Here is a 56,961-nt window from a genome sequence, read left to right as displayed (position 1 = left end):
TATTGAGTTTAATACAAAAAAACCAAATAATTCTGGTATAGAGATTCTTACCATTGAAAGTTTAGCCACTCGTAGAGATTTGGTTAAAGACCATCACCCAGAAAAAGCACATCAAGTCCCTTTTTATATGATTGTGTACTATACCGAAGGCGAAAGTAAGCAACTAGCAGAGTTTGTTTAATTTTAAATCAGTATCTTAAGAAAGAATTAGGTTACAGCGCAAAACAGTTAAAAATTAAACCGTTTTGGAATCCGTTAAAAAAAGGATTAGAATAATGACATTAAGCACAAAATATCAGCAAATACGTCAAGAAACACTCTCATTTTGCAAGCATTTAACTATTGAAGATTTTTCAATTCAAGTGGTACAATTTGCAAGTCCAGCAAAATGGCATTTAGCACATACTACTTGGTTTTTTGAAACATTTATTCTAAAAACATACAGTAAAAATTATAAGGTGTTTAATGATGATTTCAACTTTTTGTTCAATAGTTATTACAATAATGTTGGCTCTCGTATTTTGCAAGCCAACAGAGGCAATATGTCTAGACCAAGTATTGATAAAGTGTTTGAATACAGAAGTTATGTAGATAAACACATGATGACACTTTTAAACGCTACAACCAATAAAAGACTGTTAGACTTGGTTACGCTTGGTTTAAATCATGAGCAACAACATCAAGAACTTTTGTTAACCGATGTTAAATACATGCTGGGTCATAATCCGTTATTTCCTGTGTTTAATTCCGACTATAATTTAGTGAAAGATTACAATACAGATAACGCGTTAGTAACCATAAAATCTGGGAATTATACCATTGGTTATCAAGGTGATGATTTTTGTTATGATAATGAATTAGGCGTGCATCAAGTACACTTAAATGATTTTGAAATACATACCCATTTGGTGACAAATGGTGAGTATTTAGAATTTATGAATTCTGGTGCGTATTCAGATTTTAATCTTTGGTTAGATGAAGGTTGGACATGGTTAAACCAAAACAACATTAAAGCACCTTTATATTGGCATAAAAAAGATGATGAATGGTACCAATATACCTTAGCTGGATTGCAAAAGGTAGATCCGTTAGCACTAGTAAGTCATGTTAGTTTTTTTGAAGCGCAAGCGTTTGCAGAATGGAAAGGTATGCGATTGCCTACAGAATTTGAATGGGAAATTGCATCACGAAAATTTGATTGGGGAAAACGCTGGGAATGGACAAATAGCGCTTATTTACCATACCCAAACTTTGTAAAAGAAAATGGGGCAGTAGGTGAGTATAACGGAAAATTTATGAGCAGTAAAATGGTGTTAAGAGGTGCTTCTGTTGCAACGTCTAAAAACCATAGCAGACCAACGTATCGCAATTTTTTTAATCCAGCACAACGCTGGCAATACACAGGAATTAGACTTGTAAAATAGATGACAAATACATTTAAAGAAGACGTTAGGAAAGGTTTAGAGCAACCTCTTAAAACATTGCCTTCAAAATACTTTTATGATAAAAAAGGCGATGCGCTTTTTGTAGAAATAATGAACTTGCCAGAGTACTATTTAACACGATGCGAGTTAGAAATTTTTCAAAACAAAACAAACGCTTTAATTGAGGCTTTGCAGTTAAAAACCAATAGCCATTTTGAACTTATTGAACTTGGTGCTGGCGATGGGTTAAAAACCAAACATTTGCTTAAAGCTTTGATAGATCAGCATTTTAATTTTGAATATATACCTATAGATATTTCGGCAAATGCATTACAGTTATTACAAAAGGATTTAAATAAAACTTTACCAAATGTAGCTGTAACACCAAAACAAGGTGATTATTTTGAGGTTTTAGCATCATTAAAACACAATAATAAACCAAAGGTTATTTTGTTTTTAGGTTCTAATATTGGCAATATGGATGATGTAATAGCGCAACAATTCATTTATAATTTAAGTGCTAACCTTCAAAAAAATGATATGCTTTTATTGGGTGTAGATTTAATAAAATCTGAAGATATCGTATTACCAGCTTATAACGATTCTAAAGGCATTACAGCACAATTCAATTTAAATATTTTAGAGCGAATTAACAACGAGTTAGAAGCCAATTTTAATTTAGATAATTTTGAACATCTTCCAAAATATGATGCCGTTAAAGGTATTGCTGAAAGCTATATTTTAAGCACAAAAGCGCAAACAGTAAGCATTAAAGCTATGAATGCTACGTTTGATTTTGATGAAGGTGAAAAAATTCATACTGAAATTTCAAGAAAGTATAATGATAAATTAATTCATAGTGTTATTGCAAATACCGATTTTACAATAGAAGATAAAATTTTAGACAGCAAAGCTTATTTTGCAGATTATATCTTAAAACGCCATTAGTTATGAGTGATAATACACTAGTAGTTTTAGGATTAGGAAGTCGGTCTACAGCCTTTTATTTACAAGCACTTAATAAAGAATATAATGCCAAGTTTGGTGGTTATAGTACCTGTCCGTTGGTTCTGTATAACGTTAACTTTCATGCAATAAACACATTACTTCCTAAACCTTCAAAAGCTCTAAAAGACGTATTACAACCATCATTTTCAGCCATCCAATCATTTAAAACTTCACATGTATTAATTCCTAATATTACACTTCATGAAACGCTAGATGAGATGTTAATTCCACAACAAATTATTCATCCTATTCATTTAACAATAAATGCTATTAAGGCTAAACAATTAAATAAAGTTGTAGTGTTTGGTTCTATATATACCATGTCTTCAAATTATATAAAAGACGCTTTAAATGCTCATAATATAGATGTTTTAGTACCTAATGCATCAGAAATGAAGCTTATTGATACTGTAAGACAAGCTATTTACAATCATACCGAAACCGATGATTTAATGGATTCATACTTCAATTTATGTAATACATACGCATTAAAACACACCATTGTTTTGGCGTGTACAGAACTATCAATTATTAAACCTAAAAACGATACAATACTTGATATGGCGCAATTGCAAATTGAAAGTGCAATAAATTTGCTATAGAAGTAGGTTTAATATTTGACATTTTTAGGAACATATTTATCTATATTAAAGATGGTGAAACACGAAATTCTGCCGGAAAAAAGCAAGTGTACTTACACTAGTAGAGCAGCTTAAGCAATAGCTTACACCTAATTGCTTATCGAAGAAAAACATAATAAAATTACTTATAAATTAACAGACGAAGCCATTACACAAGGAAAACTTGCTAATTATATTAATAGAGTATATGGCATAAGTTTACGTTAAATATTTATAAGGTAATTATTCCTATCTACTGTCTAGGAGTGAACAAATAAGCTAATGATCTTGTTAAAATTATATAGCCAGTTAAAGATTGGATGTATTATTTATACAAAAAACACTGATACGTCAGGAAATAAACCATTTTGGTTTCAAGTTAATCAATAGAGATTTGAGTATCTGTAGGCTTTGTAACAGAAATAAATTTAGTAAGTAAAAACAAAGCGACTATATGACTTATTACAATAAGAGTTGTAAATATCTTGTCATAATGTAAAAATTCATTAATCAAACTAAAAAACATTTGAAAGAAATAAGAAATACCTGCAATTAGTAAAATTAGTCCATTTTGGTATAATTGACTTAAATAAATAAGAGCTATAACTATAAAAAAAGCTGCAAAAAAAGACATTGTACAAAACGCAAAAAATACTTGGTTGTTGGGTAATGTTTCAATTAATAATCGAAGTACATAAAAAAACACATAAGCCACAAGCGCAACACTAATTAAAACAGAAGGCGTTAAAATTTTTTTTATTTTCTGCTCATGTAAATAGCGTTTTAAAACAGCTAGATTACATAATAAAAACAATCCATTTAAAAGGGTTATATATATAAAATTGGTTTTAAAATCAGAAAAAATCAATACATCAGCAATTATAACACAAACTAAACTTAGTGCATAAAGCATGTGTGTTTTAGTGTTTTTAACAGAAATATATTTAATTAATAAACATATAACTGTTAAGGGTAAAGTGTAAATTAAAGAGTCTTTTTCTTTAAATAGACTTAAAAAAATAGAGGCCATAAAACAAACTATTATAAATACATTTATAATAGATATTTTGTTTAATATCTTTTGATTTAAAAAGCTCAAGGTTTTATATGTTAATGAAAATAATTTTTCCTAAACAATTTATTAAAGTCTACATTCATGTAAGTTACTAATGTTATTTAAAAAGATTAAGGTTTTCTTAAATAATTTTGCATAGAAACATTCTAAATTGCTATAGATTAAAGTGTTAAAACTTTTTTGCAATCTAATTAAAGTTAAAATGTAAGATCTCTTAAGCATGTTATAGTGTTTAGAATATGCAACTAAAATGATTATTTTTAACTAACTTCTAGAATAATTAATAAATAACGTTTAAGCGTATAATATTAAAAATACACCAAGTAAAATCCCAAAAAGAGGTACTAGTTTTTTTCGCTTATTTTGTTCTTTAAAAATGATGCCTCCTACCAAAACAGCAATCAAAATTTGACTTCGTTTTATTGCCGATAGAAGCATAATTAATGCTTCTGGATCTTGTAGAGCTTTAAAATAGAAATAATCTGCAGCTTGAAGTAACACACCAACAGCTATAATGCTCCATCTAAATTTAAAAGCAGCTCGTTTATGCTTGTAAGGAAACCAAGTTATGCTTAAAATTAGTATTAAAATAATTATGGTGTAAAAACTAAACCAAAATTGTAATGTTTGTGGATTTAAATTTAAACTCTGAATTAAAAATTTATCATATAAACCGCTACTAGCACCTAAAAATGTGGCACCAATAATAGCGAAAATGTATTTATTTTTCTTAAAAACAATACCTTCCTTTTTTCCTATTTTAGAATAAAGAAGTACCGAAAAAATGATAAGAAAAAAACCAACCCATTGATAAGCATTAGGTGCTTCTTTATATATAAAAATAGCACCAATAAATGTGAAAAAAGGACCAGCAGACCTAATTGGTGTGACAATAGTAATGGGTAAATGTTTTAAAGCTTGATAGGCTAGAAGCCATGATCCAGCCATTATTAAAGACTTTATTATTATAAACCCGTGTTGAGACCAAGATATATTTTGAAAATTATAGCCATGTTGCTGTGCATACTCTGGATAAAAAATAGATAATACATAGAAAGAAGCTATAAATATAAACCCGCTAACCACAGTTCCTAGTAATACAGGGAAAGATTCGTTACCACGTACCGCATGTTTTTTACATAAGTTGTGTAAACCTAAAAAAAGTGCTGCTAAAAGCCCTAAATACATCCACATAATGGGCGCGAATATAAGTTTTTACACTGTTTAAATCTTTTTTTGAAAATGTTTTTTAACTTTTTATACTAGAAAACATTCGCGAGTTTTCTTTTTTAAGAAATATTCAGGAACAAATCATTATGATTTGGATGTAAATTGTGTAATTACAGAATGAATAATTTTTATAAAAAGGTTAAAAAGGCTTGTATCTGACTTAGTTCTGATTGCAAATTATGTTTGTTTTAAATTACAATATGACCCTGACCTTTAAATCTTTCATAAAGACTAGGATAATTTGATTTAAATGTATCCTTTATAAATTCTAAAGGGACATCTTCAAAATGACCATAATCTTCAATGTAGGTCATAAATTTATGATCGTCTTTATTGTATTCTTGCAACACAGCATCTTCGGTACCATTAAAATCTAAAACATCTACATTGTAAATAGTACATAGTTCTTTATTAAACGCAGGCGAACATTTAACCCATTTGCCATTATAAAATACATCTACCAAACCATGAGGTGCCAGCTCGTTAGTGCCAATCACTTTTTCTAAACGTTCTGTAGCAATGTGGTTAGATACTTTAGCTAAATGTAACCTTGCAGGAATATTAAAGGCGCGTAAACAAGCAATGTATAAAATGGCTTTATCTATGCAATGTCCATCTGGTTTTTTTGCAATATTACTAGCTTTAAAATGTACTTTTGTTAAACCAATATTAAAAGGTAAATAACGCCAACCATCTCTAACCTTTAGATACAATTGTTCTATAATATCTTGCTGAGAAGTTAAATGTTCGACGTTTTTTATAATATCTTTTATGACAGAACTGTCGTAGTCGTAATAATATGTTTTTTCGGTGTAATCCATATTACAAATTTATAACATTTCGCCTCTTGCAGGATAACCTGAAGACACAATATAATCTACAGCCTTTACAAATGACGGTAAATAAGGTCTTCCCCAAGGATTACTATTTATAGCAGAATAATAGACTTTATTGTTATTGTCTATTAAAAATAGTCCTGGTTCACTAAATGTGTCTGGTTCACCGTCTTTTACAGCTTTACTTAAATATAATCCCCAGTTTTTAGCTGTTTCTAAATCTAAGTTATAACCTAATTGTAATTCTGATAGTTCCCATTTTTGACGTGATAAGCGTGCTCTAGACTCAGAATCCATACTTACAGCAATAACGTTAACGCCTCTTTCTTTAAATTCTGGTAATAACTCTTCTAATTGTTGTAAATATTTTTTGCACAATGGGCAATGTAAACCTCTATAAAAAACCACTAAAGTGAAATTTTCTGGTTGCTGATTGTTAATCTGCCATTCGTTACCATCTAATACCGGAAAAGTTAAATTTGGTGCTGCGTGCTTTGGTGTTGGTCTGTTCATTTTATAGTTTTTTTATTTAAAGAGAGAGCTCTTTAATGGATTATAGTTTTTGAATTAGTTCTTCATTTATATGTTTTTCAAATCTTGCAAAGTCATTTTCAATATCTGGATTTTTCATCACATCGTAAGCAAAAAATGTTTTTAAAGGCTCTAAACCAAACCATTTAAAGTTGAGATGCATTGGTAATAACAAGTCGTCTTCACTTTTACCAGCAAAAAAAGGCTCGTCAGGATTGTTAAAAGCCTCTTTAGGCGCATTTGCAGTTACAGACATCATATATTTGCCTTTTAACAAACCACCTAAACCATAATTCTTTTTTGGTGCTTCAGAAGTACGACCATCACCTTGCGATAGTTTTCCCATCATTCCTGCGGTAAATACATCATCCATATATTTTTTAAACGACCACGTAATGCCCATCCAGTTTAAGGGCGTTTGTAAAAATACCACATCTGCCCAAAGAAATTTTTCTACTTCCTCATCTACATTGTATTCATTTTGAGTTACGGTAGTTTTGATATTTAAGTTAGCCTCTTTTAATTGAGCTGATAGTTTTTCAACAAAAGATTGATTTAATTTTCCTTCTGCAAAGGGATAATATTGATGACCATTAATAATTAAAATATTTTTCATTTTTATAAAATTTTAAATTAGTATTGCAAAGAAACTAATAATAGTTTATTTTTGAAACTAATATAAAATAAACCACATTATAAAGTGGTTACAAAACGGTAACTAATGGGAAGAAAGGTCATTGATAATCCAAATGTATGTTCTTTAGTTCATGCCATGAATGTTATAGGAAATAAGTGGAAACCGATTTTAATTTACTTATTAGCTAACGGAAGTTTACGCTTTGGTAAGTTGTTAATGTTTACACCTACCATATCAAAAAAAGTATTGACAGAACAATTACGAGAGCTTGAAGAAGATGGGATTATTATTAGAAAAAAATATGCCGAAATACCACCACGTGTAGAATATTCTTTATCTGAAAAAGGCAAAGCTTTACTACCAATTCTTAAAAGTTTGAGCCAATGGACTCAAGACAGCTATAATGAAATAGAGTTTGAGGCATGCAGAATTGTAACTTTATAATTTCTATTTTTGCAGCATGCAAGACAAATACCAACTCTTAAAACAACATTTTGAAGAAATTGTAACACTTACTGATGAAGAGTGGAATTTTATTGCACCTCATTTTGAACATAAAAAACTTAAAAAACATCAGTTTTTAATTCAAACAGGACAACCTGTAGATTGTGAATTTTGGATTATCAACGGACTAATAAAATCTTATGCTGTAGATGAAAAAGGTAGCGAGCACATTCTTCAGTTTGCTATGGAAGACTATTGGGTTAGCGACTATTATGCATTTCAGCATCAAATACCTGCCACAATTTTTGTAGATTGTATTGAAGATTCTGAGTTTTTCTGTTTGTCTTTAGAAAGTCGTGAAACCATTTGTCAAAAAATTCCTGCTATGGCAAATTTCTTCCGAATAAAATCTAATTACGGATTTATCGGTTTGCAGCAACGTATCCTGTCTTTATTAACACAAACTGCCGAAGAACGTTACGACGCTTTATTATTTAAACTTCCAAAATTAGTACAGCGCGTACCTAAAAAACTGATTGCAGCCTATTTAGGTGTATCTAGAGAAACCTTAAGCCGTTTTAAAGGTTAAAAAAGTGATATACATCACATTTTTTTGTTGCGATACATCACTTTAAAATCGTGACATACATCCTCGCACAAGTAGTGCTTTTCATTGAATTTTGTACCAGAATTTTAAAACAAAAAACAAAACAATGAAAACAAAATTTTATTTCTCAGCAATCGCTTTGCTTTTTAGCATTGCCTTAATAGCACAAACACAACAAGACAAACCAAGCGTATTAATGGTGCTATCTAGTCATCAAGAATTAGGTGATACAGGTAAAGACACTGGTTATTATTTAAGTGAAGTTACCCATGCTTACGAGGTTTTTGAAGCTAATAATTATGAAATAACCTTAGTAAGTCCAGAAGGCGGCAATCCACCAGTAGATGGTTTCGATCTTAAAGATGAAGTGAATAATAAATATTGGAATGATTCAACATTTCAGAATAAACTTCAAAACACATTAAAAGTTTCAAAAGTAAAAGCTAAAGATTACGATGCCATTTATTATGCTGGCGGACATGGCACAATGTGGGATTTTCCAAACAATAAAAAGCTAGCAAAAATTGCTGCAAAAATTTATGAAAACGACGGTGTTGTAGCAGCTGTTTGTCATGGTCCTTCGGCTTTAGTAAATATTAAATTATCTAATGGTAATTATTTAGTTGAAGGTAAAACGGTAAGCGTATTTACTAATGAAGAAGAAGCTAATGTAAAATTAGAAAACGTGGTGCCATTTTTATTAGAAGATAAACTTATTGAACGTGGTGCGACTGTAGATAAAGCAGCTATGTGGCAGGAAAAAGTAAGCGTAGATGAACGTTTAGTAACAGGTCAAAATCCTGCTTCTGCAAAATTAACAGCAGAAAAAATTGTAGAACTTTTAGAGGATAAACACTAAAAATGAAAACGCAAACAGCAACTCTAAAAGCTAAATCTAAACGTAAAAGTTTACCAGCAGCATTATGGGCATTAACCATTAGTGCATTTGGTATAGGAACTACAGAGTTTGTTATTGTTGGCTTACTGCCAACAGTAGCAAACGATTTAAACACCTCAATATCCTCTGCAGGTTTATTAGTCAGTTTATACGCAGTTGGTGTTGCAATTGGTGCGCCAGTATTAACCGCTTTAACAAGTCAAATAGCAAGAAAACGTCTGCTAATTGCTATAATGCTATTGTTTATAATTGGTAACGGATTGGCAGCTATTGCACCAAGTTTTATCTTACTAATTTTAGCAAGAATCTTAACAGGTTTTGCGCATGGTGTGTTCTTTTCAATAGGCTCAACTATTGCGGCTAGTTTAGTACCGGAAGATAAACGTGCTTCTGCTATTTCTATAATGTTTGCTGGTTTAACTGTAGCAATCGTTACAGGTGTACCATTAGGAACCTATATAGGTCAAAATATTGGATGGCGTGCCACCTTTATAAGTGTTGCTATTTTAGGAATTATTGGTGCAGTAGCAAGTTACTTATTGGTAACAGCGTCGATTAAAACATCAAAACCACTTCGTATTGTAGATCAGTTAAAAGTACTTAAAAATCGTTCTATTTTACTTGTGCTTGCTATCACAGCTTTAGGTTATGGTGGTACTTTTGTAACCTTTACTTATTTAGCACCATTATTAGAAGAAGTTACTGGTTTTTCAGGAAATATGACGAGTATTTTATTACTAGTTTACGGTATCGCAATAGCGTTAGGAAATGTTATTGGTGGTAAAGTATCTAACAAAAAGCCAGGAAAAGCCTTAATGGTGATGTTTGCCTTACAAGCTATAGTATTATTTATACTTTATTTTACAGCATCTAGCCAAATATGGTCGGTTGTTACACTATTTTTTATGGGCATATTAGCTTTTTCTAATGTGCCTGCTTTACAATTGTATGTGGTAAAAATGTCTGAAAAATATTTACCAGGTACCGAAGATGTTTCATCTGCTTTAAATATAGCAGCCTTTAATGTAGGTATTGCAATTGGCGCTTATGTTGGTGGACTTATTGTTGAATCTTCGCTTGGTGTTGGCGCAACACCTTGGGTTGGAAGCATATTAGTAATAGTCGGCTTTTTAATCACTTTGATTTTATACAAAAAAGAAAAACTTTAGAACAATGAAAACTTTACAATTTAGAAATAACGACGAAATTCCAATCTTAGGTCTTGGTACCTTTAGATCAGAACCTAATGAAGTGTACACGTCTGTATACGAAGCTATAAAAATTGGATATAGACATATTGATTGTGCTTCAGTATATGGTAACGAAAAAGAAGTGGGAAACGCGATTGCAGATGCCATTAAAGAAGGTATTGTTACACGTGAAGACTTATGGATTACTTCAAAATTATGGAGCGATTCTCATGGAAGAGAAAACGTTATTCCTGCGTTACAAAACACCTTAAACGATTTACAGTTAGAGTATTTAGATTTATATCTCATCCATTGGCCAGTTGCCTTTAAAAAAGGTGTCGAGTTTCCTAAAACAGCAGAAGAATTTATTCCGCTTGAAGACAAACCTCTTACGGACACATGGAAAGGTATGGAAGATGCTTTAGAGCAAGGCTTAACCAAGCATATTGGGATGAGTAATTTCAACCAAAATGATTTGATAAATATTATTGATCATGCTAAACATTTACCAGAAATGCTTCAGGTAGAAGTGCATCCGTTTTTACAACAAAACGAACTGTTAGAATTTGCTAAAACACATCGCATTCACATGACAGCTTATGCACCAATTGGTTCTGGTGCAAATGATGATGACGAATTAATTTTGTTGAAAAACAAGACTATTAACGACATCGCAACCGCTAATAACATGACTGCAGCACAAGTACTTTTAGCTTGGGACATACAACGTGGTGTTTCAGTCATACCAAAATCGGTTAACCCAAAACGTCTACAAGAAAACTTTGATACCATTCATTTTGAATTGAAAGAAGACGATATGAAACGTATTGAAGCTTTAGATAAAAATCATCGTTTTATAGATGGTACATTTTGGGAAGTTGAAAACGGTCCGTATACCGCAGACAGTATTTGGAATGCTTAATAAAACAACATCAGGTAGCTGTGTAGTTACCTGATGTTATTGAATTCAAAAAATTGCTATGAAAAATTTTGATAAACTCTACACACCAGGCAAAATGACGCTTGGTATTGAGTTTCCTTTAGATAACGATTGGTCTTTAGAAGGCGATAAAAAACGAAAGGAAGACGGTAGACCATTTGGCGTGCCAGATATAAGCAAGCATTTACAGTACGTTAAACAAATTGATAAGGCTGGTTTTGCTGCAGTTTGGATTAGAGAAGTACCCGTTTACGATCCTAATTTTGGTGATGGCACACAGTTATTTGACACCTTAAGTTATTTAGGCTATTTATCTGCCGCAACTAAAAATGTGTTGTTAGGTACAGCTGCAATAGTTTCACCTTTACATCAACCTATAAAACTAGCTAAAGCAACCGCTACGATAGAACATCTAAGTGATAGCCGACTTATTTTAGGCTTGGGTTTGGGTGATAGACCTGTTGAGTTTCCTATGTATGGCATAGATTATCAAGAGCGACCAAAATTGTTTAGAGATCATCTTAATATTATGCAAGAGGCTTGGAAAACCAACAGCGATTTATCTACCATATATCCATTTTTAAATAAAGATGTTGAGGTGTACCCAAAACCAAAACATCAGATTCCGCTAGTTGTTGCAGGACATTCCGGACAAAGTCTTGAGTGGATTGCCAAAAATGCCAACGGTTGGTTTAATTACCCAAGAACACCAGAAGAAACCTATTTAAACCGTAAACGATGGTGCGAAGCGTTATACGATACAGATCAGGCTTGCAAACCTTATATTTCGGCATTTCATTTAAATCTGTTACAAGATGATGATGCCACATTTAAACCACATCGATTTGGTGGTGCAATTGGTATTAATCATTTAACCGAATTATTAAAAGCCTACGAAGAGGCAGGTGTAAACCACATGGCATTACATTTACGAAAATCTGATACACCTTTGGATGAGACGATTTCAAAAATTGAAAAAGTTGTGCTTCCAGAATTTATACATTAATTTCATAGCGGTTTAAGAAAGTTCTTAAACCGTTTTTTAATTTTACGTATGAAATATAAAAGTCAAGCATTTTCAATAGCTAAGCAAAAAGCTACTATTACTGTAAAATCTTCATCTATAGATTTCGGTATAACCTCAGAAACTGATCTCTCTTTACCAAATCCGGCAGAATTATTTTTATCGTCATTATCTGCTTGCATTTTAAAAAACATAGAACGTTTTTCTCGGTTTATGCATTTTGAATATGAAAGAGCAGAAATTGAAATTACAGCGACGCGCTTAGAAAAACCACCGCGAATGGATAATGTTTTTTATGAGCTAAAAATTTACAGTAAAGATGATGATCTAAACTTAAATTTACTTAAAAAAAATATTGAAAAATTTGGCACTATTTACAATACAGTAAAAGCTGTTTGTACTATAACAGGTAATATTAAGCAAACAAAATAATGCAGTTACAGTCCATTCATCATATTGCCATAATCTGTTCAAATTACGAAATGTCAAAAGCATTTTATACAGACATTCTTGGTTTTAGCATAAAAAATGAAGTTTATCGTAAAGACCGAGATTCTTACAAGTTAGATTTAGCATTAAACAATCAATATATAATAGAGTTATTTTCGTTTCCTAATCCGCCAAAACGCGTATCGCAACCAGAAGCGACAGGATTACGTCATATTGCTTTTGGTGTAAATAATTTAGAGGAAAGTTTACAATACTTGAATTCCAAAAATATTACCCATGAAGGTATTAGAATAGATCCGTTTACCAACAAGAAATTTACATTCTTTAATGATCCTGATAACTTACCTATTGAGCTGTATGAAATTTAACTTTTATTAGTTTGTATCATAGCAAACGTTCTGCAATTTCTAGCCAACTAGATACTCTGGTATAACCAGTATCGTTAATATTATGTGGTGAGTTGAAAAGTAATGTATCACCTTCAAATTTTTCTAAATTGTAAGTACGATCATCTATTAGCAAATCACCTTTTAATATAAATTTATGACCACACATAATTCGATGTTGCCAAGTAATAAATGGCATATATTGGTCTAGCCAATCGCTTTTTTCTTTTAATGAATTTGGAAACTGAGTCGCAGCAGTAGCGATATACACTTCGTGTTTGTTATATAACGCTTCCATAACTTGGATAGCATCTTTTATAGGCTCTAAATTTCTGAAAAATCCTTCTTGGTAAGCGTGTTGTAAAATACTTTTTTGATGCATTTCTGGCACGTTGTGCCATACTTCGCCAGATTTAATGTGAGCAAGAGAAAGCTCTTGTTTGTGTTCTTTATTGTATAATTCTATGTGCTTACCGTAAGTATCGGCAAGTACATCGTCCATGTCTACAAAAATTGTCATAGTTTCAATATTTTTTACAAAGCAACAAAGGTTAGGAAAGACTAACAAATACTCATGTAATATTTAATTAAGTCTTAACAGTTTAGTACGGTTTAGTAAATATTTGTAATAATTAATAAAAAAACAGAGATTTAAAATGAGTTTAAATCTCTGTTTCGCTATATAATCAAACTTTTTAATGTTTTAATTTAGTATGCCATAGTTACTATTTTCTTGGCATCTGCTGGTAATAATTCTTGTTTTTCACCAAGTTTCCAGCCACGATCTTCAAAACGTTTTTCAATTTCTTCAGCAGTACCTTCATACTTATCTGTGTAATCAGATAATTTAGTATCTATACCTAATTGATGGAAAAACGCTTCGGTTTTTTCAATAGCAGCATAAGCTTTATCGTCAATACTACCTTCAGTTACATTCCAAACACGTTCTGCGTATTGAGCTAATTTTTCTTTTTTAGATTCAAAATTATATTTGTAATGGCTAGGTGTAATTACTGCTAATGTTCTGGCGTGATCTATACCAAATAAAGCGGTTAATTCGTGTCCCATCATATGGATAGCCCAATCTGTAGGAACGCCTTGTTGTATAAGTCCGTTTAAAGCCATAGTACAACTCCACATAAAGTTAGAAGCCGCTTTAAAATCTGTTGGGTCTTCTAGTACTTTTGGAGCAACTTCTACTAAGGTTTGCATAATACTTTCGGCAAATCTATCTTGTAATAAGGCACTAATAGGGTAGGTCATGTATTGTTCTAATACATGTGTAAAGGCATCTGTTATTCCGTTTGCCAATTGACGTTGTGGAATAGAAGTAATTACCGAAGGATCTAATATTGAAAACTGCGGAAATAAACCAGGTCCGCCCATAGCTAATTTCTCTTTAGTTTCTTCTCTGGTAATTACAGCACCAGAATTCATTTCAGATCCTGTAGCAGGTAAGGTTAAAACAGTACCAAATGGCATCCCTTTTTCTGTACGTACTTTGTTTATTAAAATATCCCAAGGTGTGTCACCGTCGTAAACTGCTGCAGCCGATAAAAATTTTGTTCCATCAATTACAGAACCGCCACCAACAGCTAATAAATAGGTGATGTTTTCTTCTTTAATGACTTTTAAAGCATTCATTAAAATATCATATTCTGGATTTGCAGGAATACCTCCAAACTCGGTAACATCTACATTAGCTAAAGCGGTTTTTACTTTATCGTAAATACCATTCTTTTTAATACTACCACCACCATAAAGCATTAATACTTTGGCATCTTCTGGTATTTGATTTTTTAGTTTTTCTATTGAATCCTTTCCAAAAATGATTTTGGTAGGATTTTTAAATTCAAAATTGTTCATTTTCTTTCTCTTTTTTTAATTAGTCAATTACGGTTACTAAATCCTCCATAGGTTTTCTAACCTTTACAAGATTTACCAACCAATCATTTTCTTCTTCTCTATAACCAAGCGGTAACAATACTGCACTACGTAAGCCTTTTTCGCGTAAGCCTAAAATTTTATCTACAGCTTCAGGATCAAAACCTTCAATTGGTGTTGCGTCTACACCTTCAAAAGCAGCAGCTGTAATAGCTTGAGAAAATGCAATATAAGCTTGTTTTGCCGCGTGATTAAAGTTTTCTTCTTCGTCTTTTTGCGGATAGGCGTTAAGTAACATTTGACGGTAATTTTCCCAACCTTCATTTTTAAAACCACGAATATCGTTGGTTAAATCGAACATGTAATTTATGCGATCAGCAGTGTACGTGTCCCAAGCAGCAAAAACGAGTAGGTGAGAGCACTCTGTAATAACTCTTTGGTTCCAAGCTATTGGTTTAATTTGTTCTTTAATGTCTTGGTTTTTTACCACAAAAATTTCGAAAGGTTGCAAACCACTAGACGTTGGTGCTAATCGTGCAGCTTCTAAAATACGTTCTACTTTTTCTTCTGGTACGGCTTTACCGTTCATAGCCTTAGCGGCATATCTCCAATTTAATTTATCTAATAATTCCATAGGTTGTTTTTATTTTTTTATACTGTTCCAAGCTGCTTCAAAAGCATTTTTAATTAAGGTATCATCTAAAGTAATTGCGCCACGTTTTTGAGCTAACATTAAAAAAGCTAACGGGTTTATAGCGTAGGCATATAAAATATAGTCTGAATATGGTTTTATAATACCTTCGGCTTTACCTTTTGCCCATAAATCTAGTAGCGGTTGTAAATGTTTAATGCCTTCTTGTCTGCTAGCTTCATCTATCATTGGTGTATTATCACATTGAGCTAAAAACAAAGCGTGTTCGCATTGCTTAAGCTTAAAATCTGCAATACGATTCCAGATGTATTGAAACGCTTCTTTTACAGGTGCGTTGGCATTATAACCGTTAAACGCATATTTAGTGTATTCACTTTTTACTTCTATATAAGTTTGATTTACTAAATCTTGTTTGTTTTCAAAATATAAATAGATCGTTGCTGGCGATACATTAGCCATTTTAGCAATCTTACTCATAGGTGTAGCGTGGAAACCATTGTTGTTTACCAAATCAATAGTTGCCTTAACTAAAGCGTTACGTTTGTCTATGCTTTTTTGAAGTTTTGCCATTACTTTTAATTCTACAATGCAAAGATATTTAAAAAATAAATGAACGTTTATTTTTTAACAAAGGTTTAATTAATTAAGGATATAAATAAGCGAAAATACAGAAATGCATATCCATAGTAATACACCAAGGATAAGAGGTTTGCTTCCTGTTTGTTTAATGTCTTTTATTGAAATTGAAGTACCTACAAGAAACAAAGTAGTTATTAATAAACGTTTGGCAATAATAACGATGTTGTTAGAAATGTTTTCTGGGATAAGATGATAACTGTTCAAAATAATAGCGACAATAAAAGCGAGAATAAATAAAGGAAATTTAATTTTCTTATTAGAGTTTTTAAAAGCAAACAATGAGACGATAGCAAGAGGAATAATCCATAGTGTTCTGGATAGTTTTACGGTAGTTGCTATTCTTAAAGCCTCATCACCATAGTTAATTGCCGCTCCAACAACCGAACTGGTATCATGTATAGCAACTGCACACCAAAGTCCAAATTGCTCTTGTGTTAAATTAAAATAATGTCCTAAAGCAGGAAATACAAATAAGGCAATAGAGTTAAGCAAAAAAACAATAACTAATGCCATGCTTATTGTCTTAGGTTTTGCTTTAATTGTAGGTGCAATTGCTGCTATAGCACTACCACCGCAAATTGCTGTTCCGGATGTGATTAGATGTCCTAGTTTTAAATCTATTTTTAAGAGTTTAGTACAAATAATACCAACACTTAATGTAAGAATAATTGTAAATATGGTTAGTCCAAAACCATCTTTAGTTGTCTGTAATGTCTCTGTAATAAACATACCAAACCCTAAGCCTACAACAGCTATTTTTAATAATAAATGTATTGCTTTGGAATTATAAGCCTTATAAGGATTATTAAAAATTAAGACAAAAATAAACCCTAATATAAGCGCTAAATAACTGCTTAAATATCCTAAAAGTGAAAGTGTTATTATAAATAAATAAGTGAGTTTTGCTAAGCTATTTTTCATACCGTTAAATTTTATTAACGATACAAAATTAGAGTTAAGCTATAATTTAACACCAAATTATTTTAGCATTAAGCATAACTAAAAGTTATGACTGTTTTTTATAAAACGTTCCAAGTTTTCAAGTTGTTTTGAGATGTATCCTGTACGTTTTACAAAGTAAAACCATCGATTTATAGTAAAATCTTTAATGTCTATTACTTTTAGTCTATTACTTATTAAGTCTTCTGTAACAGCATTTATAGAAAGTAGTGCGTAATCTTCAGAATGATATAAATAATTTTTAATAGCTTGAGTACTATTAAAGGTAACAACTACATTATTTAATTTAAGATTGTTTATTTTCAGCGTTGAATCTATAATACTCTTTGTACCAGATCCAGATTCACGTTGTGCTATAGGTAAATTTACCAAAGTGTCTTTTGTAATAATACCTTTAGAAAATGAAGTGTTATTAGCGTTTGTAACTAAAACAATTTCATCTTTTATAAATTTAGAATAGTGCAGTTTTGGGTTAGAGCTTTGTCCTTCGGTAATACCAAAATTAATAGTCTCTTTTAGGATTAAGTCTTCAATAGCAATTGTATTGTCGCTAATAATATTGAAAATTGTATTAGGAAATTGATTTCTGAATTTCGCTATTGTTTTTGGTAAAACATAATTGGATAGAGTAGTGCTTACACCTAAATTTATAGTCTCCGGAAATGTTTCATTCTTATAAAGAAACTGCTCGTCCATTTGATTATAAATTTCTATAATCTTATTGACATAAATTAAAAAAGACTTTCCTTCTTTGGTTAAATTTATTGAGTTTCTTTTTCTTGTAAAGAAAGATGTTTTATATGTCTCTTCTAGGTTTCTTATAGTTTTTGAAATTGCAGGTTGAGAGATGTGTAGCTGTTCTGCTGCTTTAGTAAAGCTTAGATGTTGTGCAACGACTTTAAATATGTGTAGTTTTGTTTGCATAACTTACTTTATGATTTTGGTTTTTTGTAATATAGAAGTAACCTTTTTGTATGCTAATAGATATAACGTTGCTGTAAAAAAACCTATTAATGTACCATAATATATACCAAATTTTGGATAAACTATAGATACCGTTAACGAATAAATTATTAATGAAAACATGCCAATAGGTACATTTTTTATAATGGTATGTACGTGTTTTTTTGAATATGTAAAATGAATAATAAGCATTAACGGAAAAAGCGTAGTAGGAAAAGCAGAAAATAATCCTGACCAGTTAGATGCAAAATATTTTGGTGCATTAGTTATGGTTAAAATTATTAAAGCCGCACAAATAGCTCGTAAAAAAAGAATACGATAATTTAATTTTACTTTTTGGCTAATGGTAATATTTTCGATTTGCTTAAATAATCTAATGTAAAGTAAAGCGAATATTACAGGAATAATTATAGCAACATAGGTGTTCAGTTCTAAGAATGATAATATCCAAACAACTAACAGATATGCTGAAATACCACTAATAGAAGACCAAAGGATATTATAAGTTTTAAAGTATAATGACGCTTTATAATATACATATACAAAGGTAAGAGCAGCTGTAAGGCCTACCATATTAAATATGGCACTTTCGGCAGCAAATTCGGGTGATTCTTCTAATCCAAAAAAGAATAATGTAATGGCAGATCCTGTTGGATAACCTGATAAAATTCCTGCAATTTTAGGACTAACATTTTCTGCTAAATACGATAAACCTACAACAAAACATATTGCAACTAAAAGCTTTATAACTATTAAATATTCCACAGGATTTCAAAATTTTGAAAATGAATAAAAAGCTACAAATGTAGTATAACAGTTTTAAGTAGTCGCTTTACTTTTTTATATAAACAGTTTTTTTGTTGACAAACTCTAAAATTCCTTCTTTAGATAACTCTCTTCCATATCCAGAAGCTTTTGTACCACCAAATGGTAATCTAGGATCAGATTTTACCATATCATTAATAAATAATGCTCCATCTGGTATATCTCCTATGTAATTATAAATATTATCTGTGTTTTCAGTAAAAATCATAGTACCTAAACCAAATCTTGAGTTTGCAGCTAACTTAATTGCATGTTCGTTATCTTTTGCTTTGATTACAGCAGCAACAGGACCAAAGGTTTCTTCTTTAAATACAGGCATATCTTCAGTCACATCGGTAATAATGGTAGGTTCATAATAAGCTTTATTTCTTTTATTACCTAAAGTTATTTTTGCACCCAAGTCTATAGATTTATTAACCTGTTGTTCTAATTCTTCAGCTAAGTCTTCTCTAGCCATAACACCAATAAAAGTGTCTGAATCTTCAGGGTTACCAGAGTTTAGCTTAGAAACTTCATCCTTAAAGCGACTTAAAAACTGATCATAAATTTTTTCAGATACAATAAATCGTTTGGCAGCAATACAGCTTTGACCAGTATTTTGCATTCTAGCCTTAACCATAGTATCTATGTGTTTATCTAAATTAGCATCGTCAAAAACCACACAAGCATTATTTCCTCCTAATTCTAAAACAGTTTTTTTAAGATTTTTTCCAGCTACAGCAGCTATGTTTCTACCTGCAGGTTCGCTTCCTGTTAGTGTAACCGCTTTAACAATATCGTTTTCAATAATATATTCAATTTGATCGTGGTTAACTAACAGCGTTTGAAAACAACCTTTTGGATAACCAGCTTCTTCAAATAAATCTTGAATTGCTAATGCTGTACTAGTTACATTAGAAGCATGTTTAAGCAAGCCAACGTTACCAGCTGTAAGTGAAGGTACAGCAAAACGCATTACTTGCCAAAATGGGTAATTCCAAGGCATTACCGCTAGTACTACACCTAAAGGATCATAACTAATAAAACTTTCTTTTGCGTCTGTTTCAATAATACTGTCTGCAAGAAAATCTTCTGCATTAGTAATATAAAAATCGCATAGCCAAACACATTTTTCTATTTCTGCAATGCTTTGAGAAATTGGTTTTCCCATTTCTTCAGTCATTAGTTTTGCATAAATTTCTTTCTTGTCTTCTAATAAGTTTGCTAAGTTTTGTAAAAGTTTTGTACGCTCTTTTATTTCTTTAGTTTTCCAGTTCTCAAAAGTGTTTTGTGCATTATCAAGAATTATTTTTAACTCATTATCTGTATGATAATTGTAAGTTTTAAGTTCTTTTTGATTGTAAGGATTTGATGTTATAATTGAGTTTTTCATAGTAAATTTTATTTGTGTTAAAATTATGGATTATTCGTAAAAATAGTTTTAATTAAATGTGTTTTAACAAACTTTTATCAATTTATTTAAATTTTTATTAAGAATATTTCAATAAATACTTGTTAATTTTGAGATGAGGCGTTAATGATACGTTTCACTTCAAATTAATATTAACAATCAAAAAAAATTATTATGAGCAACAACACAAATTCAGCATTAGGATTATTATTAGGAGGAGCAATTGGAGCAACTTTAGGAATCTTATTTGCGCCAGATAAAGGAAGTAATACTAGAAAAAAATTAAGAGACGAAGCTATAGCTACTAAAGAGAATCTTGCTACTAGTGCAATGGATTTAAAAGATCAAGTAGCTAATACATTAACAACAAAAAAAGCAACTTTAGATGCACAATTAGAAAGTGTGGTTTCTGACGCTAGTTACAAAGCAGATGATGTTATTTCTACTTTAGAAAAGAAGCTTAAAGATTTAAAAGAAAGAAATAAAAAATTACAGAAATAAAATGTCTGTATTTGAACAAATCAACCAAACCTCAAGTCAAGCAGTAGATAAAGGTGAAGAGTTTTTAAAAAAATCTCACGAGTACTACAGACTTAAAATTTTCCAACAACTTACATCTTCTGTAAGCTTGTTGGTAAAAGCTGTAGTAGTTGGTGCTTTTATCTTAGTTGGACTTTTGTTTTTAGCAATATCTGCAGCAATCGGTATAGGTAAAGCTTTAGGTAGCGTATCATTAGGTTATCTAATAGTTGGTGCAATATTTATACTTATTTCTGTATTGTTTTATATGTTTAGAAGTAAGATAAATAACAAAGTCATTGCATCACTTTCAAAAACCTTTTTTGACTAATGAAAACACAATATAAAACACAAGAAGATATAAAAAGGGACTTGCATAGATTACAATTAGAAAAGCAAATTGCTTGGGAAGAACTTAAGGTTGTAAAAAGCGACTTTAAAGATACTTTACAGCCTTACACTTGGATACAAACAGGTTTTAAAATGGCATCCAAAGTAGGAATAATGATGTTAATTAAAAAAATTATAAAATAAACCGCTATTAATATGAATATTTTTGAATCTATTAGAAAAGACCACGATACGCAAAGAGAATTACTTGATCAACTTGTACAAACTACAGGTGATACAAAAAAGCGTGATACAATTTTTAAGAAATTGAAAAAAGAGCTTGAAGTGCATGCAGATGCAGAAGAAAGACACTTTTATAAACCATTAATAAGTGATGATATGATGCAAGATAAAGCTAGACATGGTATTGCAGAACATCATGAAATTGATGAACTTATAGAAAAGCTAGAAGATACAGACTATGACTCTTCTGCTTGGTTAAAATATGCTAAAGATTTAAAAGAAAAAGTAGAACATCATCTAGAAGATGAAGAACATTCATTCTTTCAATTAGCTGGGAAAGTGTTTAATCAAACGCAAAAAGAAGACTTAGCTAAAAAATATAGAAGTTACATGATAGAAAATTTATAGGTGAAAAGCACATCAATAAATAAAAAACTTTACAATCAAATTCTTTTACAACCAGAAAAGGTTATAGAAGAATTTGATTTGGTTTACACCAATCCTTCACATCTAAATATTCAAAGATTTAAAGAAAATAAGACCTTCATATTTAAATATAAAGGGAAAAATTTGACAGATCAAACTCAACTTAAAAGAATAGAAGGTTTAGTAATTCCACCAGCTTGGCGGCAAGTTAAAATTTCTTCACTTTCAAACACACATCTTCAGGCAGTAGGCAGAGATGCAAAACATAGAAAACAGTATAAATACCATCAAAAATGGAAAGAAATACGAAACCAAACTAAATACTACAAAATGGTTTTGTTTGCAAACCATCTACCCAATATTAGAAAAAAAGTAGACCAAGATTTAGATCAAAAACAATGGACAAAATCTAAGGTTTTAGCATTAGTTGTAAAATTAATGGAAGAAACACATATAAGAATAGGTAACAGTCAATATGCAAAAAAGAATAAAACATACGGACTAACCACATTAAGATCAAGACACGTTAATACTTATAAAGATAAAATTCAGTTTGAATTTGTTGGTAAAAAAGGAAAAGAACACAAAGTTTCAATTAGAAATAAAAAGTTAATTAGACTTGTTAATAAATGTGAAGAAATTCCTGGTTGGGAATTATTCCAGTACTACGATCAAGAAGGAAACAAGCAAAAAATAGATAGCACATTATTAAACCAATACCTAAAAGAAATAAGCGGTACCATCTTTACTGCAAAAGATTTTAGGACATGGGCAGCATCTATAATATTTTTTGAATCGTTGTTAGAATTAGGAACAGAAAAAGATAAAAACCAAAACAAAAAAAATATTCTTAAAGCAATAGACGTCGCTGCTAAAGAATTAGGAAACACAAGAAATGTTTGTAAAAAATATTATATACATCCAGCAATAATTAGTAGTTATGAAGATGGAAGTATAGAACAGTTTTTTAATAAAGCAAAAAAACAATCACTTGAAACAGAATATTTCACTTCTTCAGAAAAAGCTTTAAAACAGCTTTTAAAATCATATACAGTAAAACTATAATCTTAATAAAAACAACTTTAATCTTAAAGCCATCTTAAAATAGATTTTATATTGTTAACTGGCGTTAAACTTAGATTAAACCATTGTTAAACAGACTGCTTGTGGCTAATGTAACCCTTATCTTTATAATAAGATTTGAAAGTCAAGTCTTTTAATTAATCACAAGTATAACATGTTACGTTGGACTGTTCTCTTTATATTTTTAGCATTTATTGCAGCCATCTTAGGGTTTGGTAACATAGCAGGAAATTTAGCTTTTATAGCAAAACTATGTTTCTTTCTATTTGTTGCTTTATTCATTGGTTCTTTATACAAAGAGATCACAGAAAACTAACAACTAAAAAATCAAAAATTATGGCAACTTACACAGAACAAGTAGGAAGTAAACTAAACAACTTATTAGAAAAAACATATGATGCAGAAAAAGGATTTAAAAAAGCTGCAGAAAATGTACAAAATAGCGCTTTAAAAAATTATTTTAATCAAAAAGCACAAGAGCGTTATGAGTTTGGACATGAATTAAAAGGAGAAATTAAATCTTTTAATCAAGAAGTAGATAAAGGCGGAAGTTTAATTGGAGATGCACATAGAGCTTGGATGGATGTAAAAAAAGTGTTTTCTTCAGATAATGAAGAATCTATGTTAGAAGAAGCAATTAGAGGCGAAAAATCTGCTGTAGAAGAGTATGAGGAAGTAATAAACGAAACTTCACTACCAATGTCAACAAAAAACATCTTAGAAAAGCAGAAAACAACAATCACTAACGGATTATCAAATATCAAATCGTTAGAAGATTTAAGATAATAATCAAATAGAAAAAGAAAAAGGTCTGAATATTTTCAGACCTTTTTTTATGATTAAAAAATAAATATCATATGTGTTTTTTTTCGTCAATTTCTTCAGAGCTGTTATCTAAATATTTTCTAATATCAGAAGGTGTTTCTATTTTATAAAAATTATCTTTTACAATTAAAACCGGATTAGTCATTACAACAGGACTATTCTGTACAACTTTAATCCAATCTTGTTTAGACAACTTAGTATCCTTATCATATTTTTTTGTAAAATCAGGATGCTCTTTATTGACAAAATCTTTTGGATGTAATTTTAAATTCTGAAATATTTCTAACCATTGTGTACCAGAAACCTTTGTTTTTGTCACATCAATAGTAAACACTTTATTTTTGCTATCTTCAAGATAAGCTAAGGCTTGTTTGCCAATACTGTTTTCTGAACTGTAAATTAAAATGTTTTGGTTTTTGTTAGTAGCTATCACTCCCATTTGGTTTTTATTTTTCATATTACCGTAAGTTAGTAATAATTAGCGTAAAAGGCTCTTAAATTAATGTAAAAAACAACAAAACATAAACAATCTTTATTTGTAGATAATAACTTTTAATAACTTCTACGTAAGGTTTTTATTAAAAAAACTACTTTTGTTATACAATAAAAATGAAATTAAATATGTCAGATAATATAGAAAAAGTTAAGTGCTTAATAATAGGTTCTGGTCCTGCTGGTTATACAGCAGCAATTTATGCAGCTAGAGCAAATATGAATCCTGTTTTATACCAAGGGAACCAACCAGGAGGACAATTAACAACTACTAATGATGTAGAAAACTTCCCAGGTTATCCAGAAGGTATTACAGGTCCAGAAATGATGTTACAGCTACAAGCACAAGCAGAACGTTTTGGAACAGATATTAGAAATGGATGGATTACTAAAGTAGATTTTTCTGGAGATGTACATAAAGTTTGGGTAAATGATGAAACCGAAATACATAGCGATACTATAATAATTTCTACTGGAGCAAGTGCAAAATATTTAGGTTTAGAATCTGAACAGAAATATCTAAAACTTGGTGGCGGTGTTTCTGCATGTGCAGTTTGTGATGGATTTTTCTATCGTAACCAAGAAGTTGTAATTGTAGGAGCAGGAGACAGTGCTTGTGAAGAAGCACATTACCTTTCTAAACTTTGTAAAAAAGTAACCATGTTAGTAAGACGTGATGAGTTTAGAGCATCTAAAATCATGGCAGAACGTGTAAAAAATACAGAAAATATAGAAATTTTATACAACACAGAGACTGATGAGGTTTTAGGAGATGGACAAGTTGTAACTGGAGTAAGAGTATTTAATAATCAAACTAAAGAAAAGCAAGAAATACCTGCAACAGGATTTTTTGTAGCAATTGGGCATAAACCTAATACAGATATCTTTAAAGATTATTTAGACTTAGATGAAACAGGTTATATCATAAACGCAAAACCAGGCACATCAAAAACTAATATAGAAGGTGTTTTTGTAAGTGGTGATGCAGCAGATCATGTATACAGACAAGCTATAACAGCTGCAGGTACTGGATGTATGGCAGCATTAGATGCAGAGCGTTACCTAGCTGCTAAAGATGCTTCTTTTGAGGTTAATACAGCTACAAACTATTAAAAGAAATACTTTTTAAATAAAAAAAACCGAAGCCAATTAGCTTCGGTTTTTTTTATTTAGTATAGTTGTTTATTTTTTCTTCAAAATGGCGTTATCCTCAAAAGATTCTATATTGATTTTTGGACTACCATAAATTTCAATTTCAGAAGTGCCAGAAGCATTTATGTTGAGGTCGCTAGATGCATTTACCTTAGCTTCTGCACGATTAAGTGTTGTAATGTTTATGTCTTTAACACTTAGTTTTTCTCCATTAAAATCTGAAGAGTTGTCCACGTTTAAGTCTAAGTCTTTAGCGTCTCCTTCTATTTGTGCATCTGCACTTTCTAATAAATCTGCTTCAATTTTAGAGGCATTAATTAATGCTTCAATTTTACTGTCACCATTTAATTCTAAAGTAACATTATCTGCAGTAATGTTTAATTTATTTCTTGCTTTACCTTCATTTATGTGTTTAATCATTGTACATTCAACAGTTAAAAAAGCTCTAGAGTTTTCTGAGGTAACTAAAGTTAAATCTGTAAATTTTAGACTATTTTCAGAGAATATTTCTGCTTCTTCCTTCAATTCAATAGTATTTAAAACATCTGTATAAAATACGGTAATTTCTTGTTTTTTAAATCTTAATTTTGCTGTTGTTTTTAAGGTAAGTGTGCTGTCTTTATCGATGATTTTTATGTAATCATGCAGGTTCTCGTCAATTACAATTTTTACTGCAGCAGTTTCGGCTTCTACAAGTTTTACCTCAAAATCTTCGGTTAGTAATAGTCTGTTAAAAGGGTTAATGTCTGTTGTGTTGGTAGATAATACTCTGCTACCTTTTACTTTATCTTGCGCAAGAGATATTGTAGATATTAGTACGCATAAAATTAGAAGTAAGGTTTTATTCATTTTATAAATTATATTGTTACGAGCAAATATAAACAAAAACCATCCCAAACTTTATTTTGTTTGAGATGGTAGCTACTTTTAGTGGTTAATAATGGTTGTTTTAGACTAAAATATCTATAATGGTATTAATTATATATTCGATTAATGCGACCATAATTGATGTTTTTTGATTGATTGATTGATTGATTGATTGATTGATTGATTGATTGGTGGTTATTCTTTTTTATTATTTGTGATGTTTATACCTTCTTCATCATCTATAATAACTTTTACATTTTTGGTACTTGCATCAAAAACAGTATCGTTTATTTTGATTTTTAAGTTTTCACCTTTGGCTTCAAAACCATCTTCATTAAATTTAATTTTAGAGGTTTCTCCATCTAAGTCTACGTTAATTTTTAATTCGTTTTCATCTTCATCTTCATCTTGGTCTTCAGGACAATCTAAACAAGTTGCATTGTTTTGTTCTATCTTAAAATAATGACCAGTATTTTCTCTTAAATAGCCATCAAAACTACTGTAGCTTATAAAACTTTCTGTATTAGGGTTGTTGTAAATTACGCTTCCTTCGGGTAAGTAAACAGTAACTTCTACTTTTTGATCACGTTTAGCTTCTGTGTTTGGTATTAGAAAATAATTATCTAATTCTAGTTTATTATCATTAACACTATAATTGTATTCAATAGATTTTGCTCGTTCTTTTGCACTTTCAAAAGTCCTACCTCTAGAAGATTTAAACACTTTAATTTTTGCAACACTATCACTTGTAGATTTAATATTTACTCTTATATCTTGTGAAAAAGTTACCTTTTCTCCGTTTTCATTGTATCCAGTTCTAAAATTATAAAATCGTCTATAATATTCGTCTGCAAAATGATCGTTACCCTTCATTGTTAAAAATAAAGTGTCTGTGCTTTTAATGGTTTCAATCTTTTCGTTTATAATTACTGGCGCTTTTTCGCTGTAACTTAGACCTTGGTTAATTGATATAGTAATTAGTCCTATTAAAGATAAAAGCCATAAACCTAGTAATGTAAACTTAGCAATGTTACTTAATGGTTTTAAGTTAGAAATCAATATTTTTAAACCTAAGTAGAATAAAAATATAAGCGGAATTACTGATACAATAAAGATTAGAATAGATAGTACCTCAAAAGACATACCGCTAGTGGTAGATAACTCCATTAAGTCGCTGTCTAAAAAATGGATATTACTATCAAAAAAAGAACCTATAATTAATCCAACGGTTAATGCAATTGTACCAGCTATGGTTGCTAAGACAATAAATAGTCCTATGATTTTTGCAAAGATTTTAAAAACACCTTTAATAAGATTACCTAAACCGTCAAAAAAAGATTTACTATTGTCTTTAATTTTATTTGTAGGTATGCGTTTTACAGAGTCACTAATGTTATCCGACGCATGCTCAAAACCCTCTTTTAGTTTGTCGGCATGTTTTTGAAAATCTATGTTTTTAACATTTTCGCTTACGCTATCAAATCCGTCACGAATTTTTTTTTCAATATTACTAATATTTACAGCTTCACCAGTCATGGTAAGTTTTTCTGCAGTTGTTTTAGCTTCTGGTACTAAAATCCATAGTAAAATGTACAAGAATACACCAGTACCAGCACCAAACACAAGTAAAATCCAGATTAAACGTATCCAAATAGCGTCAATACCAAAGTAATGGGCTAAACCAGCAGATACACCACCAATATAAGAGTTGTCTGTATCTCTGTAAAGTTTTTTACTACTGCTAGATCTGTAAGTGTTTTTAGTTTTGCTAGAAGGTTCGTCTTCAAAAATCTCGTCATCAACAAGATAATCTTCAGGTTGTCCCATAATGGCAATAACCTCTTCAACTTCTTTGTTACTAATAACTTGTCTATCGGTTTTCATACGTTCTGTAAATAGTTCCGAAATCCTAGCCTCAATATCCGATATAATTTCTTCGCGACCTTGAGAGTCTGTAAATGAACGTTTTATAGCCTCAAGATAGCGCTGTAATTTTAAGTATGCATCTTCATCTATATGAAAGAATATACCTGCTAAATTTATGTTGACTGTTTTATTCATTTTTTAGTTGATTTAATTTGTGTTACTATGTTAACTGCATTTTGTAATTCGTCCCAAGTTTGGGTTAATTCTTTTAAAAAGATATGTCCAGTTTCTGTTAGTCCGTAGTATTTACGTGGCGGACCAGAAGTAGACTCTTCCCAACGGTAGCTTAGTAAGCCAGCGTTTTTTAGTCGTGTTAATAATGGGTAAATTGTCCCTTCAACTACTAACAACTTAGCGTCTTTTAAAGTGTCTAAAATTTCTGCAACGTAAGCGTCTTCATCCTTTAAGACAGACAGTATGCAGTATTCTAACACACCTTTTCGCATTTGTGCTTTTGTATTTTCTATCTTCATATTTTTATGAGATTTATTGTTAAACTGTTCATTTTTTGATGATTATTTTTGATGAAATTGATGATTCTTATTTTATAGCGTTACCCTATCGGGTCGGGCTTTCGCAAGTCGCAATCAAAGATGTGCTCCAACAATTGCTCAATCCCTAACGCAGGCTAACTTGCTATCTTGATTTTTAAAAACTGTTTCATGTTTTATTTAATAAAATTAATGCTAAACGGATATTGATAAAATTCGCCATCCTTAGCTTTTATACTAGCGTTTATTATAAAAATGATTTCTAGAATAAACCCTATTACTGCTACAAACCCTAAACTACCACCTAATATAAATAGAGGCGAAGGTTCATTTAAACTAATATGTAAACCGTCAAAGGTGTTAATTTCAAAAAAATCTAAATGACTAAACACATTAAATAAAAAAAACGGTACAAATAGCAATCCTAAAATCATAGTGTACAATAAAATGCTAATCTGAAAATTAATAGCCTGTTTACCATGAGTATCTATAAAATCTGATTTTTCTTTATTAGTCAACCATAAAACAATTGGTCCAATAAAGTTCCCAAACGGAATAATAAAGCGACTAAATGTCGATAAATGTATTATAGTTGCTAGATTTTTTTGGTGATTAGTAAGCATGATTTTTAAAGTATATAATAGTTTCTTATGCAAATATATATCTAAAAGAAGGTATTATGCAATACAAAGTACTGTAATTTAACATTTTATTAACATGTTGAGTTGTGGATTATTTTCAATAATTTAGCCAAAAACCCAAAAATAATATTATGAAGTTAACACCAAGCAAACTAAATACTTATACAATGTTTAAACTGCCATCTGCCTATATTTGTGGTGTAAGAACAAAGTCAATTTCTGATCAAAGTTGTGAGGTAACAGTAAAACATAAATGGATTAATCAAAACCCTTTCAAATCAATGTTTTGGGCAGTACAAGGTATGGCTGCAGAGTTTTCTACAGGCGCATTGGTTATTGCAAAAATCCAAGAAAGTGGTCAAAAAATATCAATGTTAGTGACTACTAACAAAGCAGTTTTTACTAAAAAAGCAACAGGAAAAATAACTTTTACGTGTAATGATGGCAATAAAATAGATCTGGCTATAGCGCAAACTATAAAAACTGGCGAAGGTCAAACCGTTTGGATGCAATCTCAAGGTGTAAATCAAGATGGAGTAGTGGTTTCTACTTTTGATTTTGAATGGTCTATTAAATTAAAGTCAAAATAACACTGTAACATTTTTACAAATCTTACAACCAATAGCTGTTAATCATTAAATCAAAAAACTATGAATGCTCATGAAATAGATTACCGCATTTACGGAGAAGAAATGCAGTATGTAGAAATAGAACTAGACCCAAACGAAGGTGTTATTGCAGAAGCTGGCAGCTTTATGATGATGGATGAAGGAATAAAAATGGAAACCATTTTTGGAGATGGATCACAAAAAGATCAAGGCTTTTTAGGTAAAGTTTTTGGTGCCGGAAAACGTTTGCTTACTGGAGAAAGTTTGTTTATGACAGCATTTTACAATGTATTACAAGGTAAACGTAACGTTAGTTTTGCTTCACCATATCCAGGTAAAATAGTACCTATTGATTTAATGGAGTATCGTGGAAAATTTATTTGTCAAAAAGATGCGTTTTTATGTGCAGCAAAAGGTGTTAGTGTTGGTATAGAGTTTTCTAAGCGTTTAGGACGAGGACTTTTTGGTGGCGAAGGTTTTATTATGCAAAAGTTAGAAGGCGACGGTATGGCGTTTGTACATGCTGGCGGAACTTTAGCTAGAAAAGTATTACAACCAGGTGAAACATTAAGAGTAGATACTGGATGTATAGTCGGTTTTACACAAGATGTAGATTATGATATTGAGTTTGTTGGAGGCATAAAAAACACCATTTTTGGAGGTGAAGGTTTGTTTTTTGCAACTTTAAAAGGTCCAGGAGTTGTTTATATACAATCTTTACCTTTTAGTAGATTAGCAGGTCGTGTTTTAGCAAGCTTGCCACGCGGAGGAAAAGATAAAGGCGAAGGTAGTATTTTAGGCGGTTTAGGAGATATTATTGGTGGCGATAATAGGTTTTAAAATCCTTTTTTTAACGTCTTTTTAACTGTTAAAATTCGTTGGTTTTAAATTTTGAAACAATTTTTTTGTTACATTTAATCTGAAATTTTAAACCGTTTGCCTATTTACAAAACTACCTTTAATTAACTAAAACTTAAAATTAATTATGGCAAGAGCAATGTTTGAGTACACCAAAACTGTACTTCAAAAAGTTAGTTTTGACACCACGTTGTTTTGCAAAGAGGTACAAAAAGCTTTAGAGCGATTATTACCTTACGAAATAGAAGAGCTTAAATTATTTATAGACTCTTTAGTAAAGCAAAACCCTAAACTAACACAATGTTTAATTTATCTTAATCCTTAAATAAAATAAAGCGACCGTTAGGTCGCTTTTTTTATTTACTTAAAGGACTTATAATTTGAACATTTTGAAATGCAATTGCACCTCTTACAATACCAGATATTACATCTTGTAAGGCTTCAATAATTTGCATTTTAAGTTCGCTTTTATGATAGATTAAGCTAACTTCTCTAGCTGGACTAGGCTCATTAAAAAACCTTAAATTTTGCTTTGATTTTTCTGGTAAATCTAAAGTGTGAAGATAAGGTAGTAATGTCATGCCTAAACCTTCATTAGATAATTTGATTAAAGTTTCTATACTACCACTTTCTAACTGAAACTTGTCGTCATTATGGTTTTTAAATACTTTACATAAATTAATAACACCATCTCTAAAACAATGTCCATCTTCTAACAAAAGCATATCATTTATATCAAGATCTGATGTTTCTAGTTTTTTATTGTTATGTAATCTATGGTTTTGCGGTACGTAAGCAACAAAAGGTTCAAAATATAAAACACGCTCTTTAATGCTTTCTTGTTCTAAAGGTGTTGCAGCAATAGCGGCGTCTAGGTGACCGTCGTTAATACGTGTAATAATTTCTTCAGTAGTAAGCTCTTCAATTTTAAGTTTTACTTTTGGATATTTCTTTACAAAATTTGTTAAAAACATAGGCAAAAGAGTAGGCATTACAGTTGGGATAATACCAAGCTTAAATTCGCCACCAACAAATCCTTTTTCTTGGTCTACAATATCCTGTATTCTATTGGATTCGTTAACAATATTTCTAGCCTGAGTAACTAATTTTTTACCAACTTCTGTAAGTTCTATAGGTTTTTTACTTCGGTCAAAAATTAAGACGTCAAGTTCGTCCTCTAATTTTTGAATTTGCATACTTAAAGTAGGTTGGGTTACGAAGCATTTTTGAGCTGCTTTTGTAAAATTTTGGTGTTCGGCAACAGCCAAAACATATGATAATTGAGTAATTGTCATTATTAATAGTTTAAGGCTATAAAAATATAAAATCTATCAATAATATTTATAATTAAGAGCGTTTAATTTGCAGTAAATTTGTAATAGAAATTAAAACTTATAAAATATGAAACTAAATAGTCTTGGATTAGACCCATCAAAAACTAAAGATTTAGCTGATCAATTAAATGATTTATTGGCTAATTTTCAAATATATTATCAAAATTTAAGAGGAATACACTGGAACATTAAAGGGAAAAACTTTTTTGATTTACATGTGAAGTTTGAGGAGTTATACACAGATGCTAATGCTAAAGTAGATGAAATTGCAGAACGTGTTTTAACACTAGGGGAAACTCCTTTACATACATTTGAAGATTATTCTAGTGTTGCAAAAGTACCGGTAGGTAAGAATATATCTAAAGATGAAAACGCAGTAGAATTAATAGTTAATTCTTTAACAGAATTACTACAAATAGAAAGAACTATCCTACACGCAGCAGGAGACGCAGAAGATGAAGGAACAGCTGCAATGATGAGTGATTTTATATCTCAACAAGAAAAAACGGTTTGGATGATGAATGCTTGGTTAGGTAAAAGCATCTAATCCTATAAATTGATTAATAGCAATTAAAAAGCAGTCTGAAAAAGACTGCTTTTTTTTGTATGAAAATTTAGCTATTATTTAAGGTGTATTTCTAACACCATCTAATAGTTGTTTATTAAGTTCTATACCTTCTTTAGTTTTATGTAATACAGAAATATCTCCAGTAGATTCTAGAACAACTGCTTCTACTTGGTTAAAATCCAAAACGTTAGCTTCTCTAAGTTTTGCTATTAGTTGTGATTTTTCAATTCTACTATGTTTTAAGTTATTATAAAGTATGGTATTACCATCCATTAGTAATATCGGTTTGTTTGAAATTAAAGCACTAAATTTTGGTATTTTTTTCTGTAAATATGAAGAAATAAGGGTTAATACCAAAAGACTTGTAATAGCAACTGCACCATGAGTAATACTAGTACTAGATGTTAAAGTAGAAGATATTATACTTCCTATAGCAACAGTAAATGCAAAATCGTAAGCAGTAAATTTAGCAAAAGACCTTAAACCAATTATTCTTGTAACTATTATGATAACTACAAAAATAATTAAACTGCCTACAACAGTTTGCCAAATAGGGTCTTTAATATCGTAAATCCATTCCATAAGTTATAAATTTTATTTAAAGTTATGGATTTTAGCTTTTAATAAAGCTTAATAAAATTATAAAATACTATAATTTTTATAGTTTCATATTTAATTATAGTTAGTAAATTTGTACAATTAATTTAAACTATAAATGATGGCAAATGTAAAACCTAAGATGCTCAAATTTAGAGGTAATGAATATCCTTGTTGTGCAAGTTTAACTATGGGAATAATTGGCGGAAAATGGAAGACCGTTATACTTTATCATCTTATAGATAAAAAATTAAGATATAATGAATTAAGAAAGAGTATGCCAACCGTTACAGAAAGGACGTTAAGTTTACAATTAAAAGCTTTAGAAGAAGATGGTTTAATAAATAGAACTGTTTACACTTCAAAACCACCTTTAAAAGTAGAATATAATTTGACAGACTTTGGAAAAACTTTAATTCCGTTAATACAATCTATAGCTAATTGGGGAGATTTTGTAGTTGAAAATTACTCTGAATAGTGCTTGATTAGTAAGTTTTTTAGCTAAACTTTAGTTTGAAGTTATTCTTCTTTAATTTTTAAAAAATTACCTTTTGTATCTACTTGAACAATTTTATGCTTTCCGTCTACAATCATAAATAATGTAGCTAGTCCATTTTTAAAAGTACCAATTTGATATGGTTTATAACTAAAAGGGAAACTCCAATGAGTTTCATGTTTTGCATCAATTTTAAAGATAATATTATCTTCTTTATCAATACATAAAACAGTGTTGTCTAATTTTTTTACAAATGCTAAACCTTCAGAAAAAGCAGATGTACTCATGTATTTAATATCAATTACTAATTCTCCATTTCTATCAATATAGCCACCATAACCACCTTTTCCTACTCTAATAAGTTTTAAGTTGTTAGATAAGTCATCAAAATTAATTTGTAAACCTTTTTCAATTTTAGGTAGTAAGACGTCTTCTTTATTGTTTATGACCAATTTTTCTCTAGTAAAGACATCTCCCGCTAAAAAAGTATTTTGTTTAATTCTTCTAAGTGGATAATATAGTTTTTTTGTTAATATTTTTCCTTTATGGTCTATTAACATAAAACAGTTATCGCTTCCAGTTTTACACTTGTCTTTTATAGCAATTGCTATATTATTTTTATAAGACTTAATTTTGGCTAACTGTTTGGTAAATAAAACCTTTCCGGTACTGTCTAAAACAGAAGATAAAGTTTTACCTTCTTTAGTAAAAGTGTAAACTGCTATTTTATTATCTGATAATTGATAATTACTTACTAAAATATTCGTTGCTGTTGAGTCTACTTGTTGTTTGTATTTATCAAGAAAATTAAAGACAACATTACCCTTTTTATCAATAAGTAGTCTATTATGATAATCATCATTTAGCTCAACAACAGCGTGACCTTCATTAAATGCGTATGCAGCTGTGTATTTAGGTTTTATTACAAGTTTCCCTTCTGTATTAATATAACCATATTTGTTGTTAAGTTTTACAACAGCTAATCCTTCACTAAAATCTTTATTTTCTCCATTTATATGTTGAAATTTTAGAGGAATCACAATTTTCCCTTCTGTATTGATATATCCTAATTTTGTATCTAAGATTTTATGATAGTTGTTTTTTGCTCTACTAGTAACAGTTACAGCAGCTAATCCATTTTTAAACTTTCCTATATGGCTATAATTGGCTTTTAAAACTATAATTCCTTCACTATTAATTAGGCCTATTTTACCATCATTTTTATACAAATATAGATCAGGTTTATTTTGAGATTGACATGCAATAATTATTAAAAAGAAAGCAATAACACTATTTAATTGATAACGTTTTATTTTTTTATCCATTGTCCTTTTTTTAAACTGTTACCAGTATATCCTTCTTTAAATTTTATAGGTACAGATTCCATACCAGATTTATTAGGTTTTAAAACATTAAAATGAAGATGTTCTGTAGTTGTAAGACCAGTTTTTCCTGATAAACCAATTGCTTGACCAAATTTAACAAAGTCGCCTACTTTAACCAAGCTACCTTTATAGGTTAAATGTACATATTGAGTATATAAATTCATGTTAGGATGAAAAATAGTTATGAAGTTAGCATAATCTCTCCATTTTTTTGATTTTCCACCAAGAGAATAATCTTCAATCACTCCAACAACATAACCATCTGCAGCAGCACAAATAGTATCTCCTTCTTTTAAATTAAAATCTAAAGCATATTTAGAATATTTAGAACTATGAGAAAAGTCGCCGTTATAACCTTGAATAATTTTATACGTATAATCTTTTTTAAAAGGTAAACTAAAAGACTTTTTAGATATGGTGTCGTTAGGGTTTCCTAATGTTATTAAAAACTTTATTTGTGTTTGTTCTTTAGATGTGTCAGTCCAATAACTTATTTTTTTAGAAGATAAGTGCTCTAAAACTAAAGGAAAATCTTGATTTAATTTTTCTTGTAAATTCTTATTTTTAGTTTTGATGTTTATTCTTATAGGACAATGCAATGGGTTAGATAGCTTCACTATTAAGGAGTCGTTAATAACTTCATAACCAACATCTTTTAAAATGAACTGAGACAGTTTTTTCTTTGGTAATTTATTACAACTGATTAAAATAACTAATATTAAAATAACTAATATTGAAATAATGGAGATAAATTTCAATTTCATAAGAACATAATTAACTTCTATATTTAATAAGTGTTATTAGTCTTAAATGTAATAATTTAATTACTAACAAAATATTTATATCTTATTGCAAAATACCAAATCAAAGCTTAATAGGACAATTACCACAATATTTTTAGATATTTGTTTTGGGTTAACGATAAGTTAATACAATACTAAAGGTTAACTATTAGTGTTTTTTTAATCAAATTTGCAGTATGCAGATCAAATCAAGACTTTTAATATTAGGAGCAATTTTAGCCTTAATAGCTTTAACAACAATGCAAGGTTATTTAACCTTTAATACTTTTGATTTAAGAAAAAAAAGTTTTGCTGTAGAGTCCAGAACAAAAATAGGCAATATTGTAAAAACACCTTATGTAGATTCTCTTTCCTGGCAATTTCGTAATGATTTTTTAGATAAAATTCCAGATTACAAATTAGGACTAATAAGCAAAAATGAATTATTAGAAGATTTACAAAAATCTGCTAATAGCAAAAACAAACAGTTTTTAAAATATTATACAGAAGGAGCAAAGCAATTAGATTTAAATGAAAATGTTTTATTTAAAAAAGTAGCTTCTACCATATTATTAATAGATCAAAATGGTAATGTAGAGCCATTATTAGAAGAAGGTAAGGATAAATCAAGGTTTTTAATTGGTCATGACTTTCCTTTGGAAGAAGGACTAATTATAAATGCATGGAATTGGACTTTTGATAAACAGTATGTTGATAATTTAGGCGAAACAAAAAGTGTTACTGTAAAGTATAAATCTAGTATTTTTATGAAAATAGTAGATTGGGATAAAATTATTTTTAACCAATTACTATTCTTATTCTTTATATCATTTTTACTATTTGTATTTTTAATAAGTTTAGTTACGTATTCTATAAGAAATTTACTTAAACTTAAACGAATATCAGATATTAAAACAGATTTCATTAACAATATTACTCACGAGTTAAAGACACCATTAGCTACTTTATCTATAGCAACAAAAACACTAACAAATAAATTTGCAGTAGACAATAAAGATATATCTAAAGAATCTATAGATACAATTAATAGACAGAATAAGCGACTACAAAACCTTATAGATCAAGTAGTAGATAATAGTTTGGGATATCATCAAATTAAATTAAATAAGCAACCTATAAATCTTACCTCTTTTTTACATGAAGTTAGTGAAGATTATATGCTAACATTACCCCAAAATATTTTGTTTTTAAGAGAGATAGAACATAATCAAACCATCCTAGAGATAGATACATTTTATATAAGTACAGCAATTACAAATATTTTAAATAATGCTATAAAATTTGAAGGGACTGTACTAAAAATTAAATATCATATTCATAATAACAATCATATCATATCTATAACAGATAATGGTATAGGTATTTCACAAAAAAATAAAAAACTTATATTTGATAAGTTTTTTAGAGTGAGTGAACGCAATAAACATACCTATAAAGGATTAGGATTAGGATTGTATTACTGCAGTCAAATTGTGAAAGCTCATAACGGAACTATAGATGTTGAAAGTAAATTAAAAGAAGGCACAACATTCTATATAAAGCTTCCAGTAAGTGATGCAAAAAAGGATTTTATTAGCAGATGATGATTTAGATTTTGGCTTTACGCTAAAACAATACCTAGAGCTCAATAAATTTGAAGTTATTTGGGCAAAAGATGGTATTGAAGCATTAGATTTATTTAAAATGCACTCTTTTGACATTTGTATAATAGATGTAATGATGCCAAAATTAGATGGTTTTAAATTATCTAAAAAGATTAGTAAAAAAAATCCTGAAACACCTTTCTTATTTTTAACCGCCAGAAAAGCTAAAGAAGACCGTATAAAAGGTTTAAGTATTGGTGCAGATGATTATATATCAAAACCATTTGATGTAGAAGAACTTATACTTAGAATAAATAATATTATTAAACGTACCAAACAGCAAAAAACTATCGCAATTAATACAGAACAAGATGTACCAATTAATATAGGTAACTATCTTTTTGATATAAATAATCTTACTCTATCAATTAATGGCAAGACAACTAAAGTAACAGAAAAAGAAGCTCAATTAATATATTTTTTGTTTTCTAATAAAAATAAATTAATACCTAGAGATGAAATATTAAGCAAGGTTTGGGGACAAAGTAACTTTTTTTCTGGAAGAAGTATGGATGTATTTATTACTAGAGTAAGAAAACACCTTAAAGAAGATAAAAAAATTAATATTAAAAGCGTTAGAGGTGTAGGACTAGAGTTTACAATAGAAGAATAAAAAGCCAGTAAATTTTTACTGGCTTTTTTATTGATTATTTAATTTTTTATAAACTTTTTAATTGTAACCCTATCTTCATTATCCTTAATATTAATAAAGTATAAACCATTGGCTAAAGCAGAAACATTAACTTTATTACTATTAGTGTCTTTTGATAAAACTTCTTTACCGTTTACACTATAAATACTAATAGAAGTTATGTTGTTAGCGTCTATATTTAATATGTTTTTAACGGGATTAGGATAAATTTTAAATTCATTATCACTTAAAAATGTGTCTGTTCCTAAAGAAGGATTGTTTTCGTAAGTAAAATTATCTAAATACAAGTTGTCAAAAGTTGTAGCAGCATTAAATTTAAAAGCTATATAGTTGTTGTTTTCAGACAAACTTTCAAATGTAACAATCTTTTCATCCCAAGCATCATCTGTCATATCTTCGTCTAAAAATGTTTGATAAGATGTGAATGAAGTAGGATCTAATGGATCACTCATAGTCCCAACTTCTAAGCTTCCATTGTTATCATCATATACATTAAATCGTATTTGTTTAGTATTATCTAAATCTGATATCATTGGAGAAATTAAAAATATACCAGCAGATTCATCATTACCGCTATACATCCTAACACTTACAGATCCTTCTTGAGATTGGAAAGTGCTGTACCTTACGTAAGGACTTGTAGATACAGGATCTATTAAACTAGACCAGCAAGGCTCTATACTTGTATTATTTGTAAAACCTTCAAAACTTTCGTTAAACATTCCTGATTCTGGTAAACATTGTGTGGTAAAAAATAATGGACCAACCCAAGCACTATAACCGTTAGTATTACAATTTGCTCTTACATAAATTTCATATTCAGTATTAGCAGATAAAGTATTAAAGTTGTTATTAGAAATATTAGTGTTTGTAGCAGTACCAGAAGTTGGTTGTCCTGTACCTGCTAATTGTACAGTATATTCCCAACTTGATTGATTAGAAAGAAAATCCCAACTAACCTCTACAGAGCTATCCGTAACGTATTCTGCAACCACGTTATATACTTCTGTACACGTAGGTTGATTAGTAATAGTAACGTCATCTATGTAAAAGGCTACACTTGCACCAGATCCAGCACCATGTTTTAATACGACATATTCATCTGTGTTAGATGGTAAATTAACATAGTATTGAAGAAAGTTTTCAGAAAAGCCACCTGTAGTGATATCTAATTCTGTAATAGGATTAAAAGTGTTTGTGTTTAAAGGGTCACTCATTGTTCCTACAATAATTGAAGCATCTGTGTTTGCTGTATTTTTCTTAGCAAAAAACTCTAATCTATGCGTACCATCGTTAGCAGTTGTATGTTGAGGTAAAATTAAAAATACTTCGGCATTAGCATCATTACCTGTATTCATTATTATAGCGTTATTTCCAGAATTAGCATAAGATGAAGACGTGTTAACTTCTAGTAAAGGAGAGCCAGTTGAATTTACGTTTTTATTCCAACAAAAAGGAAAATCTTCATCAACGTAACTATCAAAATTTTCAGTAAAATTTGTATTAAATGGTGCACAAGCTGTTCTTATATCATAAGGACCAAACCAAGTACTATAACCAGAACCATCACTTCCAATTGCATCGCAGTTTGCTCTTATAAAAATACGATAAGGACTATTTGGTATAATGGATAATCCATCAGAGTCTGTTGTAATAGTGTTTGTTAAAGTTGAGGTGTTTATTGTAGTCTCTAATGCAGGATTAAAGTTTAAATCAGTTTGTACAATTACCATTTCCCATTCGGTTTGTATTTGTATATCTGGTGTAATTGTTAAATCAAAAGATGTGTCAGTAATATTATTAGCATCTATGTTTATTATTTCAAAACAAGATGGCTGTGTTGTTACTACAATGTTATCTAAATAAATAATTTTGTTAAACGAAGCTGTAGTTTCTGGTTTAAATGCTAAATGGTTAGCAGACGCGTTTAAAGGAATATTTACATAGTATAAAGAATAGTTGTTTGTATTATCTGATGCATTAGTTAAAGTAAAACTGTTTAATTCTGTAAATGTATTTTCGTCATTTGGATTTGACATTAAGCCTACTTTTAAGACTGTATTATCAGATCCTACAGAATTTACTTTTGCTGCAAATTCAATTCTATGCATACCATCTGCAATAGTCGTACTTTCTGGTGATGCTAAAATAAAATTATCATCATTATTCATTTGTATTTCATAATAATTGTCTGCAGAAAAAGCTTGAGAAGCACTTGTATTTACTTTTGTAATTGGTGCAGTTCCGGTAGAATTTGATATTGTAGACCAACAGTAAGGTGTTACTAATTCATCAGGCATGGTTTCAAAATTCTCAGAAAAATCGTCAACAATACCGCAAGTTGTTCTAAAAAATATAGGTCCAATCCAATCACTTACTCCATCTGTGTTACAGTTTGTTCTTACATAAAATTCATAAGCAGTATTATTAGTTAATCCTGTTATGTTTACATTATTTGATGTTGTATTAACAGCAGTTGCGCTATCTGGGTTACCTAGTCCTGAAGCTTGTACAACATAATCAAAACTAGAATCACTTGATAGCCAAGTTACATCTGCAGATGTTTCATAAGTATTTGTTACCTCTGGTTGGTTTGGAGGATAACATGTTATAGGGTTAAAATCAATTTCTATGTTTGGTCTATAATAATCTAAAGTACCAGATGGTGGTGTTAATGGATCTGGATTATTAAAGTTATTACCATAATGTAAAACCCTACCATTGGCTTGAGAATATCCTAAATTATGAGTAATAAAGTCAAAAGTATCATTGCCATCTTGATTTTCGTCTACAGCAATAACAAGATTATCGGTATTAGAATAATTAAAAGGTGTATCTAGTATTAATGAAACTTCATTACCATATACAGTGTAAGTACCAGAGTAGACTTGAGTTAAATTTGCAAGTGGTATCCAGTCGCTATTTGAAGCAAATACATCGTTAGAAGTTTCAGTCATGTAAACTACTATATTGTTAGAGTTTTCTAATATACCATTTGTGTAAAATGTTATTTTTGATATTGTACCAGGTTGATTGATTTCTGATTGCAAAAAAATACTTTGGCTGTAAGAGTAATTATCATCAGCATCTATTGGTGTTTCTTGAAAAGTACTTGTAGATATATTTCCTAAAGTAACTTCATTTATTTGCACAGTTTGTGCTTTTAAAGACAAAACTATTAACAGTAAAGCAAGTAGTAAGTAGAGTTTTTTCATTTTTATTTTCTTTAAATTAATATGGTTAGTCATGTTGTTAAACATTTTTGCTGTGTAAACTTATTTAGTATTAGTGGTTTAACAAAGCAGGTTTAGGTTAACGATAAGTTAACGGTAATTAAACATCATTAAGAAACTTCTTTTTTTTATCAATTTTGTAAGCACATATTAAACAGAATGTATCATGACTAGACAACTATTATTACACTTTATTTTCTTTATTTCTCACACAATCATAGCCCAAACAGATGAAGCTTTAGGAGCAACACCAATTTTAGAGTCACTTACATATGAGTGTGAAAATGAACAAACCGGAGACTTTTATGGTTTTACAAAATCATCAGAATTTACTACTTGTCCTAGTTCAGATTATGATAATTGGGTAGATTCTTGGTACAGTTTTACGCCAACACAAACACAAGATTATGCAATAAAAATTGAAGAATTATCAGGTAATACCTTAAATGTTCGAATAGGTGTATATTCTGGTTCTGTTGGTAATTTAACAAGCATGACAGGTTGTTCTACTAGATATTTTAGTGCAACTTTAGTAATGGGGCAAACCTATTATATAAATACAAGAGGCGCAAACGAATCTACAGAGTATAGATTATGTGTTTATCCATTTCCTGATGCACCATCAAATGATGAGCCTTCAACTGCTGATGAATTATCAAATTCTACATATGAAGTTTGTCAAAGTGCAGCTTTGGGTTATACAACTAATGCAACACATAGTAATGAAGCAGAGTGTAGTAATTCTAATCCAGATGTATGGTATACTTTTACTGCACCAGAAACTGGCGAATATACATTTAAGGCAGATTTAGTAAATGGCTCTACACCTTTGTACTTAGCAATTTATAGTGGTACTCCAGGTTTTTTAAATCCTTTTCAAGAGAGTCCAACATCTCCATTAATTCAATGTCAAGATATAATCTTAGCAGACTTAGTTGCAAATCAGACTTATTATGTAAGTGTAACATCTTCAAATTCATCACAAGCAATATATTTTAACCTTTGTGCTTACAAATCTCCAGAAGCACCATCAAATGATGATTGCTTTAACCCTATACCATTAACAATAGGGCAAGATTTTGAAAATAGTTATATAGTAGCAACGACTACATCTGCTACAGTAAATTCAGGCAACACTAACTTTCCAAATTGCGGGACACTACCAGACTTTGGTATATACGGAAAAGATGTTTGGTTTTCTGTTGTTGTACCACCATCAGGTAACTTTACTATTGAAACAAGAGCAGAACCAACAGAAACAAATTTAAGTGATACAGCTATGGAAGCTTTTACAGGCTCTTGTGGTACAGAAACTTTACAGCCTTATTATTACAATATACCACCACCTAACACTGGTACAGCTTATTGTAATAACCAATTTGTAATTGGTGGTGATCCATTTGCAGGTATATTATTTACTAATAAAACTCCAGGAGAAACAGTTTTAATTAGAGTTTGGGGATGGGCTTATCAATTTGGAAAGTTTAGAATAGGAGCTTATGATGCAACTTTAAGTACAACAGAGTTTGATCTAAATAATTTTAAATATTATCCAAATCCAGTAAATGATGTTATAAACATAAAATACAATAAAAATATTACAAATGTAACAGTGTACAATTTACTAGGTAAAGCAGTTTTAAAAGAAGAGACGGATAGTCAATTAGTTAAAGCAGATTTATCTAATCTACAATCAGGTTTTTACATTATTAATGTTACTTCTGGAGAGCAATCTACAAAGTTTAAAATAATAAAAAAATAATCCCTTAACTTTCTAATAGTTAATATCTAAAGCACTTTTGCAGTTTTTTGTAAAAGTGTTTTTTTATATCATATTCTAAAAATAACGCTAAGTTACTGTTGCTTATTTTTTTTGAAAACGAATACCTGTTTTAAAGCCACAATATGTTAGAAAAATAATAAACAGAGTTTGAAAGGTTAAAATTAGATAAGAAATTGTATTAAAAGTGTTAGTTTTAAGTTTCGCCTCCAATTCAATTTGTTTGATATCGATTCCTGAACTTAACGGAGGATAAATACTCCAACCAGAATTTTGTTGTGTAATGCTTTCTATAATAACGCCTAATTTGTTAAAAATAATTATTAGTAAAAATAAAGAAAGCATTAAAATTACATTAGAAGTTATATTATTAAAACGGTTTTTAATTGTGCGTATTAGATAAATGCAAAACAGGATTAAATTTCCTATTAAAAGGGCAATAAGATATTTAGGAATAACAAAGTATGTGTCGTATATATTAAGATTAAAAGCAGATATTTTATTTAGCTTAGTAAAATGAAAAATCATATAGTTAAAGATGAAAGCTAAAATCAATGATCCAATTAACCATAAAACTTCCTTTTTACTCATAATTTTAATTAGTTTGTAATTAATACACAAATAGATTTTAGTAAATGCTTTTTTAATGAGACACAAGCTTAAGTCCTATAATTGAAGCAATTAGAGTAGTAATAAAAAACAACCGCCAAAAGGTAGCAGGTTCTTTAAAAATTACAACTCCAACCAGAACAGTTCCAACAGCTCCAATTCCTGTCCAAACCGCATATGCTGTACCAATAGGTATTTGTTGAGTTGCTTTTACAAGAAGAAACATGCTAATACTAAGACAAATCAAAAAACCTATATACCAAAAAGTAGTTTCGTTACCAGTAGATTCTTTCGCTCTACCTAAACAAGTAGCAAAAGCAACTTCAAAAAGTCCTGCAATAATTAATAGTAACCACTTCATCTTTATTAATTTCTTTTAATTAAAATATCAAATTTAGTTATTTGATCTGTTCGATCTATCTATTTAAAGGTATAATTAAAAAGTTGAATAAGTTTGAAATATAACTTAAGATTAATATTGTATATTTTAGTAGAAGTAATTAGTAGTAGATCCTGAGGTTGTCAAATTTGCCGTATTTGCGGTTATACATTGTTGGCAGATTGTTATTTTCTTTTCCTTTTAACTCCACTCCAAATAATTCCTAGTGAAACTAAAATTAAGGCAAAATTCTCAATATTAATTTTTTTATCTGTCAATGATTTGTAAATAGTTCCAATCACACACAAGATTGACATAATTACTGCAAAGTAATATCCTTGTTTAGATTCGAAAAACGACCTTTTTCTTTCTATTTGCCCTTTATTATATTTCAATAGTTTTGAGTCAATATTTTGGCATAAATTCACGAATTGCTCAGAATTGCAAAAATTATCATTTGAGCTTATTCGTAAGGTATTTCCATTTTTGAACTTAAATTTTATTCCAGCTCCTTTTATCCAATGAATTTTATAATATTCTAAATCATTAAAATTAACATTTTTATTATTCCATTCCAACTGATTTGATTTTAATTCAAAATCTGAGATTTTTACTATAAACTTCTTTTTTAAGATATAGAAATAAATTTCAGCAAGAACAAAAGCTAAGATTCCTTTTATTAGACCAAAACTCATAACTCTATTCAACACGAAAATTATTACAGAAAAGATGGCTACTGTTGAACTAAGTAAGAATAGTAATTCAAATGGGTTTGTATATTCAACATTTTTGTATTTCCGCATCGTTTTGTGTAATGTTTGCCAACGGTTTCGGCTATGAGTAGTTGCGTGGTTTAGCGATTAACTTTGCAAGTACGCACCAAGCTGAAAATCCGCGAGGATTTTCAGAAGTAGGCGAGAACAATCAATTACTTATAGCCAATGTTGGCAACAGTTATTTTATTTTTTAATTAGTTTTTTTGTAATCGAATAATTATTAGATTTTACATTGATAAAATAAACACCAGAGTTAATTGAATTTGACAAGTCATTCAATTCTATATTTTGAGATGAATAGTTTTTTTGATTTTTATAAACAGTTTGGCCTAGTGTGTTTGTAATAGATATATTCAGATATTCGTCTTCAAATCTTTTAGGAAGATTTAAATAAATCTTTTCATTAAATGGATTTGGATAAACCAAAAGTTCATCTTTATTATAACCTTCAGCACTTGTTTCGTTATTTACAACAACATTAATTTCAATAAATAATGATTCTCCACATTCATTTATTTTTTTAGCTTTAAGGGTATGTGTTCCTTCGGTATCCCATAAAACTTTCACTTTATAATAACTAGTATTATTATCTATTATTAATGTTCCGCCACTTTCTAATATCCATTCTGTTGTTGAAAATAAATCAACAGGAATAATATATTCTTCTTCTGTATTAATTAAAGTGTTATCGTTTCCAAATATCAATTCAGGTTTAGACGGTATATATGTTTTTAAATTTTGAATAAAATTATACTCCCATAAGAAAATGTTATTCTCATCTTCTACGTAAATATTTGGATAAGAACTATTATAATCAGCCCAAAACCGTTGAGACCAAGTTAATCCGTTATCATGAGAAATATATAGATTTCCGCTGTTATCAAGTATCATAAAAGAATCATCATCAATTGCTTTTATTTTATTGATAGAATATGAAATATTTCTTTCAATAAGGTTTTGGTTGGGAATATCATATATGAAAATTTTACCTCCAGAATATGCAGGGTAAAAATATATTTTATTTAAGTTACTATAATCAAATCTATCATATTGAAGATTGTGTGGATATCCAGAAATCTGTGCCACAAAATCCCAACTTACACCTCCATCATTTGTCTTATAAACAATAGGTTCAGAACTCGTAGAACTCCCATATAAGATAAAATTGTTTTCATCTATAAATTGATACTGTCTTGTTGTCACATCACTAGGTGTTGGGATTAAATTCCAAGTTAGACCTTTATCTGTCGAATGGTATATATTTCCAAACCCAAAAATATATAAATCACTTACTGATACTTGGGTAAGGTTAATTACAGAATAATTTGTGTCTGCTGGCAAATCGGTAATATTTAAAATAGGACCATCTGTCCAAGTTAGTCCTTTGTCAAAAGATTCTGATATTATATAACCTTCACTATAATTGTTTGGATTGGAATACCTCCAATAACTGATGTAATCGCCTTCCGCATATAAAGTAAAGCCAACAACATCATCCGTTTCATAAACTTTTTTCCAACTAGAACCTTTGTCTTGAGAAATTAAGATTGATGAATGCGTAAAATTACCTCCACTAACAACTGAATATATATACTCATTTTCATTAATCTTTTTAAAATATCTAGCACTATTAGAATATCCTTCTCTCGGCGAACCACTATCAAGTTGAGTCCAACTAGCTCCACCATCTGTAGTCTTAAATATGAATCTTCCCATATTAGGCGACCCTTGTTCTTTTTTGCCTACAGCAAATCCAACATTGTCATTTATAAAATATATATCGGTTAAAAAACCATCTTGGTTGATATTAGCACTTTCTTCAGTATCACTATTTATATTAACTTTTTTAATTCCATTTACAACATAACTTGAGTAATACAAGTAGTTATTGTTTATTGTAAATGCTCCTGTAGTCCATTCAACGTAATAACTTGTTTGTGTCCAAGAATTCCCACCATCAACAGTTTTATAAATAGAACTACCTCCACTTAAATACCCAGTTTGAGAATCAATGAATTGTAATTTTTTTATGTATGAGTTTGATGGATTATTTTGGTATTCCCATGTCTCACCACCATCAGTAGTTTTATAAAATGTATTACCTCCCCAAACATAACCAATGTTTTCATCTAGAAATAAAATATCTTTAGGACTAAAATCACCATAATCAATTGAGGAAATGTTGGATGTCACTTTTAACCAAGAATTTCCACCATCAGTTGTTTTGTATAAAAAAGCTGTATCATTAACTAAATAATCGTCTATTCCGACTAAATAACCTTTGTCACTGTCAATGAAATCAACTCCTGTAAAATTTTCTAGACCTGTAATTCCTATTCTTCTTTCCCAATCTATTCCATTGTTTTCAGTGAAAAGAATAATTCCATCTGCACCAAAAACAAATGCTTTGTTAGAATCAATTAACTCGACATCATTTAATGGGTTATAATAAAAACCTTGGTAATGTGGCAGTTTATATGTTTCCCATGATACTCCTCCATTATTGGTTGTCAGTAATGAAGAACCTCCAATAACAAATCCATTGTTTTCGTCCCAAAATCTAACATCCGAAAGGGCACTTAACTTATTTTCAATGTATTGTCCACATTGAGAATATGAGTTGTAAAAAATTAAAAATGTGATAATAACTGGTATTACTTTTTTCATTTACACTGTTTGTTTTAATTGTTGCCAACCACTGTGTATAGCGTAGTAAGGCGCGCCTCACGGAGAGCTATAATTGCACCTCATTCGTTATACACGGTTATGTGTGTAGTTACGTGATGAGTTTTCGTAGACTCGATAAATATACGATTAAAAAGTCGAGGTGCAATTAACAGTGGACGATGGTATGTAATTAGTAGAAGGGAAGCGTTTGTGAAACGCAATTCTACGAGCCTTAGGTAAATATATACCATCGGTTTTGGCTATGGTTTCGTTACGGAATGGTACGCGAGTATCATTCCGTCGTAACCATAAATTTAGAAAAAAGGCTTGAAATTCCGATTAGGAATTTCAGCCGTAATGAACTATAGCCGTTGTTGTACACCATTTTTATTTCGTTTCTTTTAAATAGTAATTCAAAGTATCCAATAGTTTTTCTCCTCTTAAATTCTTTGCAATTATTTTTCCTTTTTTATCTATTAAAAATGAGGTTGGGTAACCGGACACATTGTAACTTTCTTTGAATTTATCTGAGTCTGCATCCAAAACTTGAGGCCAATTTATTTCGTATTTCTCAATTGCACTTTTTAGCTTTTCTTTTGTATCGAATACAGCAACTCCTAAAAATTCAACATCATTTCTATCTGTTTCATCATAAGCCTTTTTTAAATTAGGAATTTCATTGATACAAGGTGCGCACCAAGTTCCCCAGAATTCTAGGTATAAAAGTTTATCTTTAAAATTATCTAACTTTAAAGAATCGTTTGAGTCAAGTTTTTTAACTGTAAATGGTTTTGCATTAAATCCAATTCTTGATGGATATAAAATAGTATCCTTTGGCATTTCAAGTAGTCGAAGTTCGTTTGAGTTTATATCAACACCAAGATTTTTATAAAGGTCATTATTTATTTTGATAAATTCGTTTAAACCGACAATTTCTGTATTCTCATCATCGATTGCAATTATACTTTTATCATCGTAGGTGAGATTTGAAAACCCGTTGCTCACTAGGATTTTATTTTCTTGATAAGTGGTTTCTGCGATTTGTGGGAAATTATAAATTAAGTCTCCGTCGCTTGTTGAAAGAACTAAAATCTTTATTTCTTTTTCCTTGATTCCACTATTAGTACTTATTTGTGCAACTACTGATTTAGACTTTTCAATTAGCTTTTGATAATCTAATTCAAATGCTCTTGGTGTTGGTTTTAGGATTTCTTCATCGGAAAAGTCATTATCATAGTTTGTGTCAATAATGTATTCAAGTTCGTCATTTTGATTTGTTCCGATTGCTACGTGGACAAAACAATTAATAGGCTTTTCAGACAATTTTCTTTTGTTTAAATCAATTTTCCAAGATGCTTTTAAGTCATTGAAGAATTCATCACTTAAATATCCTTGTTTGTAATTTTGATAAGCAAATTGATGACTATCAAACCATACTTGAGTTACATTTGATTTAGTCCAATTTTTTGGTATTCCAGTTGTTTTAATTTCGGTATTTCCCCAAATTCCTTTTTCAGTTAGTGGTGTCCAATCCAAAAATCCAAATCGCTTTTCAAAAGGTCCGTAACCTTGAATCTCTGTAAGTTTTAAATTAATTAAATCGCATTGTTTAGATTCTTCTTGACAAGCAAATAGGTTAATTAAAACAAGTAGGATTGTAAGTTTTTTCATAGGTTTTCTTAAATGGTGTACAACGGTTTTGGCTATGATTTCGTTGCGGAAAAATCCGCAGGATTCTTTCCGCCGTAGCCGAAAGATAATAAATAAGCGTTGAATTCCGATTAGGAATTCAACCGCAATGAATTATAGCCATTGTTGTAACACGTTTTTATTTATTCATTTGCTCTTCAAGCTCTCCTTTTTCGTAAGCTTTATAATATTTTTTTGTCTTTGAATTCATTGGAACATTATTTTCTTTGTCTCCAATAAATTCTAGTAAGATTTTTGCTCCTCCAAGTTGAACTTCTTTTACATCTTCTTGTTCGCTATATTTCTGTCCGTCTTTTGGTTTGCACTCCAAAATTCGGTTGTGATTTATTTTTTGGTCTAATCCGTAATTTATCATTGCAACAACATAAAGAAATTGTTGTTTGTTTTCGTTCGTTAAAGCGTCGTAGAATTTTCCAAAAGTTGGTATTCCCATTCCGATATCTTTATTCATCCAAAATCCAACAATTTGAGCGGCTGATTTAAATTCAGTTCCATTTGGATAAACTGGATTTGAAAAAATATATTGACTTGCATCGAAAATCAGATTTTCATAGTCTTCATATTTAGGATTTTCGACTTCTTTCATTTTTGCCAAAGACACAGAGAAAAGTTCGTTTGATGATGACGGAAATGTAAATGAAGTCCAAAGTCTTGATTTTACGATTTTGTCATTAAATTTTCCAGGTCTAAATTCGATTGAATTAATGGCTTCTTTTATGATTTCGTTTGTCTGTTCTGACTTTGGATACGAACTTACAGTAATATTTTCAGACTCCGAATTCTCCGTTACAGTCAAATAAACATAAACATTGCCCTTAAATTTAATTTCTGATGGAAGTTTAGGGTAAATGAAGTTTCTCAAATTTTGTTCGGAACAGGCAATTTGTTCTTTTTCCGAAAGTCCAGAATCACAATCGTTTTCAAATGGTAATTCTGTTAATACTGCATAATGATAAATTCCCTCTTTTTCTTGTTTAAAAGGCTTTACTTTATATCCTCTTTCAGCTTTTTTGTCTGCATCTAAAAAATGTCCTTTCGGTATTTGTCCAATTCCAATGAATGGAATTAGAAGTAAAAAAGTCAGAATGTTTAATTTGTTTTTCTTCATTTTGTTGATTTGGTCAAATGTGTTACAACGGTTTTGTGTAAGCTTCAGTAACGGGAAAGTGCGCGAGTACTTTCCGCTGACGCACCTAATTTAGCAAAACGAGTTGAATTTCCTATTAGGAAATTCAGCCGTTATTGCGCTTACACGTTGTTGTAGGCAGTTATTTATTCAGTTTCTTTTTTGCTTTTCGAGTCAATCAGTTCAATTAATTTATTCAGCGACGATTTAATTTTGTCCGATTCAGCTTTCTTTAACATCAATTCCGCTTTGTTTTTCATTCCGCTGTAATTTGCGTCTGGATAAAGTTCAATCAAGGCTGGAAAGTATTTGTCAATTCCATCTGCAAGTTTATCTTTTCCACTTTCTGTAAATGCTTTTTCGTTATTTATCTCGTCCAAATAAATTAAGTAGTTACTTATTAAGGTCTTAACGTTTGAATTAATGTTATTCTTAACTCTTGACGAATTTGGGTCGTCCGCATTTTCTTTGATTTGGTCATTCCCTAATTTAAAATATTTTAGCTGAAGTCCTAAACCAAAATGCCAAACTGCAAGCATTTCTTTGTCATATAAATACTGGTCTTTTCTATCGAGCGCATCGTAGATATTATTCATATTTTTCCACTCATTAAAAAATTTTTCAGCTACTTCGTTTCTATGTTTTAGTCCTAATTCATTGTCATCAAGTACAATATTGAAATTTTGTTGGTCAGTTAGCTTTTCTACGATTATTCTCGTTTCTGGGTCGTCAAAAGTCGGCAGTTTTTCATCAGCTTCGTATCCATAATTTAATTCTAAAACTGCATCATCGTAGTCATTTAAGTCCCTATAACGTTTGTCAAGTGGGAATTTGTGTTTTTCTGTATTACAACTTGTTATAATTAAGCTAATTAAAGCTATAAGGATAATTCTAATTTTTGTCATTAAATTCTATTTTTGGTTTTTTATATTCAGTCAGTAAATTTAGTAAACTATCAACTTCTTTTTCATATCTCTTTTGTTCGCTCAAAACGTAACTATGAAAAGTGTCGTAGTCGTATTGTCTCTGAAATTTTCTTTCGTCTTGTTCAGCTTGCCGAATTATTCCCTCGATTTTTTTATCGTCAAACCTATTTAGTTTTGATATTTTCTCTTTTGCTTTTCTTGCGAATAATTCGGTTATTTTAATATGATACTTTTCGTGTGTTAGCAATTCCTTACTATTTGTATTCTTTTTGTAAACAAATGAGCTTGAAGGATAGAAAAGTGATTGAACAGTTACTGAATTATCCTCAATTTCGCTGTCTATTGATGTAACTACATATGCAAACCTTTCATTCCCATAAAGTGATTTTTTGAAGAACTCAAGTCCTCTGAAATTATCAAAGGTAATTTGGTCATATTTGTCAAAAGTCAAAGGTTTTTCGTAATTCAAATAGTTAGTATGACTTAAAATTCCAAATCCGATTATTACTGGAATAATTATCATAACACTATACTTCAAGAACTTTTTAAACTTTTTCAGCCGAATTTTATTCCCTTCCTTATTTTCTTTTATAGCGAGGTATAAATGATAAAATACTGGTGAAAAATAGACCAAAAAGATTAGAGTTATTACTAAATATTCGTTCATTCAATTAGTATTTCCGAAATTAAATTGTTTTTGTAAGTTCCAATAGAATAATATTTTCCGCTTTTTTTATTTAATAATTCAGGATATATATTTTCCTTTGATTTTAGAATCTTAAAATTAATTTCTGATTTATCTTTTAAAATAATTGTCATTCCATAAAACTTTTCAATTCCACCAAAGTTTTGATTATAAAATTCATTTTGTTTTAAAGAATTTACAATAAATTCAATTTCTTTTTTGTTTTCAATTTTGTAAAGTGAATTTGGAATTGGTTCATTATTGTTTTCTGTAAAACTTATATTAAATATATTTATTTCTTTTACACTTTCAGTTTCCAAGTTTTTCAACTTTTCATAAACGCTAATATTTTCAAGTAAATTCGGGCCTAAAAAAGTGAAAAAACCAAAAAAAAATGCAAGTGGAATAAATATTATTAAAGTCCATTTTGGTATCCCTTTTTTAAAAATTGAATATCCAATTACTAAAAATATTAAAAGAAAAATTCCTCTTGGAATAAAATAACTATAATAGATACTATTCATTAATTTTCTTTTTTTTCATAATTTTTAGTTACAGTTTGGTGCTTACTGCCAACGTGTTTGTATATGGTTTGTTGCGTGGTTTAGCACGTAATTTAGCAAATAAAAACCGAATAGAAAATCCGCGAGGATTTTCGTAAGTAGGCTAGTACTAGCAATGGATTATATACGGTGTTGCCAACCGTTATTTTTCTATTCAAATGTTATTTTATAAGTCATAGGTTCCATTTTAAAATCATTTTCGTTTTCAAAATTCGGTTGTTTAATTCTCAATATTTTTGGCTTTTCTGAACTTAATTCAGAAACGCAGTATAAATAATAATTTGGATATTCTTTTGACTTTCTAAATTCGTTTCGAGATAGAAAGAAACTTTTGTTCGATTTGTTAGTCGAAATAGCCTTGACTTCAATTTGTTTCTGTGTTCCATCAATTTCAAACGAAATAATGTCAAAACCAAGTTTCGGATTATTAGCAACTGAACGAACTTTTTCGGCTAAATCTGGATAATCAGTTCTTAAAAACTCTATTTCGCTCTTCAAAACAATTTCTTCGGCTAAATTTCCGATTTCCATTTGTTTTTCAAGTTGTTTTATATAATCAATTTCGGTTTCAGGTTCTACCAAAGTTTCCAAGTCAATTGTTTTTCTCGGTTGGTAATTTGGCAATTCAGGTTTTTTCTTTTCGGCAGTTTTTTTAGATTGAATTCTTACTTCTGTATTTTCTTTAGATTTCTCAAATTGAAAACCATAAATCCATAAAAATGAATGAGCGTCAAGCAATTCAATTCCGCTAAACTTTGTTTTAAGATAGTTTTGAAATTGTTTAATTATTCCAACAAATTCTTGATAATTCTCCCAAGATGAATTATGACTTGTTTTTAAGTCGATATTTAAAGAACTAAAAATTAAATCAAATCTCGTTTGTGAAATCGGAAGATATTTTTGAGAGTTTTTAATAAAGAATAAATATGCAATTAATTGATATGAAAATCCCAATTCTGAAAATTGGTCAAAAGCCTTTTCGTCTTTGATTTTACTTTTAAAAAACTCAAAAAGTAATTTTTCGTTTTTTTGATTCGCTTTTAGTTTACTAAAATTGTCCTTTTTTCTTCAATCAATTAAATTGTTTTGATGAGTTTCATAATTGTAAATGACATTTGTCTGAATTGAATCTTTTACTGATTTTAAAATTCTGCCATTTCCAATTTCATTCTCTTTCCAAGTTTTGGTTAAAAGTCTGTTTTTTGCTTGTTCTAAAACTGCGTATTTGTAGTTTTCGTGTTCATTTATAAAATTGTTTGTTTTAAATTCAACGAGTTTTTCAGTCGTGTCTTTTTCCACAATATTTTTGAATTCAGTTAAAGCGTATTCAAAAGTTTTCTCGTTAATTTCAATCATTCAGAGCGTAATTTTTTAATGGTTGGCAACGGTTTTGTGTATGGCTCGTTGCGGAAAATCAGTTATGATTTTCCGCCGTAACCCAAAGATAGCAAATTGCAATGAATTCCGATTAGGAATTCAGCCGCAATGAGCTATACACGTTGTTGTAGCACGTTTTTTATTCTATTCGGTTAAACATATTTTTTTCATTAAACTCATCAATAATTTCTTCACAAATTGCATTCAGTTTGACTAATTGAAGTTCGTTGTTTGATTTGTAATTCAAATTCGGTTTATCCTTTTCTGTTGTTAAATCGTAAGTATCAAAATGATTAGTGAATTCGGTTGACTCAGTAAAAAACCAAAAGTATCTTAAAGGTTGATGAGTTCGAGAGGAAATACTTTTGTAAACTAATCTGTCTTTTCCTAAACTGTCAGGTGTTAATTGATATGATTTTACTTTTTCGGATTTTATCTTTTCGTAGTTCTTTTTATAAAGTTTGATTGGTTTTGAATCGGGCAACTTTAATGAATTAAATCGTCCGCAATTATCAAACTTTTTTACATAGCTGTCTTTTCCATCTTTCCAAAACGCGTACATTGTAAAGTAAATTCCATTAGGATTACAAGAATTTGGGTCACTCAAATCCACAATATATGCAGTTCCGTATGTAATCCGTTTTAATACAAAAAAATCCGTTATATTTTTTTCGTTCAGTTCCGCTTTAAATTCCGAAATGAGCGATTCCGTTGGGTCAATCTTTTCTTGTCCAAAGGTCAGATTAAAAATCAGAAGCAATATGATTATTATAGATTTCTGCATTTTGTTCAAATGTGCTACAACGGTTTTGTGTATCGCTCGTTGCGGAAAATCAGCTATGATTTTCCGACGGAACCGAAAGATAGCAAATTGCAATGAATTCCGATTAGGAATTCAGCCGCAATGAGCTATAAACGTTGTTGTAGCACGTATTATTTATTCTATTTTTGATTCCCAATCGTTGTAATAAATCCATTCAACATCTCCAACTTTGGTTATTCTTCGATTCGGTTCTCCCCAATCTAATCCAGTGTACAAGCCTTTTTCGTCACAACTCTCAATCAGCTTTATTTTGAGATAAAAGTCAGACTCTCTTTTTTCAAGTAAAATTCCTTTGGCTATACATTTTCCAGATTCGGCTAATTCTTTTTGTTCTTTTGAAATGTATTCTCTCAAATACTTAAAGTTTAATGTATCGTTCACTTTAAATTTCTCAAATTCTTTAGAATATTCTTTTCGTTGCCTTTCGTTTACTTTTTTCCAATATTCTTGATAAAATTCTGCTTGTTTTTCAAGTTCAATAGGTTTGTTATTTAGTTTTCTATGAAATGAAGTAAAAATAACCGCAGACATATCTTCTGGATGATAAATTCCTTTTTCACTAAGAAATTCAACTAATTTTCCCTCACGTTTCCATAATCCCCAACCATTTCTGATATTCATTCCAAAACCTCTGTGAAGAGAAATTGTTGCTGATTCTTCTTCTGTATTTTTAAATGTTTCTAAATCTTCTTTTGACCAATTACATTCAAAAAAAGCAAAAGCATCTTCTAAATCTATTGGTATATATTTTTCGGTATATTTTTCACAATCTGATTGGGAATATCCAATTGTGACAATCAGAAAGAATGATATTTTCAGGATTTTTTTCATATGTGCTACAACGGTCTCGTATAACCGTCAGTTACGGGATTAAAGTTAATGATTTTCGGTTAAGAACTGGCGTTAGCAATTCCGAGTGGATTCGGACGCAGTCGAATCTGCCGTAATTGCGGTTATACATTGTTGGCAGTAGTATTCTTACTATAATTCAAATTTTATTATTCTATAATCAGGTTTTCATTTCTAAGTTTGACACTCTTTTTAAATTCATTAAAATACTCAGAATTAAATCTAGGCCTCATTCTTATTGATTTTTCAGTGTTATGTTTGTCTGTGTAATATATTCTCCAAATACTTTGGTCATTAACTTCAATGTTTGTTTTCTTAAATTTTTTAATTTGCTCCAGTTTTATTTTCTTTTCATTATTTTTTTCTTTAATAAACAAATAGTTTTGGTCATATTCTAAGATTTTCATTCTGTCAAAATATAAATAAATTGAAGAGAAAATAGAAACCATTAGGATGAGTAACAATGTAATAAAAATATCAAAGCCATTTTCGAAGTAGATATTAAAACTCATAAAGAGTAAAATTCCTAAACATATAAGAATGAAATATTTTTTAATTTTATTACTCGCTGAAATTCTTTTTCTCATTTTTTTATTACTGCCAACGTTAGCGTATAAATTTCAGTTGCGGAAAATCGGTACGATTTTCCGATTAAGACTGAAAGATAGAAAATTGCAATGAATTTCCGTAGGAAATTCAGCCGCAATTGAATTTATACATTGTTGGTTGCAGTTATATTTCAGTTTTTTGAGATTCACTCAGCGTTTTGTTTTGCGTTTTGCTATTCAATTCCACGTTTTGATTCAGCAATTTTGGAATTCGATAGAGTAGAAGTGATCAATTCACGTTTTTTAATTCCGCACGAGTTGGTTTCAGCGCACAGTTCCGTTTTACATTTTCAATTCA

General features: G+C 30.0%; 65 protein-coding genes (1 of these 65 only partly in view). 28 read left to right on the top strand and 37 right to left on the bottom strand.

All coding sequences use genetic code 11. The features are described 5' to 3' along the window. The 4 genes from H574_RS0111050 to H574_RS0111035 form a co-directional block, all read left to right on the top strand. On the top strand, positions 1 to 181 hold the 3' portion of the coding sequence (locus tag H574_RS0111050; protein WP_027880640.1) for a hypothetical protein. Its footprint begins 20 nt before the window's first position; only the last 181 of its 201 coding nucleotides appear in the window; its start codon lies beyond the left edge, outside the window; the stop codon is at positions 179 to 181. A 94-nt stretch (positions 182 to 275) separates the two neighbouring features. Then, entirely contained in the window at positions 276 to 1,424 is a 1,149-nt protein-coding gene (gene egtB, locus H574_RS0111045) for an ergothioneine biosynthesis protein EgtB (RefSeq protein ID WP_027880639.1), read from the top strand. After that, the gene (gene egtD / locus H574_RS0111040) at positions 1,425 to 2,372 is read left to right on the top strand and encodes an L-histidine N(alpha)-methyltransferase (RefSeq protein WP_027880638.1); all 948 of its coding nucleotides are present in this window, start codon (positions 1,425 to 1,427) and stop codon (positions 2,370 to 2,372) included. Between the two features lie 2 nt (positions 2,373 to 2,374). Further along, complete coding sequence (locus H574_RS0111035; RefSeq protein WP_027880637.1) at positions 2,375 to 3,034, top strand: aspartate/glutamate racemase family protein; 660 nt, start codon at positions 2,375 to 2,377, stop codon at positions 3,032 to 3,034. 397 nt (positions 3,035 to 3,431) lie between these two features. On the opposite strand, the gene H574_RS0111030 is transcribed toward H574_RS0111035, so the two are convergent. From H574_RS0111030 to H574_RS0111010, 5 genes are all read right to left on the bottom strand, one after another. After that, entirely contained in the window at positions 3,432 to 4,082 is a 651-nt protein-coding gene (locus tag H574_RS0111030) for a hypothetical protein (RefSeq protein ID WP_027880636.1), read from the bottom strand. A 339-nt stretch (positions 4,083 to 4,421) separates the two neighbouring features. After that, positions 4,422 to 5,321: an EamA family transporter gene (locus H574_RS0111025; protein WP_027880635.1), complete on the bottom strand. Its 900-nt coding sequence runs from the start codon at positions 5,319 to 5,321 to the stop codon at positions 4,422 to 4,424. Between the two features lie 224 nt (positions 5,322 to 5,545). Beyond that, complete coding sequence (locus H574_RS0111020) at positions 5,546 to 6,178, bottom strand: transglutaminase-like domain-containing protein (protein ID WP_027880634.1); 633 nt, start codon at positions 6,176 to 6,178, stop codon at positions 5,546 to 5,548. Between the two features lie 9 nt (positions 6,179 to 6,187). After that, a complete protein-coding gene (locus H574_RS0111015) occupies positions 6,188 to 6,706 on the bottom strand; it encodes a peroxiredoxin-like family protein (protein WP_027880633.1) in 519 nt (172 codons plus the stop codon). 40 nt (positions 6,707 to 6,746) lie between these two features. Beyond that, complete coding sequence (locus H574_RS0111010; protein WP_027880632.1) at positions 6,747 to 7,340, bottom strand: NAD(P)H-dependent oxidoreductase; 594 nt, start codon at positions 7,338 to 7,340, stop codon at positions 6,747 to 6,749. 105 nt (positions 7,341 to 7,445) lie between these two features. On the opposite strand from H574_RS0111010, the gene H574_RS0111005 reads away from it, so the two are divergent. The 8 genes from H574_RS0111005 (at position 7,446) to gloA2 (ending at position 13,282) form a co-directional block, all read left to right on the top strand. Next, a complete protein-coding gene (locus tag H574_RS0111005) occupies positions 7,446 to 7,805 on the top strand; it encodes a winged helix-turn-helix transcriptional regulator (protein WP_027880631.1) in 360 nt (119 codons plus the stop codon). Positions 7,806 to 7,821: 16 nt separating this feature from the next. Further along, positions 7,822 to 8,394, top strand: a complete 573-nt coding sequence (locus H574_RS0111000; protein WP_027880630.1) for a Crp/Fnr family transcriptional regulator — start codon at positions 7,822 to 7,824, stop codon at positions 8,392 to 8,394. Between the two features lie 124 nt (positions 8,395 to 8,518). Then, on the top strand, positions 8,519 to 9,271 hold the full coding sequence (locus H574_RS0110995) for a type 1 glutamine amidotransferase domain-containing protein (protein ID WP_027880629.1): 753 nt from the start codon (positions 8,519 to 8,521) through the stop codon (positions 9,269 to 9,271). 2 nt (positions 9,272 to 9,273) lie between these two features. After that, entirely contained in the window at positions 9,274 to 10,479 is a 1,206-nt protein-coding gene (locus H574_RS0110990; RefSeq protein ID WP_027880628.1) for an MFS transporter, read from the top strand. A gap of 4 nt (positions 10,480 to 10,483) precedes the next feature. Beyond that, complete coding sequence (locus tag H574_RS0110985) at positions 10,484 to 11,422, top strand: aldo/keto reductase (protein ID WP_027880627.1); 939 nt, start codon at positions 10,484 to 10,486, stop codon at positions 11,420 to 11,422. Between the two features lie 58 nt (positions 11,423 to 11,480). Beyond that, complete coding sequence (locus H574_RS0110980) at positions 11,481 to 12,446, top strand: TIGR03571 family LLM class oxidoreductase (protein WP_036227582.1); 966 nt, start codon at positions 11,481 to 11,483, stop codon at positions 12,444 to 12,446. A gap of 48 nt (positions 12,447 to 12,494) precedes the next feature. Next, complete coding sequence (locus H574_RS0110975; protein WP_027880625.1) at positions 12,495 to 12,896, top strand: OsmC family protein; 402 nt, start codon at positions 12,495 to 12,497, stop codon at positions 12,894 to 12,896. Beyond that, on the top strand, positions 12,896 to 13,282 hold the full coding sequence (gloA2, locus tag H574_RS0110970) for an SMU1112c/YaeR family gloxylase I-like metalloprotein (RefSeq protein WP_027880624.1): 387 nt from the start codon (positions 12,896 to 12,898) through the stop codon (positions 13,280 to 13,282). The genes H574_RS0110975 and gloA2 overlap by 1 nt, the downstream gene beginning before the upstream one ends. Before the next feature lie 16 nt (positions 13,283 to 13,298). Here gloA2 and H574_RS0110965 read toward each other — a convergent pair whose 3' ends face one another. The 8 genes from H574_RS0110965 to H574_RS0110930 all read right to left on the bottom strand — a co-directional run bounded on the left by H574_RS0110965 (position 13,299) and on the right by H574_RS0110930 (position 20,595). Next, positions 13,299 to 13,820, bottom strand: a complete 522-nt coding sequence (locus H574_RS0110965) for a 5' nucleotidase, NT5C type (RefSeq protein ID WP_027880623.1) — start codon at positions 13,818 to 13,820, stop codon at positions 13,299 to 13,301. Positions 13,821 to 14,008: 188 nt separating this feature from the next. Next, positions 14,009 to 15,166, bottom strand: coding sequence for an iron-containing alcohol dehydrogenase (locus tag H574_RS0110960; RefSeq protein WP_027880622.1), 1,158 nt, complete (start codon positions 15,164 to 15,166; stop codon positions 14,009 to 14,011). Positions 15,167 to 15,185: 19 nt separating this feature from the next. Beyond that, a complete protein-coding gene (locus tag H574_RS0110955) occupies positions 15,186 to 15,818 on the bottom strand; it encodes an NAD(P)H-dependent oxidoreductase (protein ID WP_027880621.1) in 633 nt (210 codons plus the stop codon). Between the two features lie 9 nt (positions 15,819 to 15,827). After that, entirely contained in the window at positions 15,828 to 16,406 is a 579-nt protein-coding gene (locus H574_RS0110950) for a TetR/AcrR family transcriptional regulator (RefSeq protein WP_027880620.1), read from the bottom strand. Positions 16,407 to 16,475: 69 nt separating this feature from the next. Continuing rightward, a complete protein-coding gene (locus tag H574_RS0110945) occupies positions 16,476 to 17,396 on the bottom strand; it encodes a YeiH family protein (RefSeq protein WP_027880619.1) in 921 nt (306 codons plus the stop codon). Positions 17,397 to 17,474: 78 nt separating this feature from the next. Continuing rightward, positions 17,475 to 18,359 (bottom strand): LysR family transcriptional regulator, encoded by an 885-nt coding sequence (locus H574_RS0110940; protein WP_027880618.1) that lies wholly within the window; start codon positions 18,357 to 18,359, stop codon positions 17,475 to 17,477. 3 nt (positions 18,360 to 18,362) lie between these two features. Continuing rightward, positions 18,363 to 19,163, bottom strand: coding sequence for a hypothetical protein (locus H574_RS0110935; protein WP_027880617.1), 801 nt, complete (start codon positions 19,161 to 19,163; stop codon positions 18,363 to 18,365). Positions 19,164 to 19,230: 67 nt separating this feature from the next. Further along, positions 19,231 to 20,595 (bottom strand): NAD-dependent succinate-semialdehyde dehydrogenase, encoded by a 1,365-nt coding sequence (locus H574_RS0110930; protein ID WP_027880616.1) that lies wholly within the window; start codon positions 20,593 to 20,595, stop codon positions 19,231 to 19,233. A 192-nt stretch (positions 20,596 to 20,787) separates the two neighbouring features. On the opposite strand from H574_RS0110930, the gene H574_RS0110925 reads away from it, so the two are divergent. From H574_RS0110925 to H574_RS0110895, 7 genes are all read left to right on the top strand, one after another. Continuing rightward, positions 20,788 to 21,114 (top strand): YtxH domain-containing protein, encoded by a 327-nt coding sequence (locus H574_RS0110925; RefSeq protein WP_027880615.1) that lies wholly within the window; start codon positions 20,788 to 20,790, stop codon positions 21,112 to 21,114. A 1-nt stretch (position 21,115) separates the two neighbouring features. Continuing rightward, the gene (locus H574_RS0110920; protein ID WP_027880614.1) at positions 21,116 to 21,463 is read left to right on the top strand and encodes a phage holin family protein; all 348 of its coding nucleotides are present in this window, start codon (positions 21,116 to 21,118) and stop codon (positions 21,461 to 21,463) included. Beyond that, a complete protein-coding gene (locus tag H574_RS0110915; RefSeq protein WP_027880613.1) occupies positions 21,463 to 21,666 on the top strand; it encodes a hypothetical protein in 204 nt (67 codons plus the stop codon). The genes H574_RS0110920 and H574_RS0110915 overlap by 1 nt, the downstream gene beginning before the upstream one ends. 12 nt (positions 21,667 to 21,678) lie before the next feature. Continuing rightward, a complete protein-coding gene (locus H574_RS0110910) occupies positions 21,679 to 22,113 on the top strand; it encodes a hemerythrin domain-containing protein (protein WP_027880612.1) in 435 nt (144 codons plus the stop codon). Further along, positions 22,114 to 23,196, top strand: a complete 1,083-nt coding sequence (locus tag H574_RS0110905; RefSeq protein WP_027880611.1) for a DNA topoisomerase IB — start codon at positions 22,114 to 22,116, stop codon at positions 23,194 to 23,196. It abuts the gene before it with no gap. A gap of 172 nt (positions 23,197 to 23,368) precedes the next feature. Beyond that, positions 23,369 to 23,530, top strand: coding sequence for a DUF1328 domain-containing protein (locus H574_RS14590; RefSeq protein WP_081653208.1), 162 nt, complete (start codon positions 23,369 to 23,371; stop codon positions 23,528 to 23,530). A 20-nt stretch (positions 23,531 to 23,550) separates the two neighbouring features. Then, complete coding sequence (locus tag H574_RS0110895; RefSeq protein ID WP_027880610.1) at positions 23,551 to 24,000, top strand: ferritin-like domain-containing protein; 450 nt, start codon at positions 23,551 to 23,553, stop codon at positions 23,998 to 24,000. Positions 24,001 to 24,067: 67 nt separating this feature from the next. Here the strand turns inward: H574_RS0110895 and H574_RS0110890 are convergent, their stop codons facing one another. Beyond that, positions 24,068 to 24,496, bottom strand: a complete 429-nt coding sequence (locus tag H574_RS0110890; RefSeq protein ID WP_240471269.1) for an arsenate reductase family protein — start codon at positions 24,494 to 24,496, stop codon at positions 24,068 to 24,070. Positions 24,497 to 24,660: 164 nt separating this feature from the next. Between H574_RS0110890 and trxB the strand changes: the two genes are divergently transcribed. Next, a complete protein-coding gene (trxB, locus tag H574_RS0110885) occupies positions 24,661 to 25,644 on the top strand; it encodes a thioredoxin-disulfide reductase (protein WP_027880608.1) in 984 nt (327 codons plus the stop codon). Between the two features lie 69 nt (positions 25,645 to 25,713). Here trxB and H574_RS0110880 read toward each other — a convergent pair whose 3' ends face one another. From H574_RS0110880 to H574_RS0110865, 4 genes are all read right to left on the bottom strand, one after another. After that, positions 25,714 to 26,532 carry a GIN domain-containing protein gene (locus H574_RS0110880; RefSeq protein WP_027880607.1) on the bottom strand — a complete coding sequence of 273 codons (819 nt, stop codon included), beginning with the start codon at positions 26,530 to 26,532 and terminating at the stop codon, positions 25,714 to 25,716. Positions 26,533 to 26,745: 213 nt separating this feature from the next. Next, a complete protein-coding gene (locus H574_RS0110875) occupies positions 26,746 to 28,611 on the bottom strand; it encodes a PspC domain-containing protein (protein ID WP_027880606.1) in 1,866 nt (621 codons plus the stop codon). Next, positions 28,608 to 28,949 carry a PadR family transcriptional regulator gene (locus H574_RS0110870; RefSeq protein ID WP_027880605.1) on the bottom strand — a complete coding sequence of 114 codons (342 nt, stop codon included), beginning with the start codon at positions 28,947 to 28,949 and terminating at the stop codon, positions 28,608 to 28,610. The genes H574_RS0110875 and H574_RS0110870 overlap by 4 nt, the downstream gene beginning before the upstream one ends. A 194-nt stretch (positions 28,950 to 29,143) precedes the next feature. Next, positions 29,144 to 29,590 (bottom strand): DUF4870 domain-containing protein, encoded by a 447-nt coding sequence (locus H574_RS0110865; protein WP_027880604.1) that lies wholly within the window; start codon positions 29,588 to 29,590, stop codon positions 29,144 to 29,146. Between the two features lie 149 nt (positions 29,591 to 29,739). Here H574_RS0110865 and H574_RS0110860 point away from each other — a divergent pair, with 149 nt between their 5' ends. The 3 genes from H574_RS0110860 to H574_RS0110850 all read left to right on the top strand — a co-directional run bounded on the left by H574_RS0110860 (position 29,740) and on the right by H574_RS0110850 (position 31,399). Next, positions 29,740 to 30,198 (top strand): DUF4442 domain-containing protein, encoded by a 459-nt coding sequence (locus tag H574_RS0110860; protein ID WP_027880603.1) that lies wholly within the window; start codon positions 29,740 to 29,742, stop codon positions 30,196 to 30,198. Positions 30,199 to 30,258: 60 nt separating this feature from the next. Beyond that, entirely contained in the window at positions 30,259 to 31,056 is a 798-nt protein-coding gene (locus H574_RS0110855) for a TIGR00266 family protein (RefSeq protein WP_027880602.1), read from the top strand. Positions 31,057 to 31,201: 145 nt separating this feature from the next. Next, a complete protein-coding gene (locus tag H574_RS0110850) occupies positions 31,202 to 31,399 on the top strand; it encodes a hypothetical protein (protein WP_027880601.1) in 198 nt (65 codons plus the stop codon). 31 nt (positions 31,400 to 31,430) lie between these two features. On the opposite strand, the gene H574_RS0110845 is transcribed toward H574_RS0110850, so the two are convergent. After that, positions 31,431 to 32,369 carry a LysR substrate-binding domain-containing protein gene (locus H574_RS0110845; RefSeq protein ID WP_027880600.1) on the bottom strand — a complete coding sequence of 313 codons (939 nt, stop codon included), beginning with the start codon at positions 32,367 to 32,369 and terminating at the stop codon, positions 31,431 to 31,433. Between the two features lie 106 nt (positions 32,370 to 32,475). On the opposite strand from H574_RS0110845, the gene H574_RS0110840 reads away from it, so the two are divergent. Next, complete coding sequence (locus H574_RS0110840) at positions 32,476 to 32,955, top strand: Dps family protein (RefSeq protein ID WP_027880599.1); 480 nt, start codon at positions 32,476 to 32,478, stop codon at positions 32,953 to 32,955. A 78-nt stretch (positions 32,956 to 33,033) separates the two neighbouring features. Here the strand turns inward: H574_RS0110840 and H574_RS0110835 are convergent, their stop codons facing one another. Continuing rightward, positions 33,034 to 33,558 (bottom strand): DUF421 domain-containing protein, encoded by a 525-nt coding sequence (locus tag H574_RS0110835; protein ID WP_027880598.1) that lies wholly within the window; start codon positions 33,556 to 33,558, stop codon positions 33,034 to 33,036. A gap of 136 nt (positions 33,559 to 33,694) precedes the next feature. Here H574_RS0110835 and H574_RS0110830 point away from each other — a divergent pair, with 136 nt between their 5' ends. Continuing rightward, entirely contained in the window at positions 33,695 to 34,051 is a 357-nt protein-coding gene (locus H574_RS0110830; protein WP_370227485.1) for a winged helix-turn-helix transcriptional regulator, read from the top strand. Positions 34,052 to 34,092: 41 nt separating this feature from the next. Here the strand turns inward: H574_RS0110830 and H574_RS0110825 are convergent, their stop codons facing one another. Beyond that, positions 34,093 to 35,394 (bottom strand): WG repeat-containing protein, encoded by a 1,302-nt coding sequence (locus H574_RS0110825; RefSeq protein WP_027880596.1) that lies wholly within the window; start codon positions 35,392 to 35,394, stop codon positions 34,093 to 34,095. Continuing rightward, positions 35,379 to 36,218 (bottom strand): M23 family metallopeptidase, encoded by an 840-nt coding sequence (locus tag H574_RS14460; RefSeq protein ID WP_051169880.1) that lies wholly within the window; start codon positions 36,216 to 36,218, stop codon positions 35,379 to 35,381. Before H574_RS14460 ends, H574_RS0110825 begins: the two co-directional genes overlap by 16 nt. A 215-nt stretch (positions 36,219 to 36,433) precedes the next feature. On the opposite strand from H574_RS14460, the gene H574_RS0110815 reads away from it, so the two are divergent. Together H574_RS0110815 and H574_RS0110810 are read left to right on the top strand one after the other, a co-directional pair. Further along, positions 36,434 to 37,840 carry a sensor histidine kinase gene (locus H574_RS0110815; protein ID WP_027880595.1) on the top strand — a complete coding sequence of 469 codons (1,407 nt, stop codon included), beginning with the start codon at positions 36,434 to 36,436 and terminating at the stop codon, positions 37,838 to 37,840. Then, entirely contained in the window at positions 37,812 to 38,513 is a 702-nt protein-coding gene (locus H574_RS0110810; RefSeq protein WP_027880594.1) for a response regulator transcription factor, read from the top strand. The genes H574_RS0110815 and H574_RS0110810 overlap by 29 nt, the downstream gene beginning before the upstream one ends. A 38-nt stretch (positions 38,514 to 38,551) precedes the next feature. On the opposite strand, the gene H574_RS0110805 is transcribed toward H574_RS0110810, so the two are convergent. After that, positions 38,552 to 41,767, bottom strand: coding sequence for a T9SS type A sorting domain-containing protein (locus tag H574_RS0110805; protein ID WP_027880593.1), 3,216 nt, complete (start codon positions 41,765 to 41,767; stop codon positions 38,552 to 38,554). A 184-nt stretch (positions 41,768 to 41,951) separates the two neighbouring features. On the opposite strand from H574_RS0110805, the gene H574_RS0110800 reads away from it, so the two are divergent. Continuing rightward, the gene (locus H574_RS0110800; RefSeq protein WP_027880592.1) at positions 41,952 to 43,547 is read left to right on the top strand and encodes a T9SS type A sorting domain-containing protein; all 1,596 of its coding nucleotides are present in this window, start codon (positions 41,952 to 41,954) and stop codon (positions 43,545 to 43,547) included. A gap of 102 nt (positions 43,548 to 43,649) precedes the next feature. On the opposite strand, the gene H574_RS0110795 is transcribed toward H574_RS0110800, so the two are convergent. The 14 genes from H574_RS0110795 to H574_RS0110725 form a co-directional block, all read right to left on the bottom strand. After that, entirely contained in the window at positions 43,650 to 44,156 is a 507-nt protein-coding gene (locus H574_RS0110795) for a hypothetical protein (protein ID WP_027880591.1), read from the bottom strand. A 52-nt stretch (positions 44,157 to 44,208) separates the two neighbouring features. Beyond that, a complete protein-coding gene (locus H574_RS0110790; RefSeq protein ID WP_027880590.1) occupies positions 44,209 to 44,535 on the bottom strand; it encodes a DMT family transporter in 327 nt (108 codons plus the stop codon). Positions 44,536 to 44,738: 203 nt separating this feature from the next. Further along, positions 44,739 to 45,356: a hypothetical protein gene (locus tag H574_RS0110785; RefSeq protein WP_027880589.1), complete on the bottom strand. Its 618-nt coding sequence runs from the start codon at positions 45,354 to 45,356 to the stop codon at positions 44,739 to 44,741. Between the two features lie 156 nt (positions 45,357 to 45,512). Continuing rightward, a complete protein-coding gene (locus H574_RS0110775) occupies positions 45,513 to 47,996 on the bottom strand; it encodes a T9SS type A sorting domain-containing protein (protein WP_027880588.1) in 2,484 nt (827 codons plus the stop codon). A 387-nt stretch (positions 47,997 to 48,383) separates the two neighbouring features. Beyond that, complete coding sequence (locus H574_RS14455) at positions 48,384 to 49,667, bottom strand: TlpA family protein disulfide reductase (RefSeq protein ID WP_051169879.1); 1,284 nt, start codon at positions 49,665 to 49,667, stop codon at positions 48,384 to 48,386. Between the two features lie 157 nt (positions 49,668 to 49,824). Continuing rightward, positions 49,825 to 50,814 carry a hypothetical protein gene (locus H574_RS0110765; protein ID WP_027880587.1) on the bottom strand — a complete coding sequence of 330 codons (990 nt, stop codon included), beginning with the start codon at positions 50,812 to 50,814 and terminating at the stop codon, positions 49,825 to 49,827. A gap of 164 nt (positions 50,815 to 50,978) precedes the next feature. Further along, entirely contained in the window at positions 50,979 to 51,737 is a 759-nt protein-coding gene (locus H574_RS0110760; protein WP_027880586.1) for a hypothetical protein, read from the bottom strand. Beyond that, positions 51,724 to 52,425 (bottom strand): hypothetical protein, encoded by a 702-nt coding sequence (locus H574_RS0110755; RefSeq protein WP_027880585.1) that lies wholly within the window; start codon positions 52,423 to 52,425, stop codon positions 51,724 to 51,726. The genes H574_RS0110760 and H574_RS0110755 overlap by 14 nt, the downstream gene beginning before the upstream one ends. After that, the gene (locus H574_RS0110750) at positions 52,422 to 52,967 is read right to left on the bottom strand and encodes a hypothetical protein (protein WP_027880584.1); all 546 of its coding nucleotides are present in this window, start codon (positions 52,965 to 52,967) and stop codon (positions 52,422 to 52,424) included. Before H574_RS0110750 ends, H574_RS0110755 begins: the two co-directional genes overlap by 4 nt. Before the next feature lie 189 nt (positions 52,968 to 53,156). Beyond that, positions 53,157 to 53,960, bottom strand: a complete 804-nt coding sequence (locus H574_RS0110745; protein ID WP_027880583.1) for a protein NO VEIN domain-containing protein — start codon at positions 53,958 to 53,960, stop codon at positions 53,157 to 53,159. Positions 53,961 to 54,074: 114 nt separating this feature from the next. Next, positions 54,075 to 54,362 (bottom strand): hypothetical protein, encoded by a 288-nt coding sequence (locus H574_RS0110740; RefSeq protein ID WP_027880582.1) that lies wholly within the window; start codon positions 54,360 to 54,362, stop codon positions 54,075 to 54,077. A 160-nt stretch (positions 54,363 to 54,522) separates the two neighbouring features. Then, complete coding sequence (locus H574_RS0110735; RefSeq protein WP_027880581.1) at positions 54,523 to 55,167, bottom strand: hypothetical protein; 645 nt, start codon at positions 55,165 to 55,167, stop codon at positions 54,523 to 54,525. Positions 55,168 to 55,320: 153 nt separating this feature from the next. Further along, a complete protein-coding gene (locus H574_RS14165) occupies positions 55,321 to 56,037 on the bottom strand; it encodes a DUF6794 domain-containing protein (RefSeq protein WP_036227576.1) in 717 nt (238 codons plus the stop codon). A 167-nt stretch (positions 56,038 to 56,204) separates the two neighbouring features. Continuing rightward, positions 56,205 to 56,642 (bottom strand): hypothetical protein, encoded by a 438-nt coding sequence (locus tag H574_RS0110725; RefSeq protein ID WP_027880580.1) that lies wholly within the window; start codon positions 56,640 to 56,642, stop codon positions 56,205 to 56,207. Between the last annotated feature and the right edge of the window lie 319 nt (positions 56,643 to 56,961).

The sequence above is a fragment of the Mesoflavibacter zeaxanthinifaciens DSM 18436 genome, from assembly GCF_000422365.1.
GTDB classification, from domain to species: Bacteria; Bacteroidota; Bacteroidia; order Flavobacteriales; family Flavobacteriaceae; genus Mesoflavibacter; species Mesoflavibacter zeaxanthinifaciens.
This window is presented reverse-complemented; position numbering and strand designations above follow the sequence as displayed.

Excerpts from the sequence above, each read along its gene's own strand:
- egtB (WP_027880639.1), top strand. The coding sequence starts at position 276 with ATGACATTAAGCACAAAATATCAGCAAATACGTCAAGAAACACTCTCA.
- egtD (WP_027880638.1), top strand. The coding sequence starts at position 1,425 with ATGACAAATACATTTAAAGAAGACGTTAGGAAAGGTTTAGAGCAACCT.
- H574_RS0111035 (WP_027880637.1), top strand. The coding sequence starts at position 2,375 with ATGAGTGATAATACACTAGTAGTTTTAGGATTAGGAAGTCGGTCTACA.
- H574_RS0111030 (WP_027880636.1), bottom strand. The coding sequence starts at position 4,082 with ATGGCCTCTATTTTTTTAAGTCTATTTAAAGAAAAAGACTCTTTAATT.
- H574_RS0111025 (WP_027880635.1), bottom strand. The coding sequence starts at position 5,321 with ATGTGGATGTATTTAGGGCTTTTAGCAGCACTTTTTTTAGGTTTACAC.
- H574_RS0111020 (WP_027880634.1), bottom strand. The coding sequence starts at position 6,178 with ATGGATTACACCGAAAAAACATATTATTACGACTACGACAGTTCTGTC.
- H574_RS0111015 (WP_027880633.1), bottom strand. The coding sequence starts at position 6,706 with ATGAACAGACCAACACCAAAGCACGCAGCACCAAATTTAACTTTTCCG.
- H574_RS0111010 (WP_027880632.1), bottom strand. The coding sequence starts at position 7,340 with ATGAAAAATATTTTAATTATTAATGGTCATCAATATTATCCCTTTGCA.
- H574_RS0111005 (WP_027880631.1), top strand. The coding sequence starts at position 7,446 with ATGGGAAGAAAGGTCATTGATAATCCAAATGTATGTTCTTTAGTTCAT.
- H574_RS0111000 (WP_027880630.1), top strand. The coding sequence starts at position 7,822 with ATGCAAGACAAATACCAACTCTTAAAACAACATTTTGAAGAAATTGTA.
- H574_RS0110995 (WP_027880629.1), top strand. The coding sequence starts at position 8,519 with ATGAAAACAAAATTTTATTTCTCAGCAATCGCTTTGCTTTTTAGCATT.
- H574_RS0110990 (WP_027880628.1), top strand. The coding sequence starts at position 9,274 with ATGAAAACGCAAACAGCAACTCTAAAAGCTAAATCTAAACGTAAAAGT.
- H574_RS0110985 (WP_027880627.1), top strand. The coding sequence starts at position 10,484 with ATGAAAACTTTACAATTTAGAAATAACGACGAAATTCCAATCTTAGGT.
- H574_RS0110980 (WP_036227582.1), top strand. The coding sequence starts at position 11,481 with ATGAAAAATTTTGATAAACTCTACACACCAGGCAAAATGACGCTTGGT.
- H574_RS0110975 (WP_027880625.1), top strand. The coding sequence starts at position 12,495 with ATGAAATATAAAAGTCAAGCATTTTCAATAGCTAAGCAAAAAGCTACT.
- gloA2 (WP_027880624.1), top strand. The coding sequence starts at position 12,896 with ATGCAGTTACAGTCCATTCATCATATTGCCATAATCTGTTCAAATTAC.
- H574_RS0110965 (WP_027880623.1), bottom strand. The coding sequence starts at position 13,820 with ATGACAATTTTTGTAGACATGGACGATGTACTTGCCGATACTTACGGT.
- H574_RS0110960 (WP_027880622.1), bottom strand. The coding sequence starts at position 15,166 with ATGAACAATTTTGAATTTAAAAATCCTACCAAAATCATTTTTGGAAAG.
- H574_RS0110955 (WP_027880621.1), bottom strand. The coding sequence starts at position 15,818 with ATGGAATTATTAGATAAATTAAATTGGAGATATGCCGCTAAGGCTATG.
- H574_RS0110950 (WP_027880620.1), bottom strand. The coding sequence starts at position 16,406 with ATGGCAAAACTTCAAAAAAGCATAGACAAACGTAACGCTTTAGTTAAG.
- H574_RS0110945 (WP_027880619.1), bottom strand. The coding sequence starts at position 17,396 with ATGAAAAATAGCTTAGCAAAACTCACTTATTTATTTATAATAACACTT.
- H574_RS0110940 (WP_027880618.1), bottom strand. The coding sequence starts at position 18,359 with ATGCAAACAAAACTACACATATTTAAAGTCGTTGCACAACATCTAAGC.
- H574_RS0110930 (WP_027880616.1), bottom strand. The coding sequence starts at position 20,595 with ATGAAAAACTCAATTATAACATCAAATCCTTACAATCAAAAAGAACTT.
- H574_RS0110925 (WP_027880615.1), top strand. The coding sequence starts at position 20,788 with ATGAGCAACAACACAAATTCAGCATTAGGATTATTATTAGGAGGAGCA.
- H574_RS0110920 (WP_027880614.1), top strand. The coding sequence starts at position 21,116 with ATGTCTGTATTTGAACAAATCAACCAAACCTCAAGTCAAGCAGTAGAT.
- H574_RS0110915 (WP_027880613.1), top strand. The coding sequence starts at position 21,463 with ATGAAAACACAATATAAAACACAAGAAGATATAAAAAGGGACTTGCAT.
- H574_RS0110910 (WP_027880612.1), top strand. The coding sequence starts at position 21,679 with ATGAATATTTTTGAATCTATTAGAAAAGACCACGATACGCAAAGAGAA.
- H574_RS14590 (WP_081653208.1), top strand. The coding sequence starts at position 23,369 with ATGTTACGTTGGACTGTTCTCTTTATATTTTTAGCATTTATTGCAGCC.
- H574_RS0110895 (WP_027880610.1), top strand. The coding sequence starts at position 23,551 with ATGGCAACTTACACAGAACAAGTAGGAAGTAAACTAAACAACTTATTA.
- H574_RS0110890 (WP_240471269.1), bottom strand. The coding sequence starts at position 24,496 with ATGAAAAATAAAAACCAAATGGGAGTGATAGCTACTAACAAAAACCAA.
- trxB (WP_027880608.1), top strand. The coding sequence starts at position 24,661 with ATGTCAGATAATATAGAAAAAGTTAAGTGCTTAATAATAGGTTCTGGT.
- H574_RS0110880 (WP_027880607.1), bottom strand. The coding sequence starts at position 26,532 with ATGAATAAAACCTTACTTCTAATTTTATGCGTACTAATATCTACAATA.
- H574_RS0110875 (WP_027880606.1), bottom strand. The coding sequence starts at position 28,611 with ATGAATAAAACAGTCAACATAAATTTAGCAGGTATATTCTTTCATATA.
- H574_RS0110870 (WP_027880605.1), bottom strand. The coding sequence starts at position 28,949 with ATGAAGATAGAAAATACAAAAGCACAAATGCGAAAAGGTGTGTTAGAA.
- H574_RS0110865 (WP_027880604.1), bottom strand. The coding sequence starts at position 29,590 with ATGCTTACTAATCACCAAAAAAATCTAGCAACTATAATACATTTATCG.
- H574_RS0110860 (WP_027880603.1), top strand. The coding sequence starts at position 29,740 with ATGAAGTTAACACCAAGCAAACTAAATACTTATACAATGTTTAAACTG.
- H574_RS0110855 (WP_027880602.1), top strand. The coding sequence starts at position 30,259 with ATGAATGCTCATGAAATAGATTACCGCATTTACGGAGAAGAAATGCAG.
- H574_RS0110850 (WP_027880601.1), top strand. The coding sequence starts at position 31,202 with ATGGCAAGAGCAATGTTTGAGTACACCAAAACTGTACTTCAAAAAGTT.
- H574_RS0110845 (WP_027880600.1), bottom strand. The coding sequence starts at position 32,369 with ATGACAATTACTCAATTATCATATGTTTTGGCTGTTGCCGAACACCAA.
- H574_RS0110840 (WP_027880599.1), top strand. The coding sequence starts at position 32,476 with ATGAAACTAAATAGTCTTGGATTAGACCCATCAAAAACTAAAGATTTA.
- H574_RS0110835 (WP_027880598.1), bottom strand. The coding sequence starts at position 33,558 with ATGGAATGGATTTACGATATTAAAGACCCTATTTGGCAAACTGTTGTA.
- H574_RS0110830 (WP_370227485.1), top strand. The coding sequence starts at position 33,695 with ATGGCAAATGTAAAACCTAAGATGCTCAAATTTAGAGGTAATGAATAT.
- H574_RS0110825 (WP_027880596.1), bottom strand. The coding sequence starts at position 35,394 with ATGGATAAAAAAATAAAACGTTATCAATTAAATAGTGTTATTGCTTTC.
- H574_RS14460 (WP_051169880.1), bottom strand. The coding sequence starts at position 36,218 with ATGAAATTGAAATTTATCTCCATTATTTCAATATTAGTTATTTTAATA.
- H574_RS0110815 (WP_027880595.1), top strand. The coding sequence starts at position 36,434 with ATGCAGATCAAATCAAGACTTTTAATATTAGGAGCAATTTTAGCCTTA.
- H574_RS0110810 (WP_027880594.1), top strand. The coding sequence starts at position 37,812 with ATGCAAAAAAGGATTTTATTAGCAGATGATGATTTAGATTTTGGCTTT.
- H574_RS0110805 (WP_027880593.1), bottom strand. The coding sequence starts at position 41,767 with ATGAAAAAACTCTACTTACTACTTGCTTTACTGTTAATAGTTTTGTCT.
- H574_RS0110800 (WP_027880592.1), top strand. The coding sequence starts at position 41,952 with ATGACTAGACAACTATTATTACACTTTATTTTCTTTATTTCTCACACA.
- H574_RS0110795 (WP_027880591.1), bottom strand. The coding sequence starts at position 44,156 with ATGAGTAAAAAGGAAGTTTTATGGTTAATTGGATCATTGATTTTAGCT.
- H574_RS0110790 (WP_027880590.1), bottom strand. The coding sequence starts at position 44,535 with ATGAAGTGGTTACTATTAATTATTGCAGGACTTTTTGAAGTTGCTTTT.
- H574_RS0110785 (WP_027880589.1), bottom strand. The coding sequence starts at position 45,356 with ATGCGGAAATACAAAAATGTTGAATATACAAACCCATTTGAATTACTA.
- H574_RS0110775 (WP_027880588.1), bottom strand. The coding sequence starts at position 47,996 with ATGAAAAAAGTAATACCAGTTATTATCACATTTTTAATTTTTTACAAC.
- H574_RS14455 (WP_051169879.1), bottom strand. The coding sequence starts at position 49,667 with ATGAAAAAACTTACAATCCTACTTGTTTTAATTAACCTATTTGCTTGT.
- H574_RS0110765 (WP_027880587.1), bottom strand. The coding sequence starts at position 50,814 with ATGAAGAAAAACAAATTAAACATTCTGACTTTTTTACTTCTAATTCCA.
- H574_RS0110760 (WP_027880586.1), bottom strand. The coding sequence starts at position 51,737 with ATGACAAAAATTAGAATTATCCTTATAGCTTTAATTAGCTTAATTATA.
- H574_RS0110755 (WP_027880585.1), bottom strand. The coding sequence starts at position 52,425 with ATGAACGAATATTTAGTAATAACTCTAATCTTTTTGGTCTATTTTTCA.
- H574_RS0110750 (WP_027880584.1), bottom strand. The coding sequence starts at position 52,967 with ATGAATAGTATCTATTATAGTTATTTTATTCCAAGAGGAATTTTTCTT.
- H574_RS0110740 (WP_027880582.1), bottom strand. The coding sequence starts at position 54,362 with ATGATTGAAATTAACGAGAAAACTTTTGAATACGCTTTAACTGAATTC.
- H574_RS0110735 (WP_027880581.1), bottom strand. The coding sequence starts at position 55,167 with ATGCAGAAATCTATAATAATCATATTGCTTCTGATTTTTAATCTGACC.
- H574_RS14165 (WP_036227576.1), bottom strand. The coding sequence starts at position 56,037 with ATGAAAAAAATCCTGAAAATATCATTCTTTCTGATTGTCACAATTGGA.
- H574_RS0110725 (WP_027880580.1), bottom strand. The coding sequence starts at position 56,642 with ATGAGAAAAAGAATTTCAGCGAGTAATAAAATTAAAAAATATTTCATT.